The 50,651-nt window shown below is 60.2% G+C and carries 41 protein-coding genes; 12 read left to right on the top strand and 29 right to left on the bottom strand.

Annotated elements, in window-relative coordinates; translation table 11 throughout:
* Nucleotides 1-38: 38 nt before the first annotated feature.
* Together VIO10_RS01355 and VIO10_RS01350 are read right to left on the bottom strand one after the other, a co-directional pair.
* Nucleotides 39-3,494, bottom strand: a complete 3,456-nt coding sequence (locus tag VIO10_RS01355) for a kelch repeat-containing protein (protein ID WP_331958212.1) — start codon at nt 3,492-3,494, stop codon at nt 39-41.
* Nucleotides 3,495-3,832: 338 nt separating this feature from the next.
* Nucleotides 3,833-6,334 (bottom strand): choice-of-anchor D domain-containing protein, encoded by a 2,502-nt coding sequence (locus tag VIO10_RS01350; protein WP_331958210.1) that lies wholly within the window; start codon nt 6,332-6,334, stop codon nt 3,833-3,835.
* Nucleotides 6,335-6,951: 617 nt separating this feature from the next.
* On the opposite strand from VIO10_RS01350, the gene VIO10_RS01345 reads away from it, so the two are divergent.
* Together VIO10_RS01345 and VIO10_RS01340 are read left to right on the top strand one after the other, a co-directional pair.
* Nucleotides 6,952-8,274 carry an oligosaccharide flippase family protein gene (locus tag VIO10_RS01345; protein WP_331958208.1) on the top strand — a complete coding sequence of 441 codons (1,323 nt, stop codon included), beginning with the start codon at nt 6,952-6,954 and terminating at the stop codon, nt 8,272-8,274.
* Nucleotides 8,275-8,283: 9 nt separating this feature from the next.
* Nucleotides 8,284-9,315, top strand: coding sequence for a glycosyltransferase family 2 protein (locus VIO10_RS01340; protein WP_331958206.1), 1,032 nt, complete (start codon nt 8,284-8,286; stop codon nt 9,313-9,315).
* Between the two features lie 7 nt (nt 9,316-9,322).
* Here the strand turns inward: VIO10_RS01340 and VIO10_RS01335 are convergent, their stop codons facing one another.
* Nucleotides 9,323-10,075 carry a TylF/MycF/NovP-related O-methyltransferase gene (locus VIO10_RS01335; RefSeq protein ID WP_331958204.1) on the bottom strand — a complete coding sequence of 251 codons (753 nt, stop codon included), beginning with the start codon at nt 10,073-10,075 and terminating at the stop codon, nt 9,323-9,325.
* Between the two features lie 66 nt (nt 10,076-10,141).
* On the opposite strand from VIO10_RS01335, the gene VIO10_RS01330 reads away from it, so the two are divergent.
* Entirely contained in the window at nt 10,142-10,891 is a 750-nt protein-coding gene (locus VIO10_RS01330) for a class I SAM-dependent methyltransferase (RefSeq protein WP_331958202.1), read from the top strand.
* A 188-nt stretch (nt 10,892-11,079) separates the two neighbouring features.
* Nucleotides 11,080-11,784 carry a class I SAM-dependent methyltransferase gene (locus VIO10_RS01325; RefSeq protein WP_331958216.1) on the top strand — a complete coding sequence of 235 codons (705 nt, stop codon included), beginning with the start codon at nt 11,080-11,082 and terminating at the stop codon, nt 11,782-11,784.
* Between the two features lie 473 nt (nt 11,785-12,257).
* Here VIO10_RS01325 and VIO10_RS01320 read toward each other — a convergent pair whose 3' ends face one another.
* The 5 genes from VIO10_RS01320 to VIO10_RS01300 form a co-directional block, all read right to left on the bottom strand.
* The gene (locus VIO10_RS01320) at nt 12,258-12,671 is read right to left on the bottom strand and encodes a hypothetical protein (RefSeq protein WP_331958200.1); all 414 of its coding nucleotides are present in this window, start codon (nt 12,669-12,671) and stop codon (nt 12,258-12,260) included.
* 85 nt (nt 12,672-12,756) lie between these two features.
* Complete coding sequence (locus tag VIO10_RS01315; protein WP_331958198.1) at nt 12,757-14,169, bottom strand: sugar transferase; 1,413 nt, start codon at nt 14,167-14,169, stop codon at nt 12,757-12,759.
* Between the two features lie 351 nt (nt 14,170-14,520).
* Nucleotides 14,521-14,925: a VOC family protein gene (locus tag VIO10_RS01310; protein ID WP_331958196.1), complete on the bottom strand. Its 405-nt coding sequence runs from the start codon at nt 14,923-14,925 to the stop codon at nt 14,521-14,523.
* 21 nt (nt 14,926-14,946) lie between these two features.
* On the bottom strand, nt 14,947-15,687 hold the full coding sequence (locus VIO10_RS01305; protein ID WP_331958194.1) for a TylF/MycF/NovP-related O-methyltransferase: 741 nt from the start codon (nt 15,685-15,687) through the stop codon (nt 14,947-14,949).
* On the bottom strand, nt 15,674-16,540 hold the full coding sequence (locus VIO10_RS01300) for an FkbM family methyltransferase (RefSeq protein WP_331958192.1): 867 nt from the start codon (nt 16,538-16,540) through the stop codon (nt 15,674-15,676). Before VIO10_RS01300 ends, VIO10_RS01305 begins: the two co-directional genes overlap by 14 nt.
* 222 nt (nt 16,541-16,762) lie before the next feature.
* On the opposite strand from VIO10_RS01300, the gene VIO10_RS01295 reads away from it, so the two are divergent.
* A complete protein-coding gene (locus VIO10_RS01295) occupies nt 16,763-17,284 on the top strand; it encodes an acyltransferase (RefSeq protein WP_331958190.1) in 522 nt (173 codons plus the stop codon).
* Here VIO10_RS01295 and VIO10_RS01290 read toward each other — a convergent pair.
* Nucleotides 17,279-17,539 (bottom strand): hypothetical protein, encoded by a 261-nt coding sequence (locus VIO10_RS01290; protein WP_331958188.1) that lies wholly within the window; start codon nt 17,537-17,539, stop codon nt 17,279-17,281. The two genes, VIO10_RS01295 and VIO10_RS01290, sit on opposite strands and share 6 nt — an antisense overlap.
* Before the next feature lie 15 nt (nt 17,540-17,554).
* Between VIO10_RS01290 and VIO10_RS01285 the strand changes: the two genes are divergently transcribed.
* Together VIO10_RS01285 and VIO10_RS01280 are read left to right on the top strand one after the other, a co-directional pair.
* Nucleotides 17,555-19,171 (top strand): HAD-IIIC family phosphatase, encoded by a 1,617-nt coding sequence (locus tag VIO10_RS01285; protein WP_331958214.1) that lies wholly within the window; start codon nt 17,555-17,557, stop codon nt 19,169-19,171.
* A complete protein-coding gene (locus VIO10_RS01280; protein ID WP_331958186.1) occupies nt 19,168-19,410 on the top strand; it encodes an acyl carrier protein in 243 nt (80 codons plus the stop codon). Before VIO10_RS01285 ends, VIO10_RS01280 begins: the two co-directional genes overlap by 4 nt.
* On the opposite strand, the gene VIO10_RS01275 is transcribed toward VIO10_RS01280, so the two are convergent.
* Nucleotides 19,391-20,215: a class I SAM-dependent methyltransferase gene (locus VIO10_RS01275; RefSeq protein WP_331958184.1), complete on the bottom strand. Its 825-nt coding sequence runs from the start codon at nt 20,213-20,215 to the stop codon at nt 19,391-19,393. The genes VIO10_RS01280 and VIO10_RS01275 overlap by 20 nt on opposite strands.
* Nucleotides 20,216-20,293: 78 nt before the next feature.
* On the opposite strand from VIO10_RS01275, the gene VIO10_RS01270 reads away from it, so the two are divergent.
* The 4 genes from VIO10_RS01270 to VIO10_RS01255 all read left to right on the top strand — a co-directional run bounded on the left by VIO10_RS01270 (nt 20,294) and on the right by VIO10_RS01255 (nt 24,579).
* Complete coding sequence (locus VIO10_RS01270) at nt 20,294-20,425, top strand: hypothetical protein (RefSeq protein WP_331958182.1); 132 nt, start codon at nt 20,294-20,296, stop codon at nt 20,423-20,425.
* 393 nt (nt 20,426-20,818) lie between these two features.
* A complete protein-coding gene (locus VIO10_RS01265; RefSeq protein ID WP_331958180.1) occupies nt 20,819-22,495 on the top strand; it encodes a hypothetical protein in 1,677 nt (558 codons plus the stop codon).
* Between the two features lie 68 nt (nt 22,496-22,563).
* Nucleotides 22,564-23,469, top strand: a complete 906-nt coding sequence (locus VIO10_RS01260; protein ID WP_331958178.1) for a sulfotransferase — start codon at nt 22,564-22,566, stop codon at nt 23,467-23,469.
* 6 nt (nt 23,470-23,475) lie between these two features.
* Nucleotides 23,476-24,579 (top strand): glycosyltransferase family 2 protein, encoded by a 1,104-nt coding sequence (locus tag VIO10_RS01255; protein WP_331958176.1) that lies wholly within the window; start codon nt 23,476-23,478, stop codon nt 24,577-24,579.
* Nucleotides 24,580-24,675: 96 nt separating this feature from the next.
* On the opposite strand, the gene VIO10_RS01250 is transcribed toward VIO10_RS01255, so the two are convergent.
* The 19 genes from VIO10_RS01250 to VIO10_RS01160 form a co-directional block, all read right to left on the bottom strand.
* The gene (locus VIO10_RS01250; protein WP_331958174.1) at nt 24,676-25,902 is read right to left on the bottom strand and encodes a glycosyltransferase family 87 protein; all 1,227 of its coding nucleotides are present in this window, start codon (nt 25,900-25,902) and stop codon (nt 24,676-24,678) included.
* A gap of 98 nt (nt 25,903-26,000) precedes the next feature.
* Entirely contained in the window at nt 26,001-27,236 is a 1,236-nt protein-coding gene (locus VIO10_RS01245) for a glycosyltransferase (RefSeq protein WP_331958172.1), read from the bottom strand.
* Entirely contained in the window at nt 27,233-28,171 is a 939-nt protein-coding gene (locus VIO10_RS01240; protein WP_331958170.1) for an O-antigen ligase family protein, read from the bottom strand. The genes VIO10_RS01245 and VIO10_RS01240 overlap by 4 nt, the downstream gene beginning before the upstream one ends.
* A 430-nt stretch (nt 28,172-28,601) precedes the next feature.
* Nucleotides 28,602-29,525: a glycosyltransferase family 2 protein gene (locus tag VIO10_RS01235; RefSeq protein ID WP_331958168.1), complete on the bottom strand. Its 924-nt coding sequence runs from the start codon at nt 29,523-29,525 to the stop codon at nt 28,602-28,604.
* Nucleotides 29,522-30,775, bottom strand: coding sequence for a hypothetical protein (locus VIO10_RS01230; RefSeq protein WP_331958166.1), 1,254 nt, complete (start codon nt 30,773-30,775; stop codon nt 29,522-29,524). Before VIO10_RS01230 ends, VIO10_RS01235 begins: the two co-directional genes overlap by 4 nt.
* Nucleotides 30,772-33,096 carry an exopolysaccharide transport family protein gene (locus tag VIO10_RS01225; protein ID WP_331958164.1) on the bottom strand — a complete coding sequence of 775 codons (2,325 nt, stop codon included), beginning with the start codon at nt 33,094-33,096 and terminating at the stop codon, nt 30,772-30,774. Before VIO10_RS01225 ends, VIO10_RS01230 begins: the two co-directional genes overlap by 4 nt.
* Nucleotides 33,081-34,316, bottom strand: a complete 1,236-nt coding sequence (locus tag VIO10_RS01220) for a hypothetical protein (protein ID WP_331958162.1) — start codon at nt 34,314-34,316, stop codon at nt 33,081-33,083. Before VIO10_RS01220 ends, VIO10_RS01225 begins: the two co-directional genes overlap by 16 nt.
* A gap of 2 nt (nt 34,317-34,318) precedes the next feature.
* Entirely contained in the window at nt 34,319-34,972 is a 654-nt protein-coding gene (locus VIO10_RS01215) for a polysaccharide biosynthesis/export family protein (protein WP_331958160.1), read from the bottom strand.
* 4 nt (nt 34,973-34,976) lie between these two features.
* Complete coding sequence (locus tag VIO10_RS01210) at nt 34,977-35,831, bottom strand: Crp/Fnr family transcriptional regulator (protein ID WP_331958158.1); 855 nt, start codon at nt 35,829-35,831, stop codon at nt 34,977-34,979.
* A gap of 16 nt (nt 35,832-35,847) precedes the next feature.
* Nucleotides 35,848-36,978, bottom strand: coding sequence for an alkaline phosphatase family protein (locus VIO10_RS01205; protein WP_331958156.1), 1,131 nt, complete (start codon nt 36,976-36,978; stop codon nt 35,848-35,850).
* Nucleotides 36,975-37,790, bottom strand: coding sequence for a class I SAM-dependent methyltransferase (locus VIO10_RS01200; RefSeq protein WP_331958154.1), 816 nt, complete (start codon nt 37,788-37,790; stop codon nt 36,975-36,977). The genes VIO10_RS01205 and VIO10_RS01200 overlap by 4 nt, the downstream gene beginning before the upstream one ends.
* A 5-nt stretch (nt 37,791-37,795) precedes the next feature.
* A complete protein-coding gene (locus VIO10_RS01195) occupies nt 37,796-38,854 on the bottom strand; it encodes a GNAT family N-acetyltransferase (RefSeq protein ID WP_331958152.1) in 1,059 nt (352 codons plus the stop codon).
* 15 nt (nt 38,855-38,869) lie between these two features.
* Complete coding sequence (locus VIO10_RS01190) at nt 38,870-39,988, bottom strand: glycosyltransferase (protein ID WP_331958150.1); 1,119 nt, start codon at nt 39,986-39,988, stop codon at nt 38,870-38,872.
* Between the two features lie 40 nt (nt 39,989-40,028).
* The gene (locus VIO10_RS01185) at nt 40,029-41,225 is read right to left on the bottom strand and encodes a glycosyltransferase family 4 protein (RefSeq protein ID WP_331958148.1); all 1,197 of its coding nucleotides are present in this window, start codon (nt 41,223-41,225) and stop codon (nt 40,029-40,031) included.
* A gap of 223 nt (nt 41,226-41,448) precedes the next feature.
* Nucleotides 41,449-44,433 carry an NHL repeat-containing protein gene (locus VIO10_RS01180; RefSeq protein WP_331958146.1) on the bottom strand — a complete coding sequence of 995 codons (2,985 nt, stop codon included), beginning with the start codon at nt 44,431-44,433 and terminating at the stop codon, nt 41,449-41,451.
* Nucleotides 44,434-44,549: 116 nt separating this feature from the next.
* Complete coding sequence (locus VIO10_RS01175) at nt 44,550-45,377, bottom strand: hypothetical protein (protein WP_331958144.1); 828 nt, start codon at nt 45,375-45,377, stop codon at nt 44,550-44,552.
* Nucleotides 45,378-45,635: 258 nt separating this feature from the next.
* Nucleotides 45,636-47,171 carry a hypothetical protein gene (locus tag VIO10_RS01170; protein ID WP_331958142.1) on the bottom strand — a complete coding sequence of 512 codons (1,536 nt, stop codon included), beginning with the start codon at nt 47,169-47,171 and terminating at the stop codon, nt 45,636-45,638.
* 533 nt (nt 47,172-47,704) lie between these two features.
* Complete coding sequence (locus tag VIO10_RS01165; RefSeq protein WP_331958140.1) at nt 47,705-48,010, bottom strand: hypothetical protein; 306 nt, start codon at nt 48,008-48,010, stop codon at nt 47,705-47,707.
* 144 nt (nt 48,011-48,154) lie between these two features.
* A complete protein-coding gene (locus VIO10_RS01160; protein WP_331958138.1) occupies nt 48,155-48,646 on the bottom strand; it encodes a hypothetical protein in 492 nt (163 codons plus the stop codon).
* Between VIO10_RS01160 and VIO10_RS01155 the strand changes: the two genes are divergently transcribed.
* The gene (locus tag VIO10_RS01155; RefSeq protein WP_331958136.1) at nt 48,645-50,594 is read left to right on the top strand and encodes a hypothetical protein; all 1,950 of its coding nucleotides are present in this window, start codon (nt 48,645-48,647) and stop codon (nt 50,592-50,594) included. The genes VIO10_RS01160 and VIO10_RS01155 overlap by 2 nt on opposite strands.
* Nucleotides 50,595-50,651 lie beyond the last annotated feature (57 nt).

Here is a 50,651-nt window from a genome sequence, read left to right as displayed (position 1 = left end):
TCGCGCTCCTTTTTTAGGAGCGCGACCGCGCGAATCCTTTAGTATCCCGTGCCGCTCACTGCGACGTTCTGAGTGCCGGTCCCCCCGTTGTCAAAGACGCTCAGGGTTCCGCTTTGGATGCCGGTTCTCGACGGCGTGAAGGTCACGTCGATCGTGCAGGTGCCGGCAACGCTGCCGGTGCACGTCGTGCTTGCCACGCTGAACTCACCACTGCCGCCGCTGATGGTAAAAGGCGGGTTGAAAGTCATCGGCTCTGGGTTCGGGTTGGTTACGTTCACGGACACAGTGCTGGGCGTACCGACCGTCACCTTGCCGAATTTCAGCGGATTCGGCGAAAACGTCGGCGCCACGAGCGTGCCGTTGCCTACTAGCGTGATCATCGAAGGGCTGTTTCCGGCGTCACTGTTGACCGTCAGGGTTTCCGAACACGGGCCGGGCGAAGTCGGAGCAAATCTCACTCCAATCGTGCACGTAGCCCGTGGTGGAATCGGTCCAATTGATCCCTTGGGCCCCAGGATCGCTCCGCTGCAGCCATCGCTGCTGACCTGTATGCCGCAGCTATCGACCAACGCGATGCTGGTCACGGTGAGCTCAACCGGAGTGGGATTGGGATTGCTCATCGTCACAGTCTTGGCCGCGCTGGTATTGCCCACCACGGTGTTGGGAAAATTGACGGTAAGCGATTGGTTGATCAATCCGCTTATGCCAGTGCCTTTGAGCGACACGTATTTCGTGCCTCCGGGAGAATTCGAGGGAAAGCTCATCGTTCCGGTGAAGGTCGTTGCCGCGTTAGCGGTGAAATTGACGCTGACAGTGCAGCTGCCGCCGGATGGGGCAAGCGTCACGCCGGAGCAATGATCGGCCACTATCGCGAATTGCGAGGGGCTGACCGTAACGGTGCCCATGTGGATCGGGTTCGCGGACTCATTTGCTGCCGTTTCGATCCTGGCTGGCGACGTGGTCGTGCCGGTGCCGGTATCCTGACCAACCACCGAGTATGCGAAGATTACCGAGTACGGCGTGACCTTCAGCGGTGTATACACGGCCTGAGTAACGGCATTCGACGTGCTGCCGATGTAAAGGCACGCGCTGGGAACATAGACGGCCGTGATCGAGTGGTTACCCATCGCCAGCGACGAGGTCGTGTAGGCCGCCTGGTCGGAGCTTGGGCTGCCCAGAGGCACCCCCGTCGCTATCGGCGTGACCCCGTCATCGAACGTAACCGTGCCGCAGGTGACCGGGTTTCCGCTGCTCGTCACGGTCGCGGTGAAGGTCACCGACTGACCATACGGTGACGGATTCAGACTTGAAGTCAGCGTCGTGGTGGTCGCGCACGTATTCACGACCAGCGTGCCGGTGGTGGTCTTGGTCGTGTCCGCCACGGCCTGCACGGTAAAGGGATACGTTCCCGCAGGGGTGTTGTTGGCGCCGCCGCAGGTGGTGGTGAGCGTCAGTGCTGACGTGCTGCCGTTGTGTACGCTCGAAATAGGATTCGGGACGAACGTTGCGGTGACGCCTGTGGGCAGCGCGGTCGTCACGCTCAAAGCTGCGCTAAGCGCACCCCCACCGCCGTTGGTCGTCAACGTAGTCGTGTAAGCCGCAGGATTGCCTGCGGTGACCGTGACCGGTGATGGTGTGACGGCGATGCTTGTTAGAGTCTGGGCGCACGCATTGACCGTTAGGGTTTGTGAGGAGCTCGTGGTGTAGTGATTGTCGTTCCCCTCTCCGGCTACGTAAAAGTGATAGGTTCCCGCAGGGGTGTTGTTGGCGCCGCCGCACGTCGTGGTGATCGTCAGCGTCGACTTGTGGCCGGAGCCGCAAGCCGTAACATCGCCTCCCGGATCAATGGGATTCGGAGAGAAGGACCAACCTGCGCCGGCGGGCTTCAGGTACGGCGCGGTTCCGGCGTTCCACGCAGTCGGGGCCGTGTTGGAGTTCACAAGTCCGCCGGTAGCGGCAGTGGTGTAAGTGGCGCTAGTGACCTCGTTTGCGGTTTGCGTGCAATAGGCCGTATAGCTTGCGGGGTTTCCGGCCGTAACCGTGCCGGTTACCACCGCTACCGTGACGGAAGCGATATGGTCGGTGAAGCGATCCTGCGCGGTCAGTCCCGAGGTCGCCCCGGTCGCCGTCATCACGAATGTCACGCCGCCGTCGGTGTCTTCGATATAGTAATTGTAGTCGGTGAATGAGCCGGTAGAATCCGCACTGTCGGTCAGTTCGGTGTTGTCGCCATCGGACTCCTGAATCTGGGTGATGACCGTCTCGCCGGGTGCGAATCCGGCGCCGTAAATGATGACCGGCGAGCCCGGCGGATAGTCGGGCTGGTCGGTGCGGATGGTCTGATAGGAAAACGTCTCGGCCAGCGCGAGCGGAGCGCCGGTGTCGTCGAGTCCGCCGCTCAGCAGCACCTGCCCGACCGCAGGCACGGCAAAGAAATTGGCCGCGAACTCATCGCGCGCGGTGCTCATCTCGCCGTTGTCGACAAAGTCGCTGACAATCGGATCGTAAAGTTCGGTCGCGGCGACCGGCGCGCCCGCGCTGGTGCCGCCCGCGATCAACACCTTGCCGTTGTAAGGCAGAGTCACGCCGAGGTGGCCGCTGCGCGCGGTCTTCATCTGCGCGGTGAGCGTGGTGAAAGTACCGGTCGTGGGATCGAACTCCTCGGCCGTATCCAGGTCGTTGCCGGCGGCATCCCGGCCGCCTTCAATCAGCACGTCGCCATTCATATCGTACAGCATCGATGCGCTCGCCAGCGTGCGCGCCGCGTTGAGGCTTCCGGTCTCGGTGACGGCGCCGGTGGCGGGATTGTAAATCTCGCCGCTGGCAAGCGGACCGGAAGAATTCGAGCCGGCGGCGATCAGCACGGTGCCGTCGGCGAGGATCGTGGCAGTATGATCCTGCCGCGCGCTGTGCAAACTGGCCGTCGCCACCGAAAATGTTTGCGAGACCGGATTGTAGATCTCAAGGCTGGCGAGCTGTCCCGACGTGCCGGCCCCGCCGGCGATCAGCACGGTGCCGTCCTGGAGCAGCGTGGCGGTGTGATGGCTGCGCGCGGTATTCATCGCAGGCAGCGTGACGAATGCGCCCAGCGACGGATTGTACAGTTCCGCCGTGGCAACCGGCGCGCCTGAACCGTTAAGTCCACCCGCAAGCAGGACGGTGTTGTCGCCCAGCACCGTCGCAGTCAGACCGGAGACGGCGAGATTAAGGCCGGTCGGCAGCGTTGTGAAAGTATTGCCCGACAGGCTGTAAATTTCAGCGCTCGTTAGCGCGCCGGAGCTGCCGGTGCCGCCGACGATCAGCGCCTCGCCGTTCGGAAGCATCCCGGCGGCGTGATTGGCGCGCGCGGTGTTGAGACTGGCGGAAATCGTCCATACGCCCGGTGCCTCCGCCGCTATTGGAAGCGCCAGCACGAGGATGACGAGCAGAGATTTCAGGACGATAGCGCCAATGCGACCCGCGGTTCCGCGGGGAGTTTGACTGATCAATTGCATATTTTCCCCTTCCCGTTTTCGCTCGATCCCAAAACGGCGGACTCGCGCAAAGCCCGAAACAGCCTTGCGTAGTCCCTTCGCCGCCGTGCCTGAAGAACCACCAAGCTTGGGCAATTAGCGCGGGATTATCACAAAATATCCGCTATAAGTAAATAGGGCACAAGGTGGGCTAAAAGGATGCCTGAAAGTCATCAAAAATCGACAGTTTGTAGTGTATCGTTTGAATACAGTCAGACGGGAAGGCCGACTTTGAGGCGGTCTTCTTGAAGCAGGGATCGGGGGGGGCGCTGATCACCCGCGTCGATCAGCAATCTCGCATGGTCCGCGTTGAGGAACCGCTAGCTGTTTCCGGTGCCGCTCAAATCAACCACCTGCGGATTATTGATGGCGTTGTCGTTGAGCGGCAAGTGGCCGGTTCGCTTCCCCGTGGCGGTCGGCTTGAAAGTGACGCGGATACGGCATGAATTGCGCGCTGCCAGGCTGGCGCCGCAGGTATTGGTTTGCGCAAAGTCGCCGGTAACCGACATTCCAGCAATTTTCACCGCTACGCCGCTGGCGTTGGTCACCTTCAAAGTCTTGGCTGAACTCATGGTGCCGAGTCTATGAGCTCCGAATTTCAATTTCTTAGGCGAGATCGACAATGCGCCGGGTGTGGGCGTGGCGGTGGGCGTCGCGGAGGCCGTCGCCGTTGCGGTCCGAGTCGCAGTTGGCGTTGCTGTCGCAGTCGCCGTCTTGGTCGCAGTCGCTGTGATAGTCGCGGTCATGGTTGCTGTTCGAGTCGCACTCGACGTTGCGGTACGAGTCGGAGTTGCCGTAACAACTGAAGTCGCCGTGGCAGTTGAGGTTGGCGCTGGCGTTGGGGACCCAGTGGGAGTCGCGGTGGCGGCGGTCGTCGGCGTCGCGCTTGGAATGGGCGTCGGCGCCGGAGCGGAATTGCTGATGAGAAGGACATGCGCCTGGTAAGGCTCGAATGCCTCGGAGAAGGTCGTGCTGGAGTCCGGCGCAGTGCTGACTCCGGTGTCGTCGTCGATAATGCTGGCCGCCGGCTGCGCAAGCGTGAACTCGGCGGTGACCCCCGACGCGGTGTAGTTGTACGAGAACAGGTAGCGGGTTCCGTCGGCGCCGATCTTGGTCTTGGTGAACACGGTGCCCGCCGCGGAGTTCGCGGTGATCACCGCGGCGTCGGGGCTGAGCAGCACCGGCTCCAACGATTTGATCTCGGTGGTCACATTGATCAGCTCCTGGTAAAGCGCCGCGTGCTCGACCGGGTCTTTCACGTACGAGAGACCGCGCAGGCCATATTCCCAATAAAAGAGGCCGGTCGCACCCTCGACGATCGCCATCCAGCTCATATCGTGCAGTTGCTGCTGGGTCGGCCAAGCGGATTCCAGGTCCAATTGAAAAAACTGGATGACGGTCCACACCGGGCGCGAGCCGTGCCCGGTCTGATACGCGGCGCGAGTGCGATCGGCAACTTCGGCGAGATCGTTTCCGGTGGCCTGGGCGAGGGGATAGGCATCGACGCCCAGAATATCGACGGTGTCCTTCCACAACGGGAGGTCGAGCGGGCGGTTGAGCACCGCCAGGTTGAAGCCCGACGGATCGTGCGCCTTGATCAGCCCATACTGGTTGAACGTTTCCGGCTGCCGGCTGATCGCGGGCTCGTCGCCAACGTAGTATCCGACCACCCCGGAGTCGGACGACAATGCCGCCGCGTAATCGGAAATCAGCGTGTCCTGATCCTCGGTTCCAAATTCTTTGGCGGGGCCGGCAGGCCAGGCTGCAAGCCCCGTATAGAAGGCGGCCACATCGGGCAGAAACGAAATCCCAAACTGCTTCATCGCAGTAGTGTATGCGATAATCGCCCTCGTCGGGGCATTGGTAATGTAGTAGTTGATAATCATGTTGATCGGCGCCAGCGCGATCGCGGCAAGCCGCGTCGCGTAGTAAGCCGAGAGGTCCGAATAACCGGTCGTGTCGTAGATTCCAAGCACGAAGTGAGGATTGCCATCGATGAAATGCGCGAGATTAGCCGGGTCGATCCACGCCTTCATGCCCGCGCGCACCGATGCGTCAAGCTTCACGATCGCGTAGGGGCTCTGCGTCATCAACACGCTGCCGCTGGAATCCTCGAGTATTCCCGCAACCTGGTAGGTGCCAAGCGGCAAGGATGTCATGTCGAGAGTGCCCGTGAACTCAGTCGACTCGGGAGTGACGGTCTGGCTGGCGACAATCTTGCCGCTGGCGTCCGTCGCGTCGATTACGACTTGCAGGCTCGACAGCGCGGTTCCGGTAGTCGGAGTGACGGTCAGGTCCATGCTTGCGACCTGGCTTTGATCGGAAAACATCATTCCGCGGTAGTTCGGGTACAGCAGAAACATCTGTAGCCCCGGCGGTATCTCCTGCTGCAGCGACATGTTTGCAAACCACGCGCTTCCGGTCGGCACTGGGCCGTAGGTCTGAAGGCGAACAGCCGAGTTCACCCCTGAGGGGACGGTCAGATGCTGCAGAGTCGTGGTGGTCCAGTCGGTGGTACCGCTCATAATAGGCGAACGGCCATAGCCGAATAGATCGAAATCCGCGCCATCGTAAGACTTCAAGCCCGTAAAGTTTTCAGTCATAAACTGGCCGCTCAGCGTGTACTCCTGCCCACTGATGACCGCGAGCGAATTCTTCGCGACCGGAGCAAGGCTGGTGCAAGTTGCGAGTTGGCTCAACTCCAGGCTGGCGGCGCCGTTGGGCGCCAGAGTGGTGGGATCCACACTGAAGCAGGCGCTCGAAAATATCCAACCGGTTGTACCTTGCGAGAAATCGCCGTTCACCAGCAGATTAGACCCCAACGACCAACCGACTTCCGGAGCGGTCAAGCCGCCGTCGACAACTGTCTGAGCAAAGGCGGGAGATCCGCGTATCAGGGAAAGAGTATACAATAGTAATACCAAAACAGAGCATTTAGCTAATGACCTAGTAGCTAATGATGTAATAGATAATGATGTATAGTATCGGTATCGATGCGACATGATCGTTGCCCCCGCTCGAGTCGATGTGCACTTCACAATCGCTCAAAGAGCAACTTCCCTGCCGCTGGAGGTGTGTCATCGATCAGTACTCACTGATGTTCCAAGGTGGAACACTCTGTCGCGTAACAACGCACGATCTTCGCGTTGATGACGCATTTCATTTGGCGAACGAGCTAGCCGAGATTCTCCGCTGTTCGAGCACTTGATTTTCGAGCGTCGATGGAGGCCGATGAGACTCCATGGCGCAAAGTTGAGATGAGATGCGACATGGAATTGGCGGTACTGTCCGAAACCGGACAGGACCGAATTGGCCGGCGAGAGTGCCGACTTCCCTAAGATTCGAGGAACGGGTCCGCGCCCTGCCCCGCTATGCCCGGACGGCAGTTACGTGGCATAGTGGCGGACCACAGTTTTGCTATGGAGAGCGAATCGTCACAATGCCCCCCGAGCCGGTAACCCGGGCCGCGCCATCGGTGGAGGCGGCGCCGGAGATGAACGCCGCGGACGCAAGCGACCGCCAGGAGGAAACCTCTCTCAAACTCAGGGAGGCTCTATTCAAAACATTCTTCACCGGTCTTTCATGGACCGCAGCGGCGCGCGGACTGACCTCGATTGTCACCGTTGCGCGGTACATCGTCTTCGTGCGGTTGCTCAAACCCTTTGACTTCGGCGTGATCGCCAGTGCGACATTGGTCTGCACGGCGCTGAGTGCGGTAAGCGATCCGCGCATGGGGCAGGCGCTCATTCAGCAAGAGGATCGGATCGATCCGTATCTTGACACTCTATTCACGACCTATCTCGTGCGCAGCCTGATTATCGGATTGATGCTGGTTGTGTTCTCGCGTCCGCTGGGCAACTTTTTCCATTTGGGCGACGCATACACGGTTTTCTGGGCGATAGTTCCACTTCCAATTCTGCAATCGATTCAGAGTCCGCGCCTTATTTCTCTCTATCGACGTCTCGATTTCCATTTCGTGACCATCCTGAACGTTTCGGAGGTTGCGGCGAGCTTCATATTCGGCCTGATGGCCGTGCTGTACTGGCGCGACTGGCGCGGTCTGGTGTTCTCGTTGCTCGCCGGCGCAGTAGTGCGGGATGTTCTGACCTACTGGCTATTTCCGCATTGGCCGCGGCTGGGTTTCAGCATGGCCCACGCGAGGACAATGCTGTCGTTCGGATTGTGGTTCAGTCTTGGTATCTTGTGCGACTTCATTGCGAAGCAACTCGACAATCTGACCGTGGGCCATCTGCTCGGACCCGGCGCGCTGGGTAACTACCAAATGGCCTTTCGCGCAGGCGAGATGCCGGTCGCGGAATTTACGATGTCCACTTCCGTGGTGGCGTTTCCGATGGTGGCGCGACTGCGCAAGGATCGCCACGCAAGAGTGCGCCTGTACTGGTCCCTGATAGGGGTGGTGGCTGCGGTCGGGCTGGGATACGCCGCGTTCATATTCGCCTTTGGACGGACGGTCGTTCTCCGGTTATTCGGACCAGCCTGGATTCACGCGGTGCCCCCGCTCAAGGTCCTGTGTATTTACGGGCTCCTGCAGGGGATCCTGGTAGTCGGGCGAAGCTTTCTCACCGGGCTTGGAAAACCGGAGCGCTACGTTATCGTGGCTGCCACTCGGGCAGCGGTTCTGGCGATCGCGATCTATCCATTGACAGCATGGCACGGCCCCACCGGCGCCGCGGCCGCGGGCGTAATATCTATTTTGGTCGCGCTGCCGATAATGGCCTATCTGCTGCAGCGGACGGATTAGGCTGGCGAGATGAGTTCGGTCAGCACGGCGACGGCGCCATCACCGCAATCGGGACGGCCGCTGGTCAGCATCTTAGTCATCAACTATAACTACGGACGATTCCTCCGCTCCGCAGTTGACAGCGCACTCGCACAGACATATCCGAACGTCGAGGTGATTGCCGTGGACGACGGCTCAACTGACGCCTCGCGTGACGTAATCGAGTCTTACGGCAGCCGGATTTCGTCGGTATTCAAGCGCAACGGGGGGCATGGGTCAGCGCTCAACGCCGGCTTCACCGCGAGCCGGGGCGAGTTGGTGATATTCCTCGACGCGGACGATGAGCTGCTTCCCACCGCAGCGGCTGAGGTGGTAGAGGCGTGGCGGCCCGGCATCGCAAAGGTGCAGTTTCAGTTGGAGATGGTCGACGCGAATAAAGTTCCGCTTGGAATTCGCGTCCCCAAATTTGAAGTCTTTCTGCCAAATGGAGATCTGCGCAACCTCATCCGGCGTTGCGGGGAATATCCAAGTGCTTCGTCCAGTGGGAATGCGTTCAATCGCGCAGCGCTCGAGAGATTGATGCCGCTGGACGAACAGGACTGGACCGCGGTCGCGGAGAAACCGCTCGTGACGTTGACGCCATTCTTCGGCGATGTTGTGTCGCTTCGAAAATCACTCGGTCTGTACCGGATACATGATACGAACGAGTCCAATCTTGGCGGACGCTATCTCGACCGGCTCCACCGCCGGCTGACCGGAACTTCCTATTTACCCGAAACTCTGTGCAAGACTGCGAAAAGGAAAGGAATCGACCTGGATACGCGAGTGGTTGGATCAACGCTTCGAATGACAAAAATGAAAATAAGCTCACTCCGCCTGGACCCTGCCACTCATCCGATCGCCGCTGACAGCCGGTTTGGACTGCTGGTCAAGGGAATCAGGGCGCTGGCGCGCGAGCCAAATCTATCGATGCGAAACCGGTTAGCCAACGCTGTGTGGCTGACGATGATGGCAGTCGGACCGATGGCGGTCGTCAGACGGTTGACCGCGCCCGAGCGATAGACACGGCCTAAGGACTTGAGCGGAGCGAACCGTCCGCCGGCACTTGCGGACCACCGGGCCTTATCAAGTAGGCAGCGCGATCGTGGAACTGGCGAAGCCTTGGGACCGCATTCGGCGACGCGATACGGCCAAGAAATTCATTGACCGCGCGCGCGCATCCATCCCAGGTGTAATAGTCATCGACAATTACTATTCCGCCTGGCGCCACATGCGGGTACAGATTCTCGAGGCAGACGCGGGTGGAATCGTACCAATCGCCGTCGAGCCGCAGCACTGCGATCTCGCCAGGAGGAGCGAACCCCGGGGTCGTTTCATTGAACCATCCCTTGACCAGCGAAAATGAAGTCGCGCCGGAAAGCTTCATTGCCGCCGCAGCTTCTTCTTCCGCGGCGGCGCAGTTGTTGTAGTAGGTCGGTGATTTGGTATTGCTTTGCCACGCGGTCGCCGCCGCACCGTCGAGATCTTCGCGCGCGGGCGGCAATCCCTCGAAACTGTCGAACAGAAAGTAGTGCCTATTGGGACCGAGCACCTCGGCCATACCGGCGCTCATTCCCCCGCGCCACACCCCGCACTCCACCACGCACCCGGAAATCTTCCTGAACTCGAAGCAGAGTTCCAAGTTGTTGACGTACTTGACTTCGTGAATCATCGTATAGGCGCGAAATTTCCTGTAGATTTTACCGAAGCTTGAGCGAAGGCGACGCCTTTCCAGATTGGCCGCGATAAATCCGGGTTTGGGCAGCAGATCCGAGAGATTCATCTTCCGCGATGGTATCTGACAGCGCCGTTGTTTGCTAATCGTTAGACAGAATAGAGGCGGGGACTGATGCGCAAAAGCCTGGCTAACTATTACGCCGAAGATATGTATGAACGCGATCGTGCGCGCGATTCCGCTCGAATCGTCGTGCCGATGGTGGTGGCGCTGACTCATCCGTCCAGTGTGCTGGACGTAGGTTGCGGCCGCGGCGCATGGCTGGGCGAATTCAAGGCGCAGGGGATAGCGAAAATCGTCGGACTCGACGGCGACTATCTGAAGCCATCGACGCTGCTGTTTCCGGCCGATTGCTTTCGTCCAACCGATCTGAGCGGCAAATTCGAGATTCCCGCGGGTCGATTCGATTTGGCCATGTGCCTGGAGGTTGCGGAGCATCTGCCCGCACCCAATTCGCGGCACTTGGTGCGGCAGCTTACCTCGGCGGCGCCGCAAGTGCTGTTTTCCGCAGCGCCTCCCGGTCAGGGGGGCGAAGGGCACGTCAACTGTCAGCCCCTGTCCTACTGGCGGAAGATTTTTGAGGAGTTAGGATTCAGGATGCTCGATCCATTCCGGCCCAAGCTCCGCGACGACCGAAGGGTGGCGTGGTGGTATCGCCAGAATATTGTGTTGTTCGCATCGCCTGACGCGATCGCCGGCAATCCGGCGCTGGCGGGCTGCCCCGAGGTCGAGCAGGGACTTGAGTCTGAATGGGTCCATATGTGGGTGGCCGACGCGCAAGCGGAAGGCCCTGCCACGCGCGCGAGAAGGCTGACCCGACGGGTGCTGCGCCGCGCCTCGAAGGCATTGCGGCCTAAATCCTGAAGGGGATTCTCCGGCTCCTGAAGAGCCCTGCCCGTTCCATCCCGATCAACGCCGAATTGAAGCGGTAGAGTACCATGCCAACGGTTGAGCAAAACCTGATTTTGTGGGGCAAGCCGGACGGCTGGAAGGATGACGGCGACAAGTGGTCAGTAAAATGGGGCGGAACAGAGCTGGAGTGATGGACTTCGATCTTCCCACGCATTCGGAGCTTCATCCCCGCGTCCACGATTCTCGAAATTGCGCCCGGCTTCGGCCGCTGGATCCAGTTCCTCAAGGGATTTTGCGAGCAGCTTGTCGCCGTTGACGTCTCCCCTGCCTGCATCGAGAGGTGCAAGGAACGGTTCGCGTCGGACCCGCACGTGCGATGCTACGTGAATGACGGCAAGTCGCTGGCGATGGTTGAGGACAGGAGCGTTGACTTCGCGTTCAGCTTCGATTCGCTGGTGCATGTCGAGGCGGACGTAATCGCGGCCTATCTGAATCAACTCGGCAAGAAATTAAAGCCCGGCGGGTTCACCTTCCTCCATCACTCGAATCTCGAGTCGTACCGGAAGTCAATTTGGCTGCCCAAGGCGATTGGCCGGCCCCAGCCGATTGGCGCCGACGGCCGCCAAGACGGCACCGATGTCGCGGAGTCTGTGGCTACGACGGCGGCTGCAATCGAAGTTGACCGATTGGGGCCTCGTCAACACCTTCGACAACCGCGCCGAATCGATGAGCGCCAGGATATTCCGGGAATCATGAGACGCCGGCGGGCTCGATTGCAGGTCGCAGGAACTGGTCAATTGGAATCACGGTCCATCGCTGATCGATTGCTTTTCCGTGGTGACGCCGCGCGACGGGAATTCACGCAAGCCATCGCGGCTGCTCAAGAATCCTCATTTCATGGATGAAGCGCAACGGGCGCGCCGCATCGCGGAGTTTTATTCCGGTCGGTCGCAATATTAGGTCAGCGTGCGGCGCGCACTCGCGCCGGCTTAGATTGGTCTGCCTCAGCGGATGGCGCCTTTTCAGGCTGGGTTAGCGGCGGCCGACCGGTTCCGAAAAATTCCCCCCACCAGTAGTCCTGCTGAGGAATCTTGAATTCATCCATCGGACGCAGCTTGCGCCCGACAAGCCAAATGAGCGTGTCGCCCTTGGGGCGCTGAAGAATTCGCCTTTCTTTTTTTCTCCGGATCGGCGACCACTTCGGGCAGCGCCAGAATTTCCTCGTAGATGGGAACGTGTTGCGCAATTATGGGCATGGTGTCGCAGTTGGCAGCATACGCCCGAGGCTGTCAGAATCGCACGTTGGCCGCCATGGCCGTATGTATCTATACGTGAAGTTTTACAGGACGGTCCCGGTCGCAATCGCGCGGCCACGCAGTTACCGATCGACCACCTCGATAATCATCGGCTTCGACCAATAGGCGTGTTCCAGCACCAGATGTGAGGTCCCCGGGGATTCCCGCTGGAAGTAGAACACCTGCGAGCGGGCCTTCCAAGGTGTCCAATTTCGCGGGCGGCGCTCGTCAGGCCCCGCTATCAATTTCAGGCCCCCGCCCCAATTGCGGGCCACGTACCAGTAGTCGTCGTCGTAGCGCCGTAGCGGAAGCGTCACGATTAGTTGCTGCCCGGCCGAAAGTGCGACCGTCTTGCCCGTATTCTGCAGGTAAACGTGCAGGCAAACCTGGCGGCGCGGTTGACGCGCGGCGGATAGAGAAGAAGGCGCAGCGAAGAATCCAGCAATAATCGCGAAACACGCGAGCAGGCAAGACTGACGGAGTGATCGTTTAACCATGGTTGTGCTAAGCCTCTGGAGCACAACTCCTACCACACCGGCTGCCGGAAAAGAAGGCGGGCATTCGGGTGCATTAGGAATCCCGCTAGTTAGCACCCTTGCGCCGCAACACCGCCGGAACGGTTCGCAGCAATATCTCGAGGTCTTTGCCGAACGACTGGTCGCGGATGTATTCGAGGTCCAATTCGACGCGCTTGCGGTACTCCGCGATCTCGCTGCGGCCGCTGACCTGCCAATGGCCGGTCATCCCTGGTTTGGCGGACATGAAGAGCATCGCTGAATCGCCGTATTGAACCGCCTCGTGGGGCACGATAGGACGCGGCCCGACCAGGCTCATTTCACCGATTAAGACATTGAACAGTTGCGGCAGCTCGTCGAGGCTGGTGGCACGCAGGAATCTCCCAAGCGGAGCGAGGCGCGGATCTTCGCCGTTGGGAAGCTTGAAATTGTTTCCCAGGTATTTGGCGTACAGCGACGGCGAGTCCTTCAGGATTTGCTCCGCGTCGGCGCGCATGGTGCGGAATTTAAAGAGGGTAAAGGGCTTGCCGTCGAGACCCAGGCGCTTCTGGCGGAAAAGCGCGGGACCCCACGAGGTCAATTTTACCGCGACCGCAATCGCGGCGATCACCGGCGACAGAACGATCAACAGCAGCGCCGAGACGACAAAATCGACTGCGCGTTTAACCGCCGCCTGAACGGGGCTCAGCTCACCCTTGCTTACCGAAAGCACCGGAATCCCCGCGATATCGCCGAGCGACTGGCGGAACAGCCTCGTATCGAGCAGGCTGGGTATGATGTGGACGGACTTGCCTTGCTTGAGCAGGCTGAGCATGCGCCCCGCACTGGCCGGTCCGTCCCCCCCGTCGTTCACGCCGATGAGGTAAACGTCGTCAATCGCCTCGAGCGAAGCGGACTTGAAGTCGCGGTCAGACTCCACCCGATTGCCATTGCAATCAACCGCACGCTTTCCCGGCTGAACGTCTACCCGCTGGTAACCCATGGGATGCGCGGCAGTCAGAAGCTGCGCGAAGTGCTCGCAGGTTGCCTCGTCGCCACCGATCACGACCGCAGTCCGCCACTTATGCGCGGAGCGGCGCAGGCTGCGCAACACAAGCACAGTTCCCAGCTGCCTGACGAAGATGAGAAACATCGACGCGGTGATGAAATAACCGGTGAATTGCCGGCTCAGAAATTCAAATTTCAGTACAAAAATCGCCGCAATGGTCACCAAAGACCAGACCACCAATGTTTGTATCAGCCTGCGAGCAAGGAAATTGAGGCGTTCCGTGCGGTGGGCTTGATAGGTTTCCGTGTACGCGGTCAGCGTCAGCCAGGACAGGATCGCGAAAATTAAAAGTGACGAATACTGCGATTGCGCTTCCGAAGCCCCACCGGGCGGGAATACCTGGATCCTGCCCCAGTGCATCGCTAGCGCGATTTCTGTGGCCAGAAGGTAGCCGACGAAAATACAAATTGCGTCGGCAATTCGCTCCGCCACTTCCCTGCTATTTTGCGGATTCAACGTAATCCTACCGCCGGTGTCATTCCGGCATCCCAAGCTTTCGGGCAGCGGTTCCCTAAACTCGCCCTAGAGCCTCAATCAGTCGTATCTTTCGCCCCAAGCCCCCCACATTTAGCCGTGTTGCGACTTTATTGTCAAACTGTGCAAATTTGAAAAATCGTCACCTCCGGCGGGTGCTCATTTGGGTAATTTGCCAGCCAACGATTGGGCATTTTTTCCGTGTGCGCCCGCTTGAGGCAGCAAGATTCATTGCTGTTCTTTTAGGAACGATTTTGGCGCAGTGGTATCTGACCGCCAGTCCGGGTTGACGCAGTCAACTCCGAGCGATCAACCGCGTTCCAAATACTCGGTAAGCAGCTTGTCGGCGGTGTAGACCCAGGCGATCTGGCGCCCTCCGAAGGCGACGGCCGGCAATGGCTGCCGCACCACCAAGCCGCCGAGAGATCGGCTGAGCTGCAACTGCGCGATGAGCGAATCTACTTCGTAACAGAGGTGATGCAGCCCGCCACCGCGCTTGAGGAAATTTTGCACGGGGGACTTCTCACCGGACGGCTCGACTAATTCAATCAACGACTCGCTGGGCGAGGTTGTGGAACGCAGGAAGGTGACCCTGACTCCCTGCAAGGGATCGGCGATGATCCGTCCGTCCCATTGCGCGGAGACCGATCGGGCGAATCGCTCCACGATTTTTTCGATCGAGCCGACGACAAATCCAATGTGGTGCAGAGCCATCGACGCTCTTCACTGAATGCTTTAGCCGATGCGGCGGAAGGCAATGTACATCAGCGAGCGAGATGCGGACGCAACCTCAAACCGCATATTTGTTTCCGCGAGAAACTCGTCGAATGCCCGCAGCTCATTATTTCTGTCGCAGAATTCGTCAAAGTAGATGTACGTACCGATAGAGATGTAGCCCTTGAGAGCATTCAGCACGAACCTTGTCGACGAATAAAGATCCGCGTCAATGTTTATCACCAGCTGATCGTGCCGGGGCGGCCGATAGTTGGGAAGAGTGTCCTCAAACCAGCCCTTGAAGAACTTCACCCGCGGATCATCAATCTGGGGCGGCTGTCCATTGGTCGAGAAGAGTCCTTTCTTGTAGAGCATGTTCCACGATTCCGGCAGCCCTTCAAAACTGTCGAATCCGTGGAGACATGAATCAGGATGGCGCAGGCGCTCGCTCCAATACCGAATCGATCGGCCCTGCCAAACGCCAAATTCCAGATATAAAACTGGTTTATCGCGCACCGCGTTGATTAGCTGGTCGTACACGTTGGCTCTGGACTCCACGCGCCTGGGAATGACCAAGCCCTGGCTCTTAAGCCATCTGCCAACCTCGAGATAACTGATCGAGGCGTCCAGCGTATGGATCATTTCTTTGGATAAAATCGGTCCAAGCCGGGTCGCCAAATCCTTCATGGTGCGAAGGCGTTCGCCCCAGCTAATGCGAAGTGATGTGTCGTCGCGACCGCCAGTGTCTTCAGGTCCGTTCACAATGCAGATTCCACAGCAGGTTGGATTTCTCGCGTGATGGCAGTGCCGCGTACCGCGACACGAATTCATCGGGGTCGACCTGCTCACCAGACTCGATGTGATGGATGATGAATCCAGCCGTCTTGAAAGCGCGCAGAAACTCCACCGGGTCGCCGCCCGCCGCCTTCAGAGCCACTGGATCGAACTCGGTAATCACGTGGTCGCAGGTCGAGAGTATTCGCGGCATGCTCGCCAGTGCGCGCCATTCGCTGCCCTCGATATCCATCTTGATCAGGGAAACTTTGATTTCGGGAGGCAACTGATCGTCGAGGCGCACGCATTCGACCTCGATACCGCCGCGATTGCCAGCACGTTCGTACCCCAGCGAGGTGAGCGGTCCATTGGAAAACAGGCTGGCGGTTCCGGGTTGGTGGCTGACAGCCTTTGGGATCACTTTCACGTTACGAATGTGGTTTAGTTCGAGCGAATGGTAGAGCCGTTCCCGATTCGCGGGCTCGGGCTCAAAAGCGTACACACAGCCGCTATCGCCCACCAGCCCGGACAGCAGGCAAGCATGATAACCGTTTTCCGCGCCGATATCGACCACAACGTCGCCAGGCTCGACGACGCGTCTCATCAGCGCGACGATTTCCGGCTCCCAGGCGGGTTCATCGGCGCTGAAGGTAATACTTGGATCGAAACATGAGTCATACGGATCTATCGCAAGCTTATACCCGTTAGTCTCGATCACGTCGGAGACGAGCCGGCGCCGCAGGAAGCCTCTCACACTGCGGTAAAGCGGCGTCCCCCAGAGCCTCCCGTTGGTGATCCGTTTGCCCACCCGGTAGGCAAGCCGGTAGGCGAAAGTTGCCATACCTGAGTAACGTGGGTTTCTAGCTGCCTCGCTGGTCATTATCCTTTGCGTTTGACCCAAAGATCCGCGATTTCCTTCAGGATTGACGATCTATCACGATCATCGGCCGATCGCTATTGGACAGTTCCGGTATTTTCCTGCGGGGAACTCCGAACTCGGGGCAAAGCAGGCTTTCCGGCCGCCCTGTTGCGATTTCGTCCTTCAGTAAGGTAAGAGGCTGTTGTGCTCGATAGCGGAACTCCGAACGACAGTCCCCGATGGAAGGGCGAACGAGCTTATCGCGCGTCGGGCCGCCGTTCGTATATGCAACGGCTGCGGGCAAGAGTTCTGTCGCTTTTTGTTCCCTACATCCCAAGCTGGCGCGTGAGGTTGGTACTCTACCGTCTGATCGGCATCAACATCACTGGACGGGGCAACTACATTGGTCGCGAGTGCTATCTCGATACGGAATATCCAGAGTTGATAACCCTTGAGCCAGGAAGCAAACTTTCGCCTCGAGTGATCATTTTCTGTCACTCGAGCAATAGCGATTTACTCAGACCGGTAAGGCTCGGCGCGGATTGCTGGGTAGGGGCGGGCGCGATTATCGGTCCAGGGGTCACTATCGGCGCCGGCGCAGTAGTCGGCGCCGGCGCGGTGGTGATGTTAAACGTCTCTCCCGGAACGATAGTTATTGGTTCGCCAGCCCGGGTCGTTGGCAAGGTTAAAGCGCAAGCTCCGCTTAATCCGCCGACCGCCTCATGACCTCGGCTTGAATGACCGATGGCGGACCGCGAACAAATTATCAATGCGATCGAAGGACGCGAGTATCTGCGCGCGCTCGGTCTCGTGCGCGAGTTGTTTAAAGCGGCGCCGACCGTCGCGAACGCGCAATTTGCGTTGAAGCAAGTCGCCCCGATCCGCGAACACCTGGCGCTGGTTGCGTGCCGGCTGGCAATCCTGCGTTCGTTTACCGTCGAGCCGGTGGTTCCGATTCTTCGCGCACTCGCGCTGTTCCACGGCATCGATTTGACGGTGCACGTCGGCGCTTTCAATGCGTACAGCAAGGAATTGCTCGATCCGCAAAGCGACCTTTATGGATTCGACCCCCAGGTCGTGATCCTGGCGACACAGACGCGCGACCTCTTGCCGGAACTCTGGAACAACGATTCCGATCTCGCCGCGCAGCACTCCGAAGCCGTCGCCGTGCGCGCCGCCGCCGATATCGAACATTTGATCGGCTCGCTGCGCTCCCGCAGCAACGCGCATCTGATTCTAAATACGCTGGAGATGCCGAGTTTCCCAAATGCAGGCATCCTGGACAGCCAACGGAGTACAGGACAATCCGAAACGATTCGCACCGTCAATCGGCATATACGAGAAGCTGCCGCCAAACACCTGGGAATCTACGTACTTGACTATGACGCTCTGATCGCGCGTTTCGGGCGGCTGAAGTGGGCCGACGAATCAAAGTGGCTCACCATGCGTATGCCTCTCGCGGCCGATTCCTTTTTTCATCTGGCAAACGAGTACATTCGCTTTCTGCTGCCACTATGCGGGCGGGTGTGTAAGGCGCTCCTGATTGATCTCGATAATACGATTTGGGGCGGGGTCATCGGGGAAGACGGCCTCGATGGCATTAAGCTGGGCGCCGAATATCCGGGGAACGCGTATCTGGAAGTTCAGCGCGCGATACTGGACCTGCATCGCCGCGGCGTCATTCTGGCGATTTGCAGCAAAAACAATCCCGAGGACGCGCTGGAAGTATTCAATCGGCATGAAGCGATGCTGTTGCGGCTGGACCATTTCGCGGCGACCCGGATCAATTGGCAAAGCAAACCCGAAAATATCAGGGAACTCGCGAGCGAACTAAACATCGGCATTGACGCGCTCGCGTTCCTCGACGACAACCCGCTCGAACGGGAAGAAGTGCGCATGCTGCTCCCGGAGGTTCATGTAATCGATCTGCCTTCGAGCGCCGCTCTTTTCGCTGGCGCGTTGCGCAGCACGCCAGTCTTTGAACGTCTGGCTCTTTCGCAGGAGGATCGTGATCGCGGGACCTACTACCTCGCGGAGCAACAGCGAGCGCGTCTGCAAAACCGCACCGTGACACTCGAGGATTACTACCGCTCACTCGAGATGGTTGTTGAGATCGGCGCGGCCACATCGCGGACAATCGCCCGGGTCGCGCAATTGACACAGAAGACCAACCAATTCAACCTTACGACGCGCCGATACAGTGAGCAGGAAATCGCAATCAAAGCAGCCGATGCGCGGTGGCGCGTCTATGCTCTGTCGGCCGCCGATCGGTTCGGTGATTACGGATTGGTTGGGGTGGCGATCACGAGTCGAAGCAACGACGTCTGCGAGATAGATAGCTTCCTGTTAAGCTGCCGGATAATCGGACGCTCGGTAGAGACCGCCCTTCTGTCTTATGTTGCGCGCCAGGCAGCGTCCGAAGGCTTGCGATGGCTCAGAGGCTGGTATTTGCCTACTCGAAAGAGCGCTCCGTCCAAAGATTTTTACCAGAAGCACGGTTTCAAGATAATAAGCCAAAGCGACGGCCAGACGCTGTTCGAATACGACCTGAGCAAGGAACTCACTTGGCCGCAGTGGGTCAAGCTTCAAACCGAAGGGAGCGCAGCGCGATGACCAACGAGGCAATCCTCGAGCGGGTGCGCTACATCGTGGCGGAGATCACTGAGGTCGAAGTCGAGCGCATCACTTTGCAGTCTTCGCCGACCAACCTCGAAGAGTGGGATTCGCTGGCCCAAGTGAACATCGTGCTCAGTCTCGAACAGGACTTCGGCTGCCAATTCTCGCCGGACCAGATCGAACGCATGGTAAGTGTCGAAAAAATCGTCGAGGTGCTTACTGCGCGCGCACAGTAGGCTTGCGGTAGACGCCAAGGATAACGCTCGCGGCGAAGCGATCCGCGCCCAGGCGGATCAGCAGCCGGCTTGCGGCGAGTTCGGCGGCGCACAGCGGTGCGACGAAGTAAAACAGCGGGCGCGCGGGCACCAACATCACTTTCTCGCTTGAGAGTCCGGCCTGCGCCGCGGCTGCGGTTAGATCCGCGCAGGTGTTGGCGCGATAATAGGTCGGGAATACGTCCTCCTCTTCGCGAAAATCCATGAAGCGAATCAGCTTCATGATGAACGGTTTGGGCAAAATACGGCGTCCCAGTTGCACGATACGCGCCGCGTAGCTCGAGACGTTTGGGGTGTGAATGATCACGCGCCCGCCGGGGGCGAGCACGCGCGCAAACTCCGACAGCACCTCGCGTGGCTGCTCGAGATGCTCGGCAACATTGTTGAGGGTGATCAAGTCGAGCGATTGAGCGCGAAACGGAAGGTGGTCAAGCGCGGCCCCGACGCCAATGCGAATGCTGCGATGCTTCGCGATTGCATCGAGGACGCGATCGCAGCACACGGCCAGCCGGACCCGTCGCACCATCGCGAGTTCGCCTTCTGGTGACGTGACTTCCAGAATCTTATGGCCGCCGCCGGCGTCGAGCCACCGCGTTTGTGGAGTCAGCACCTCGTCGATTAGTCGCGCATAGGTAAGCTGGGTGTATTCGCGCTGCGGATGAATCCGGTCTTTCAGCCAATAGTACGAGCCGCGGCCCAAATATCGGTCCAGCGTCTGCCATATTCGGGACGAGGCGGTCCTGCGGACGGACTGATTTTCGCTCACCAAAATCTTTGCAATCCCTTCCGGCGCGAGATCTTGCCTGATCCGGGAACCACGCATTTACCGGCATCTACGCAAAGCATGGAAAAACAGCCCGTTGCAAGCGGTTGCGAAGACAATGATTTCGCCGATGCTCATGCCACGCTTGCAGAGGAGCGGTCGCCGCTCGTCGAGGCGCGATTCTTCCTCATCGCAACCGCCGCCGCATCCTGATCCGTGATTGGATTCTAACGCCCACATCGGTACTCTCAACTTATGGTGAGACTGACTAGGCGAGCGGCTATTGCACTGGTGGTCGTCTGCTTCTCGATGATCGCGCCGACCGGCTCCGGGCATTGTGATGGCATCGCTACCGGAGGCCTCGATGCGCCGGAAACGGGGTACACTTTGGGGCCGAATCTTCTGGTCAACGGAGATCTGCGCTCCGGACTTCAAGGTTGGACGCTTAACCCTTCTTGCTTCAGCCTCGAAGGAAGCGGCGATAACGCCAGCCTGAAGCTGCAGGAACCGTGCGCCCAGCCGGGCCCATCTGCTTGGAATGCTTTGAAATGTCCGCCCGGCCTCTACACGATTTCGGCTGAAATAAAAACTCAAACGGCCATCACCGTGCCAAAGCGGCCCGGCGGAACCCGAATTGTTCTGTGGGAACGCCCTGCCCGCGGATGGACGCCGACTAAGCCGATTCTAGGTACCACCGATTGGACTACCACGGTGAAAGCGCACGCCGAGGTCGCCGATGGCAGCATCGGTTCCTTCGCCGCGCAAGCCCTGGGACCGGTTGCTGGAACGTCGTGGTTCAGAAAATTTTCGCTGCGGCGCGAGCTTTCCGCGCCGCTGGAAACCTTCCTGCTGTACCCGAACTATCGGGGAATGATGTTCAGCGACCAGAGCCAGGTCGCGCGGGTCGCGATCGATGTTAATCCGCCTGTGAACACGACCCTGGCGCAGCTTCACGTCGTGCTCGAAGTGACGGATGCGGGCGGAAAGGTGCTGTCCACCCATCGGCTGTCGCCGCCGGCCAATGGCTCGACGGTCGCGACCGTGGACATGGGTAGCCTGCCGCTTGGCCGATATCGGCTGCAAGGATATCTGGAGGGACCCCGCAATAAGCGGATCCTCGCACAATCGCCCTACACGATCGCCAAGGTCAGCAGCGGGACGCGCGCCTCGATGAAGGCGTACATCGATTCGGACAATATCATCCACATGGGCGGGCGCCCCCGATTTGTGATCGGCCTCTACGATACGACTGGCTATGGGCTTCGGCCCCAAGTCTATACTCCGCGATTGACGGCGATAGCCAAGGCGCCGATCAACCTGATGATAAATTATTTTATCGCCAACGGCCGCGCGGATGTGATCTATCCTTACACCGAGGCGATGGAGCCGTTCGGCATCTTTTACCTGGCGACCGTGAGCGCATTTTTTCCGGAGATGCGCTCGTATCCGGGATGGGCGCGAGCGGGAAACGTTCCCTCAGACCAGGTGATCACTCAATACGCCAAAGGATTAGCCGGCGATTCGCGCGTCGTCGGCTATTACACTTGTGACGAGTGCGCAAGCGAGAGGCAACCGCGGACATTCCATCAATACGACCTGATCAAACAGAACGACCCGGCCAGCATCACCTTCGCGGTGGAAAATTATGCCAACGAATTTCAGTTCTGGCGCGACACTGTCGATGTACTCGGCGTCGACCCGTACGTTCTCGGCACGCGCTTCCCTGAAAGCTATGTCGGCGATTTGACCCGCAAGGTGATAGGCGCGGTTCACGGCGCCCGGCCGGTCTGGACGGTGATCCAGTTTTTCTGGCAGAACCGGCTATCGCACTTCCCCACCGAGCAGGAGCTTCATGACATGAGCTGGATGGCGATCACCGAAGGAGCGCGCGGAGTCTTCTATTGGTCATACGGAGTGCGCGGACTCGACTGGGGCAAGCGGGATCCGGTGCTTCGCCAGCAGCGCTACGACGAGTTGGTCAATGTGACCAAGGGAATCAGCGCGCTTGAGCCGGTACTGATCGCGCCGGACAGCCCCGTGCTCTCCGCGAATTCGGCTTCGGGCACCGTGATTACCAAGGAGAAGGACCTCAAGGGCGCAAGCCGCTACCTTATTTCGTACAATCACAGCGGTGACAGCGTCACTGCAAACTTCACCCTGCGGCGGCCCGCTCGCGCGGTATCAGTGGCAGGCGAGAATCGTTCAATCGCGCCGGATCAAGGCGGGGCTGGATTCAAAGATATTTACGCTCCATTTCAGGCTCACGTTTATAAGATAGATTGATGGATTCTCGCAGGCATTTGGGCGCGAAGGCAGCTTAGACGCCCCAAGGGAATATGACGTCAGGGGAAATGAGTAACGGAAAAGTATTGCGACTGCCCAGTTTCGTTCATGTGGGGCCGCCTCGAACCGGTACAACCTGGTTGCACGAGGTGTTGCTGGGTCACATCGGCTTGCCGAGCGAAAAGGAAACGCGATTTTTCGATGTTCGCTACGATCGCCGCGTCGAGTGGTACTGCAATCTGTTCGGCGACTACCCGGCCGATGTTCCGGCCGGAGAGATGGGCCCCACCTATTTCTCGAATGCGATCGCGCGGGAAAGAATCAAACGTGACATTCCCGACTGCAAAATAATTGTCGCTTTTCGCGAGCCAGCCGCAAGATTGTATTCGCTGTATCGGCTGCTCCGAGCGGAGCGCCGCCCCGTGAATGATACGTTCGACAGATATTGGCGCCTCCAGATCAACTGCGGCGCGGATCTGTGCAGCTACGCGACTCACCTCAAGCGCTGGCAGGCGACCTTTGGAAAGTCGCGGGTGCTGGTGCTGTTCTACGAAGATCTAAGTTCGAATCCGCAAGGCTACCTGGACACGGTCTGTGATTTTATCGGGGCGCGCCGCATTGCTCTGGATCGCTCCACGGTCGGCAGCGCAAAGGTATATTCGGCTCCCGCGGCCGCCCGCTCCAGCGCGGTTGCCCGGCGCACCGTCGAGGCTGTCGATTGGGTTTCTCGCCATGGCGGGCGTCCACTGATCGAACTCGGCCAGCGTACCGCGCTGTGGAAGGTCATGCGGCGGCCTTTCGTCGAGGAGTTCCCGCCGCTCAGCCAGGAATCGGCTGACGAAATCCGCGCGATCATGCTCCCTGAAACCGAGGAGCTTGAACGAATCACCGGGAGAGACCTTTCCCGCTGGAAACCCGCCGCGCAACGCAAATTTGACTATGGCAGCGCGGACGTTCGATCGGTCGCTGGATAGCTACTGATGAAGCCGACGCAAGCGGGAGAGGCAAAGCCGCTCGTCAGCATCGTCATCGACAATTTCAATTACGCTCGTTTTCTGCGCGCGGCGATCGATAGCGCGCTTGCGCAGAGCTATGCGTCCGTCGAAGTCGTAGTCGTCGATGACGGTTCGACCGACAACTCCCGCGATGTGATTTCCAGCTACGGCGACAGGGTATCTGCGATTCTTAAGACCAACGGCGGGCACGCATCCGCATTCAACGCCGGATTTCGCGCGAGTCACGGCAGCATCGTGATGTTTCTCGACGCGGATGACGTGCTGCTGCCGAATGCCGTCGAGGAGGTCGTGCGGGCGTGGCATCCCGCAGTAGCGAAGGCGCAATTCGTGCTGGCTCATATCGATGCGGACGGGTGTGCACTCGGAGGAATCGTTCCATATTCCCCGGCGCAAATGCCGGATGGCGACATCAGGGCTTCGATACTCGATGCAGGCGGCTACATTGGAGTTCCCACCAGCGGGAACGCGTTCGCGCGAACAGTACTTGACCGCCTCCTGCCGTTGCCCGAGTCACTTTGGCATCAGGCAGCCGACACGTCGCTCGAAATTCTTGCGCCGTTCCTGGGCGACGTTGTTTCGCTCAGAAAAACTCTCGGTTTTTACCGGATTCACGAATCCAATCACGGGATGCTGGGCGAGGAGCTGGATCCGCGCAAGCTGCGCGTCAAGATAGTCATCGATCTGCAGCGCGAATGGGCGCTATCCGAGTTCGCCAGCCGGTCCGGGTTTACAATTCCACGCAATTGGGCCGCGCGTGAGCCGGCGCATCTGAAGTATCGACTGGCCTCGTTGCGTGTCGATCCAACCCATCACCCGATAATGGACGATCGGCGGGTGCGCCTGATGCTCATGGGAATGAGGTCCTCGTGGCGCAATTCCGGTTACAACCTTCGAAGCCGGCTCTTTCACACGCTCTGGTTTGCACTCGTCGCGCTTTTGCCGCAAGCCGCCGCAGTGAAAATAATCCGGCCTGGACTGCTGGGGGACCGGCGCCGCAGGAAGATTGGGGCGGAGGATTTGGGGCGCGTTGCTGCGATCGGTTTGCCGACTTCAAGATACCAAAAGTGATCCGCTTCGTTGTGGAGCTTCCGCGCAACGCGACGGGCACGGTCCAGCGCACGGTCACCGATTAGCCGCCGCTGGAATCGTCGTTGCCGCGCGCGCTCAACTGTCAGCCGCGCAGGCCGTGCCCTCGCCTCCTAAGACAGCCAGGCACGCCGACGCGAGAAAAGCCAACCCCAGGCTTGCCCCGTAAGCGGCCGTAATCACGCGATGCGCTGACTCGGGCGAGTGCACGGCCCGCGGCAAGATCAAGACCAAAACCGCGCCGCATAGATAACTGACGATGCCAAGCACGATTGCACTCTGAGGCGCCCGTCCCGCATACCCCGCCGAAGCCAATTGCGAGTAAGGAATAAGCAGTAGCGGCAGGTAATCAAGCGTGGCCGGCGAAGGCGTCAATAGGATCGTGACTGCGATCCAAAGACCGAAGCTGGCATGATTCTTATCGAGCCATGTGACCACGGCTGCGGACGCCAAGACGGCGCCGGATAATGCCCAACTGTGCGGAAAATAGGCGCCGGGCCGTTGTTCACGCGCAACGTTCCATGCCCAACTGAGAAAGCCAAAAAATAATTGTTGCCCGGAAATGCTGAAAGTCACGAGACTTCCCAGCGCCAGAAACAATCCCAACCAGAATAGAGCCTTCCAGCGCCGTGCAACCACCAAATAGCTGGCCAGCAGCACAGGGAACAGCTTGATCAGCGTTGCCGCCGCCACGCTCGCTCCGGCAGCCGCGTCGCGACGGAACTTAAGCGAACGCAGGGTGCACGCCAAAAGCACCAGAATCACGATCTGGAGTTGTGCCCAGAAAAAGACAAATTTGATCGGATGGTAAAAGAGACCCAATGCCGCCATCGAAACCGCATACGCCCACGGCAGTTCGCGCAGAAGCACAACCAATGCGATCGCGAGGAGCACCACGTTGAGACCGATCCATATCCAGTATGCGCTGGCCGGCCGCATCAAAGTGAAAGGTTCGAAGAGCAATAGAAATGCTGGCGGGTACCGATTGAGCCCATAACGCCACCAGTCAGGAGCGGACGGATTGCGCACCCCAAGTTGGAGATCGCCCGGACCTAGGTGCAGACTCGCGGCCAAGACGGGCAATCTGGCGGCATAGGGATCCAGCCCCCGGCGAAACGCAAGCGACCACACGTAGAACACGCTGAAATCAAATTGTGCGACGCGGCTTTCAAGCCCCACCAGCATGTAAGCCGTATAGATCAACGCCAGCACGAGCAAGGTTGCCGCGACGGCAGGCCGGGACAGTAGCTGGACCAAGTTGCGCCCGAGCGTCCATCGCTGTGACGTGGATTGCGGGCATTTCATGTGTCAGCTCGCACTCGAAGGTGAGACGTAGTTCCTACCGCCATCACGATTTTATCGTGCCATGCCTTGCCGCCTCAGCGGTATATTGTCCGGGATTTTCATTTTGATTTTCCAAGCACGCGTTTTTTATTCGATAGCGGCTCCAGTGTCAACGCGCTGCTCGGCTGCCGGTCGCGATCCGCCAAAGCCTCGCGATATACCCCCTCATACGCCGCCGCGACCGAATCCCATGAGTTCTCCGCCTCGACTTTGCGCCGCGCTTCGCGCGAGAGCGATTCGCGCATCACGGAGTCGGCCAATAGCCGGGCGACCGAATCGCCGAATTTCGCATCGTCATCCGCGATCATCGCGTGGCGCCCGTCGATCAATGGCGTGCCGGAGAGGCTTCGCGATGTTGCAACTATGGGCGCGCCGGAAGCCATCGCCTCGAGAATCTTGTTTTTCACGCCGAGTCCGAATCTCAGCGGACTGGCGAAAACGGCCGCGCTCCAGATCCAGGGCCGAATATCGGCGACCGTACCTGTGACATGAATTCCGGGAAGGCTTGACAGGTTTTGAACTCGCGCGGATGGTTGCGCGCCTACGATCCAGAAAGAGGCGGCTGGGACCCGGCTTCGGATCGCCGGCATGAGATCGCGAGCAAAATGTTCGGCCGCATCCTCATTTGGCGGCCAGCTCATATTGCCGGTGAAGACGATCCGGCCCGCCTCTGGCGCCGGCTGGTACGCGAAATACTCGAGGTCAACGCCGTTGGGTATCATGGCGATTCGTTGCGCATTCACAGCGGCCAAAAGCGCCTGTGCGTCGGAGGGCGAGGTAACCACGACGCGGTCCGCGTATCCAAACCATCGGCGCTCCTGATGCCGAGCCAGAACCGAGAGAAGCTTGAGACGAAACCGCGGTCGCGCCCGGGCGGCATAGCCGGCGAATTCCCGGTAGCGCAGCGCCTTCGAGTCGTGGACGCTGAGAATCGCGGGCAAACCTTGCGAGGCCGAGCGAAGCAGAGGCGCCAGTCCTCCGCCTTCGAGATGGAGCACGTCCGGGCGCACTTTTGCCACTGCATCGCTGGTGAAGCGCGCCAGCGCTGGATCAATGGCGCCGGTTATCGCGCGCACTTTGGCTCGAATTCCATGATCGGAACGAAATATCGAGACGGATCGGCAGTAGCGGCGCGGCCACTCCGATTGCTCCTCGCCTTCTCCGTCACGCGACAGCGCAATCAGGTGAATTTCGTGACGATCGAAGAGATTACGAATCAGGTTTGCGGGTATCAGGCGAAAACCGTCGTGACTCGGCAGACACGGGATCATCTCTGAAATGAGCAGAATCCTCATCCGGTGCGCAGGCGCGGCCTCAGGGCTATTGGCGTCGCAGGCCCGGTCTGAGCGGATGCGGTTTTCCTGCTCATTGCGGCGGTGTGAAAGGAAATCGCGTACAAACTGGGCGTGAGCGAGATAAATACCCAGACTTCCTTTAGGTATTGCGCGCTGAGAAAAATCTCCGCCACCATAATGCCGATCAATCCGATCTGAAATGACAGTGCGAGAGCCGCCATATGATCGGGCATGCCCGGCGCCTTCTGAACACTCCGGCAAGTAGCCAGGGTCACCATCAGAATAGCCAAATAGAGCGCCAGCGTAGGAATCCCTCCCTCGGCACCCAACTGTACGTAGGTGTCGTGTGCGACGTGCGGGTGTCCCTCAAGGCCGATCAGCAACGGGTTGTCGTGAAATTCGAAAGACTGGAATTGGCCCAGCCCTACGCCGAAGACCGGATGATGCTCCATCATGCGGAGCCCGGCTCGCGCCAACTCGATACGGGCTCGCGTCGAGACTTCAGCGCCAGTCGCTGCCTGTCCCTTAATTTGAATCTGCTGGAGCCGCTTGATCATTTGGCCGGGACCAATCGCGAACATGAGGGCAAGCGCGAGTGCGGATTCAACCGCCAATCGCATTTTATGCTGGGAATTCAGCCACGCCAGCGCGGCCATCACGATTAGCGCAAGCAACCCCCCTCGCGACTGCGAAACGAAAACCGCGAATGCGAGAATCGGGCTGCAAATCCGCCCGACCCATTTCCACAAATCGCGTTGTTCGTAGCGGATCAGCCAGATTGCGAGCGGTACCGCCATGACCAACGAGAGCGCCTCATAATTAGGATCCGCCGACGGACCAAGCGGCCGCGGCCAATGATAAATGTAGTACTGCTTGTACAACCACGTGCTCGCGAATGTTTCGACCAGCACGATCACGCGAATAGTCATTTGCATTCTGTGTTGAGTGCTGATGAGAAGATTTGTCGCGAACATCAGGATCGCGAAGGAAAACAAGGTAGATGCGTCGTCGGCCGGAAAGCTCAAGGAAGACAAGGTGGTCCCGAGTACCTGAAACAGCACGAACGCGGCAAACAGCAAAAGAATTCCCGCGCTTGGCCGCGGTGCCGCGTCGCGCGGCCGGGGAAGCAGCAGCGCGGCAACGACCAGCGAAATCCCCACCAATTTAATCGGCGTAACGGGAAATGACCCGACGTGGAACAGCTGGGCTCCCATAACCGGATGGTGCTGAAACGGAACGAGAAACAGAAAGATGAAATAAAAAGTCACGGCGCTGAGCCTGCTCCCCGCATCAATTGGCGATCATTCGCGTTGCGCTGTAGGGTTTCCAGAATTTGAAACGAATCCGGATCAGACTATACAAATGTTACAGAATTTTCTCGCGGAGGTGTCGCTGGATTCTTCCAAATAATGGCACCCGTTCGGACCGGATCTCGCGCACATGCTTCAGTGAGTCAGCATCGAGATTACGGCGGCCCATTCGCGACAACCCGCGCACCCCGTCCACGCCCCCCCGGAGATAGGCGCGAACCTGTCCCGCGCGCAACGAAAAAAATCCCATCATGGCCAGATGGGCGAGCACCCGTGAAACGGCCATCATCGGCGGGAATGATCTATGCGCAACCCAAATTCCATTTCGAGTGTAGTAGTAATAGACGCGCCAATCAGGACGATGCTCGATCGCGGCGTGATGCGTTGTCAAAACGCGGGGTGTATGCACGACGCGGTAGCCGGCGCCGATTAGTCGATAGCCGAGGTCCAGGCCCTCATGGCCGAGGAAAAATTCGGCCGGGTAGCCGCCCACTGACAAAACCTTTTCGCGGCTGAGCGCGCTTGCTCCCTCCAGAATAAAGTGAGTTTCAAACTCTCTCACTGCGTGCGAGATTGGGCGAGGATGGCACCAATCGCGCTCCAGAACCCTGCCGTCAACGCCGGTAACCGTGAAGTTCAGGCATGCGAGCTGCGGGTCGCGCGAAAATGCGGCTTCCACTTCCGCGATGCAATTGGGACTGGACAATTCGACGTCGTCATCGAGGGTAATTACGATTGGAGTACCGGCTGCGCGCAGCCCGATGTTTCGGCCCTCGCATCCGGCGTTGGACGGCGCAGCGATGTAGCGCACATTTGGATATTCGGCCGCCAGCAGGCTCTTCAGTTCCGGTTCAGCGGCGTTGTCGATCACGACGATTTCGGCCACCTGGTCCGCGTACCGAAGCGCCGACGCCAGCGCGCGCCTGAGATGTTGATGGCGCTTGTAGGTGAGAATCGAGATGGTGACCGCGCGACTCATGCGGTTGCGAACCTCAAATGCCTCTCCCAGGCTGCGAGCGTGGCGCAAGTGAGCAGCCGGCGGCGTTGCGATGCGTTCTGCGCTTCAACGGAGAGCGCCCGGCAAAGCTCGGCCGCCATCTCGGTTCCTCGACCTCTATCCGATCCGATCTCGTCCCAGAAGAAATCGATCACGCATCCGGTTCCGTAAATCAGCGTGGCGAGCGAACCGACCCGCGCCGCGGCGAGCATCGCGCGCGGTCCCAATTGACGCAATCCGGAAGGTTGCCGCAATACGCGAGCCCAGTCACGCAGGCGCTGCGCGGCGGTCTCGAGCCTGCTCAGTCGCGTGAAGATTCCGCGCCAATCGCCCGCAGCCGTGTTCGTGCCCAGCAGTTGCCCGCTTTCCCAGTTCCAGGTCGCACGCGCAATTTCAACGGCCTCGCTGAATTCTTGGGCGGGATCCCCGGACGGAAATCCGGCCTGGCCGAGTTTTTGAGCCATCGCAGTGCGGAAACGGGAAATGAGCCGGCCGCACCTCTCGGCTCCCAAAATCTCCTGGTGCGCGCGCAGCGCGTCCTCGACCGGCTTTTGCCTGCTCCGATAGCCTGGCTGGTAGCATCCCAAAAAAACCGACAGCGACGTTCCCAGATCGATCCAGAATTTCGCAAGTGAGTATGCAGTCGCAGTACTATCGATGATGCGGTCCGCATACTCACTGCGTACTGCAATTTGTTCGATAATCCGGTTGTTCAGCAAACGAAACGCGTCACATTTGGATATTGCTTCGCCGCTCGACGGCGCCGGAGGGACCGGAACGGCGGCGGGATCGCCCCAGAGCAGCTTTGCATGCTCGCGCAGCTCTCGGGTAAAAATCGCCGCAGGAAGTCGCAGCATCCTCTCCGTCAGAATCGCACGCAATTCAACCTTGACGCCGCGCGCAGCATTGCCGCAATCGGAGTTGGTGTCCAGCTCGACCTGGCGCAACCCGCGCCAAATTTCCCGGTTCGAGACGATGCCGCCGCGAACCACCACCAGGCACTCGACGTCGCTCAACCACCGGCTTTTGGTTCGAGGATCGGGGATTATCGTCCCTTCGCCGCGCGCGAGACTTCCGGTCAGGAGGACGCCGGCGACGCTCGGCGCGGCGGCGCAGTTGCGGACGCGCGCGAGCAACAGTTCCAGCTCGCGGCGCACCTCATCCTGAAAGGCGGGATTGGCGCTAAGCGGGAACGACCCTGGCGGGCTCAAGCTGAACGCGCCGTCAGTCATTCGCTCAATTCAGGGTCCGCGTACTTCGAGTACTTCGAGTATTTCCCATAGCGCCCGTAGCGTCCGTAGCGGCCATAACGCTCGCTGCGCAGGGTCGAATACGAAGGCTTGAAGCGGTTCAGCACCACGGCAAACAGATCCTCGGGATCGAACATGAGAAAAGTCTTGGTGGTCGCAGCGCGCGAGGTGCTGTCGGCGGCGGTCACGATGATTGTGCCATCTCCGTTCCTCGCCAGAATCTGGGCATCCGGAACCAGCAATGCCGGCGGGGTATCAATTATTACGTATTGGTAAGCGCCGCTGGCCTTCACGGTGCCGATCAACTGGTCCATTTTGGTGGAAGCGAGGTATTCCGGCGCGCGGTTGCTGGTTCCTCCCGAGGGTAGCAGGCTGAGGCCTGGCACGGGCGTCGGCAGTACGGTGGAAGCTAATTCCGTGGTTCCCTGCAGATATCCGAGCAGTCCGTCCACTTTCGGCACCGGAAAGGAATAGTGCTGAAATGGCGCGCGGATATCGCCGTCGATCAAGAGAGTGCCGCTACCCGATACTGCCAGCGCGGCTGCCAGGTTCAACGCGATAAAACTCTTTCCCTCGCCACCCACAGCGCTTGCAACGACAAATATCTTGGCGTCATCGTGTTGCGCCGCCCATGCTCTCAGCTTGAAAGCGAGCAGTTGAAACTCGTCAGCTGCGCTGGTGACCATCTCCGCTCCAGCCGCCACCAAGGGCGGCGCCGGAAAGCGCTGGGCAAACCTTGCGGCGCGGCCCGTGAGCGCATGCAAATTTCCATTGGCGCCATTGTGATTTGCCGATTCGCCAGCGGCCGTAGCTTCAGTGCCGTTGGCGAATTGCTCAGGTGCGGATGCGCTGGAGTCGGCCGTGGCGCCATTTCCCGGCAGTGCCAGCAGAGCCTCCGCCGGTTTCACCTGGCCATTGAGATGACGGTGCTCGACCTCCGGCACTCGCGAGATGGCAATTGCCTTGATATCGGCAAACTCGGCGCTGATGTCGTCGGAATCCTTGAATGAAGTATCCGCGTAGAACAGCCCAAAGGGGATCGCCAGCGCGATGAACAGCGTCGCAGCAACTCCCCCGCCTATCAGCAAAAGCGAATTTGGGTATGACGGGCGGGCGGGCAGCGAGGCCGACTGCAGCACCTTCAAGCGCTCTCCCTGCCCGCGTTCCAACACTTCCTGATCGACCCGAGCTTGAAACAACAGACCACTCAGATCGCCATAGCGGCTCTGCAGGATTCCGTAGTCGCGGTTCACCGCCGCAATCGCTTCCTCATGTGCCGGGGTCTCGGCGATTCTGCGCTGGTAGTCGGCAATTTGCTGCTGGATCAGACCGGCCGCCGGATCGGGTGGCGGCGCGGTGGCCGCCTGCTGATTGCCGGATTTCGGGACCTCTTTCTCCAAAATCGCGATCTGCGACTTGGTCTCGATAACCGCCGGATACTCGTCGCTATACTGGGCCCTGAGCGCAACCAGCTTCGTCTCAAGCGCTGCCAGCGCCGCATCGGGCGTGTTGGCCTTTGGCGCCGGAGAGGAGGCGGCTGCATCTAACGCCTCGGTCTTGCTGGCGCTCTGCGCGGACCGTCCGACTTGCAATTGAAGCGTCTCCAATTCCCTGACGTTGCCACCGAGGTCTTGCGGCAGACTCCCGCGATATTTCTCCTTCAGGATTTTGATCTGGCGCTGGCTATCGGCGAGTTTGCCTCGGGTATCATTCACTTCGCTCGAAATCAGTTTGATGGTCTCTGCATTGTGGTGCGTGAGTTCCTTGCGGTATTCCTCGATCATTATGTCGCCCAAATCGTTCGCCACCGCCTGCGCTTTGGCCGGATCGGGGTACTGAAACGAAATCTCGACAGCGTCCGGAGGAAGCAACCTCTGCCAACGACTCGGCGTCTTTGACTGCAAAACTGAATCCGGAAGCGTAATTGTTATCTCGCCAGCCATTTCTCCTATCGCGCCGGGCGCCGGCTTGCCGCCGCGAACATACAGTCCATGCTTCGATATCAATTCCTCAAGGTGACCGCGTGCAATGGTCTCCTCGCTGAGCGCCTCCAAACGCGTTTCAATATGATTGAAGGGGGAGCTGTTTTGGGGTTCGGCCCCGATCAATGCGGGCTGAACATCGGAATGCCAGACCTCCAGCAGCACTGATGAAGTGTATTGCTTGGGAACAAGAACCAGCACCAGCATCGTGAGCACCAGACCCGCCGCGATGATCGAAAAGAAGCTCGCCCGATGGCGGTGAATGATATCCCAATAAGGTCCAATGCTGATGAAGGTCTGATTACTCATTGCCAGCTCCATCTAAAAGCTTCGGCCGAAACATTGAATCCCACCACGATATAGTTGCCCGTCCCTTCACGCCCATATTGGCTGCCGGTGAAAAGAAATTGGCGGGAGTTGGTCAGCTTGCGGCGAAGCTGAGTGAACCTGACGTAAGCTTCCAGCCATTTGTTGACGCGATCGGTCAGGCCGACGCCCCAGGAAATGAGTTGCGCGTCCTGCTGGATTCCTTGCCCGTTTGCCTGCAATTCATCAAATCCCGCGCCAACATTGCCGGTCAGCCGCTGCGTGAAGTCGTATGTTATCGCGCCGCGCACGAACCGGGTAATGCCCCCGGCACCATTAAGGCCGGAGACCAGCAACGGTTCCTGACCTCCGTATAGTTTCAGGCGCGCGCGTTGGAGGTTGTATTCGAGCAACCCCCAGCCGCCCGGATTAACGGCTTGCCGGCTATCCCCCTGGACATGGGAAATCAGGACGCCCACCATTCCTTCGAGGTAAAGGTTTCTCATCGCCTGCCAGGAAGCCTTCACGAACGGCCATTGCGTCTCTGCATCAGGTTGTCCCGGGGCTGTAGACCTGGAATCATAAAATCGATATCCCGGCCCCAGAGCGAAGCGATCGGAGAAATGGTATTCGGTGGCGATGCCAATACTTTCGCCGTAGTTGATATTATTATTATTGCTGTTGGAGCCATTGCCCCAAAACGTCTCCTGATGAACGCCGATCTCGCTGGACCAGTTCCGCCCCCAAGAGTGGGACAACTCCGCACCGAACTGATTGATCGACGCCTGGTCGTTCGCCAGCAATAGCTCGGCCGCCACGGCGTTGAGCTCCGGGCCCTGATTGCTGGTGGCTATGCCCGCCACGGTCGGCGAATTGCGGAAGTAGAGTTCATCCAGGCGCAGATGGGTCGTCGGCGACAGGTTTTCCTCGTCGGTCGCGCGGACAAACTGTCCTTCCCCGGCACGATCGTACTGAGAATTATGCGCGAATAGCTGGGCGAAGGTGTCGTAATGCAGCGACGCGTATCTGGCAGCGGAGGTGTAGTCGAGGTAAAAGCCGGCGACCAGTGTGCCTGCGAAATCGCCCCCCTTATTGTTGATCTGGTCGCCATAAAGTCCGCTTAGCGACGCTTCGGGAAAAAGGCGGAACAAGTTGTCCGCATGCCCGGCGGCGGGAACGGCGAAGATTATGCACGCTGCGAGAAGTAGAATCCCTGAATGATTTCTGGTTCTCATGATCATGGCACCGACACCGTGTCTCCGGGTTCTACCGGAACATCTGCTGATAAGTCCCCACCAGATCGCACCACGTTGTAGTTGACCGTGAGCACGACCGTCTCGTTTTCCTTACGGCGCAGAATCCGGATCTTTCCCGCATCCGCGAATTCGCCCAGACCACCTGCCTCTGCCAGCGCCTGCGAAAGCACCTCGCCGGAGTGAAGCTTGTACACGCCCGGCTTGGTCACCTGGCCCAGTACGTAAAACACGTGGCTGGCCGGATCGCTCACGCGCACGGTAACATTCGCCCCATGAACATAGCGAGCATAGCGCTTCTCAAGGTCCGCTTTGAGCGTGTCCGGCGTAAGCCCGGCCGCGGGCACCCTCCCTATCAGCGGCATCGCGATCGTTCCGTCTGACGCGACGATTACCTTACCGCTGAGTTGCGGCTGGGTCCAGACAATTACTTCGAGTTCGTCATCGCTGCCGATCACGTAGGGCTCGGCGGCCTTCGCAGCCGCGTGCGGCACTACTTTTTCCCGCACCGGCGTAGAATTGAACAAGCTGCATGCAGCCATCGACATTGAAATTGTGACCGCGAGCAAAATTGTTACGCTCAGAGCTGCACCCGCACGCGTAATCTCGGAAACGAACTCAATCGTGCCAATTTTCATCAAATTACTTCCAAGCCGCGCCTTTCGCCGTCGTCTTATCCCTCGCACTCCTGGACCGCTCGGCGACGACCGAAAGCCGGCCATTGTGCTGCTGCGCGACTGCCTCCGCAAAGCGTGGCTCATCGCCCAGTGGTCTTTGGATCCGGGCAAATCTGTGTTCTTGGGAATCCCCACCCTTCAGCAGAATATACTGTTTACCACGCCGCAGGACCAGACCGCGCTGCTCCATTTCGTTCAAGAGCCGGCTTACCAGCGGTCGCGAGCTCGCGATCATTTCTGCCAGATCCGCTTGCGAAAGCTCGGGAATTATCAGCGTGCCGCGGTTGTCAAGCACACCGACCCGTCGGCCGAGATCACCCAGCACGACTTCGAGGCGCTGCTGGAACGGCAAGCCAAGAAAACTTATCCACCAATGCAGAGTTGACGACCAGAACGAATTTAACGTCTGGTAGAGCTCGATAGCCTGATCGGGATCAAGTGAGTGAAGCAGCCGTACCGCCCGCTCTCGCGTGAAGAGCGCAATTGAGCACTTGGTCAGCGCCTGCGTCTCAAATATCTTCGACCGCCGTCCCTTGCAGTCCTCGCTATCGGCATAGCCAATTATGTCGCCCGGACCCGACAGCCGCGCCAGCACCCGCGCGCCATTAGCCGTGTTGCAGTACACCTTTACGTAGCCCGCCAGCACGCAGCCGAACAGATCGCCCGGCGATCCTTCCAGAAACACCATTGCGCCGCGCGGGTAACTGACCGTGTTTCGATAATCGACCAGATCGTCGATAATGGCGCTCGGCACGCGCCAGCGGCCGAAATTTCCCCGCAGCCGGGCATAGCCTTCCTCGCATACTGCGCCGATTGCCATCACTCGTTCCTCCGTGTCATACATGCGCCTTCATCACGCCGAATAGGTCGGTGATCTGATTGATGCTGTCGCCATAATCGACGCTCGACACGAACGCCGACCGCGAGTGCGGCGCCGACGGATGAAAGCCGTGCATCCCGGCCGGAGCCCGCGCACCCATGTGACTCGGCGCGATTACCGTTCCCGCTTCGGTCAGAAAAATCTGTTCGCCGTACTTCCCATCTGGAAACCATGAACGGAGCTTGATGAGGTCGTCGGAGTCGAGCCATCTTCCGCCATCGGCCTCCTTTAGAGCTTTGGTCACCGATTCGCGGGCGCGAGCGGAGAAGAACCAGAAGCGCGCCATCGTCGAATCCAGCAGGCACAGGTATTCGGCCGCGCTAATCGGAAGCGCCGCCAGCGCGGCCTGGATATCGATCGTCGCCACAGTCGGCGCCATGCCATGATCGCCGAAGACATGAATGTCGGCCGCACCGTAGGTCTCGAGTGCGATCTTGTGCAGGCGCGCGAGCGCAGTTGAATATTTTTCCAGCATCTGTGCCGCGGCGGCGCGATCGTCGGCGTGCAAATGCAGAAAATAATCGAGCTCCGCGAGGTAGAGAAAATAAAATTTCGCCCCGCCCGCACGCAGATCCGCTTCGATCGACGCGAGCAGCTGATCGTCCGGTCCGTCGTGATAGCAGTAGGTCTTGTAGGATGTGCCGTTGCCCTCCAGCAGGTCGAAAATCGAAGTCGAATCCGCAATCCCGCCCGGCTCGTAGATGTTGCGCTTCTCGCAGACGTCGAGCTTCGGCAGATATTTCAACGGTATGCCGTAGAGCTGAAAATATCCGCTCAGATGATTGATGCGCCGCGCAATCGTCTTGACCGCGAAGCGCGCGTAACGGTTCTCGACCATCCACGGCGGCATCGCGCATATCGGGCTCAACTTCCCAAACGGCGAATGTCCGTTGGCGCGATGGAACAACGAGAGCCGCCCGTGCTCATCGGGAAATCGTCCGGTCAAAATCGACGGAATCGCGGCGGTGCTGAAACCAAGCACGGAATCAAGCGGACGGCGATAGGGCGCAACTTCCTTCAGGAACGGATGGTCTTTGATCCATTCCCAGCCCAGCGCATCGATCAATACGAAGATGCTTGCCTTCATTGCTTCACCGGTTTCCTCACAATCGCGAGCAGCCCGGAGCCGTGCCGGGTCGGAGTGTGATTTTCAAGAAAGCTCAACGCGAGCAGAAACGGCAGCGAGGCGGCGAACACGATTGGATTCGGCTTACTGTCTCCGAGTACGAAAAACAGGTCGTGCGCGAGATTGCCGAACGGCCCGTATGTCCACACGGTCTTGACCGGCACGAGCCCCGCCTCGCGCGCCAGCGCGTTTATCATCTCGGGCGAGTAGCCCGGCCGCACGTGACCGATGTCTTCGGGCTTGAATCCGATTCGGCGCTCGCGCCACGCGACCAGCCGCAGATGACGGCGCTGCGGCACCGACGGAAACGTCAACAGCAGATAGCCGCCGGGCGCCAACGCCCGCGCGAGGTTGGCCATCGCGCCCCGATCGTCCTCGATATGCTCGAGCACGTCGGTGTTGGTGATCAGGTCATATTGCGCTATCGCCGATAGATTGAGCAGATTGTCGCGGCTGAAGCTGACGTTGCCGAGCGCCAGGTTTTCCGCGGCCGTGCGGCATCGATCGACGCGCTCATCGATCAGATCGATTCCATGCACTCGCCAATCCGGATGGAGCCGCGCGCAGTGCAGCGCGATGTCACCGCGGCCGGTGCCGGCATCGAGCATGCGCACGCCGCTCTCCGGCAAACCCAGCGCCTTAATCTCGCGGAACACGTGGTTAAGTCGAATTCGTCCTGGAATGTGGATCTCGCCGATGAAGCGATATGCCTGGCGGCGGATGCGCGAGGGCTCGCCCGCAGCCTTCTCGATACCAAATCGAGGCGCCGCCAATGAACTCAATTTGAGATCCCCCGTCGCAGCCCCGGTCCCACCGTGCGGGCTACTCCCAGCGGCATGTAGCGCCACAGACGGCTGATCGTCTGCAGGCTCTTGCGATGGCGCGGCGACGCAGCCCGCGGCGAAAGGTACAGCGTGCTCCAATATGGCTGCACCGGAGTCGGCCCCCATTGGCGCTTGAATTCGAAGATGCCTGAGCCGAAGGTCGACCGCCCGAAATCGAAGGTGTGGCAACCGGACTCGATGCCAAGCCGTATCCCCGCCCAGTACAGGGCGTTGGTGGCGTACACCGGACGCGCCTCGGCTGTGGCGCCCGTCCACGGCAGCGTCATCCAGCCGCGGAAATTCATTGCCAGCCCGGCCGCGACCACGCGGCCATTGCTGCGAACGCGAATCAGCGAAAGCCGATCACGCAGGCCGCTTACGAGCTGGCTGAAGAACCGGCGGCCGTGCGTCGGCGATCCGAGATCGCGCATGTTCTCCGAATAAACCGCGCACAGATCAGCCAGCGCCGCCGGATCGGTCGGGTCACCCACGTCCACGTTGAGCTTAAGCTTCTCGACCCGCTTGAGCCGATTGCGGCGCTCCGAGGGCAGCCGGCGCGACTGCTCATCGACCGTCGAGGCGAGCGCCAGATGCTGCGCCACCTTCTCCGTGCTGACTTCAAATGGCGCCTCCAGCCGGCGCAAGCTGCGGATGTGCAGTCGCTTGGCGCGCAGCTTTACCGCCAGCTCGCGGGCATGCGCAATCAGTTCCGCCTGCGCCGCGTCGCGCTCGGCTGAATCCAGCCAGTCGGCGTGGCACACTCCGCCATAGTCGATATAAGGCATCGATGCGAGTTCACTGCCGTAAAGAAAGCTGCGCACGAAAATAAATGGCGCCGCGGCGATCGGGCGACCGCGCCCGTCCTGAGCGAGCAGGTAAAAGGAATCGAATCCGTACGCCGAACCGACCACCTCGCGCCATTGCCAAAGATGGCCGGAGGTTGCGTCAGCGCACTGCGCGATCAGTTCATCCCAATCCGCGCGCCGATTCTCGCTGCAAACTACAACGCTCAACCCTGATTTCCCGCCTTAAAGGTTTCTCGGTTTCCAGACCACCGGAACTTCCCCGGAAAAACATCGCCACAGCCCGACCGCCTGCGCACAGTTCAGCGCCACAAACTGGTAAGCGAAGGTCGCCTTGCCTTCGGCGCCGCGCCGGCTCGCGACCATACCGATTGCCGCGATCAGCGCGAACAATATCTCCATGCCCAGCACGACTCGGAAGGTTCCCCCACGCCCAGCCAGCGGCACGGTCGCGATTACCGCGATTGCCAGCAGCGGAGTGGTCAACCAGCGCAAAAGTTTATGTGAGGTCAGGACCAGAAGCGAGCACCAGCGCCGCCCTGCGATGAGCTCGGGCAGCAACCGGAAATACACCAGCGCGGCCTGCGAGACCATCCGAACCTGCCGCGCGAATTCGCCCGCCGCCGAGAATTCCTCAAATGCGATCGCGTCGCCCGCCATAACCGATTGCGCACCCGCCAGCGAGGCGACAATGGGATGCACGAAGTCATTGATCAGCGCCGGGTCCAGCGGCTTGAACAGATCGCGGCGGATCGCGTAGAGCGCTCCGTCAGCGCCCGCCACCACGCCCAGCCGCGACTCCAGCCCTTTGAGCATCTGCTCGTAGCGCTGATACGTCGACCCAATCGTCTCGCCCGGGTAACGCGACACTCCCGTCACCAATCCGATCGATTTGTCGCGCAGCGGACGCGCCACCTTCTCCAGCGCGTCGGCGGAAAACATCGCGTTCGCATCGGTGAACACCAGCAGCTCGCCGCGCGCGGCCTTCGCGCCCGCGTTCACCGCGACTCCCTTGCCGCGGCGCTCGCGCTGGCTAATTACGCGCACCCGCTCCGACGCCATCGATTCGGCTATCTCCGCGGTGCGGTCGCTCGATCCGTCCGACACCACGATCATCTCGGCCTCGCCCGAGTACCGGCAGGAGAGAAAATTTTCGATCTTGTGCGCGATGCAACGCTCCTCGTTGTACGCCGCGACGATTACCGACAGCGATGGCGCCGCCGTATTTCCGGCACAGTCGTCATCGGCGCCGGCGCGACGCGGCTGCGACCGCGACAGTGCGATCAGCATCAGCGGATACAGCACGTACGCGTAGAGCAGCAGCAATGCTGAAATGTAAAACAAGCTCGTCAAAATTTATGGCGTCCGCCGACGCGCGTCCCCGTTAAGCGGCTTTTCCCTCTCCTTTTCTTCCGATTCCGATCAGCTCCGAGTAAAGCGCGGCGGTCTGTTCGATCTGCCGCCGCAGAGCAAAGTTTTCCTGCACGAATTTGCATCCCTCGGATGCCAGGCGCGAGGCCAGCGCGGGATCGTCAAGCAAGCGCTCAATCGCCGCCGCCAGCGCGGGCGGATTGGCAGGCGGCACGAGCAGCCCGGTTCTTTCGTGGATCACCACCTCGGGAGTGCCGTCAACTTCGGTCGCGACTATCGGGCGCCGGGCCGCGAGCGCCTCGATCGCCACCAGCGGCAGACCCTCGTAGAGCGACGGCAGCACCACCAGGTCTGCCGCCTCGAGCAGCTCCGGCACGTCGCGCCGGTAGCCGAGGAATCGCACGCGGTCCCCGAGCCCCAGCGCCGCGCATTGCGCGCGCAAGGCAGGCTCCAGCGGACCTTCGCCCGCCAGCAGTATCACGAGGTTCGGCCGGCGCGGAGCGAGGATCGCCAGCGCATCGATCAGATGCCGGTGGCCCTTTTGGTCGTCGAGGCGGGCCAGCGTGAGGCAAGCCGGTTGATCACCGAGCCCCAGCGCGGCGCGGGTCGCGGCGCGGCGGCGGGAATCGGTTGGAGCGAAGCGGTCGAGGTCGCGCCCGTTGTGAATCACCCGGACTTTGGTCTTGGGCACGCGCTTGGTTGCGATCAAATGGCGGGCGGCGGCGTGCGACACGGCGATATACATGTCCACCAGCCGTCCGACCTGCCGATCCACCCAGAAGCGGCCGCGCAGGCCTTTTCCCATCCGCCAGACCTCGGGGCCGTGACAGGTCTCGAGCACCGCGCCGACCCCGGCCATGCGCGCGATGCCGGCGCCGGATAAACTCGCAGTGAACAGATGGCAATGCACCAGCGCGATATTTTGGCGGCGGATGAAGCGCAGCAGGCGCGCCCCCGCGATCAGGTCAAGCCGCGACGAGAACTCAAGCGGCAGGCATTTGACGCCGGCCGCCGAAAGCCCAGGCTCCATCGCTGCGATCAGCTCGCCGGGCGCCGCCAGACATGGCTCGAATCCGTACGCGCCGATCGTGGTCAGGATTGACAGAGCGTGCTCCTCCGCGCCGCCGAATACACTACTTGTCAACAAGTGCAGCACCGCGCGACGCTGCGCGTTGGAGCGTTTTGTATCGTTAAGGCTTCGGTTCGCCATCTTCACTCAACGAGCGTGGTAAATCCTGACGCTCGAATCCGAGTCACGTACAGTCGAATTTGCGGCGCTCAGAGCGAAATAGACGCGAAAAATAGCTCATTGAGCCGTAGTGGTCAAGGCAAAAGGCGGTCAAATCTGCTAATCGTGACGCCTTCCGATATTAGCGAGCATACCGCGCTCGCGCGTCGTCGATTCGAATTCGAGAGAGTTTAAGGGGAATCGTTCATTGCTTCGGCGGCTTTGCCTTGCCGCTTAGGTTGACGATCGCGTGAGCGGCGGTCTGCGAGTCGTCGGTTATGGTAAAGGTCCCGGTTCGCGTGCCCAGCGCGCCGGCAGTGTAGGTCAGGAAGAAGTAGCAGGCGCTCTTGGGCGCCAGCTCCATCCCGATCTGACAGGTGCTGAGCGCAGTATCGATGCTGAATGGCGGGGTCGCCACCGCGCTCTCGATGAGGATCGGCGAGTCCTGTTTTTTGTTGCGCGGATTGAAGAGCTTCACCTTGCCCGGCTTGCTGGTGCTGCCGATCTGGGAGGTCGGGAAGTGCAGGGTCTTGGGCGATACCTTTAATGACGCAGGCACCGGGGTCGGTGTGGCGGTCGGAGTGGCCGTGGCCGTGGCGGTAGCTGTCTGAGTTGGCGTCGGGGTCGCGGTAATGGTCGGCGTGGGAGGCGCCAGCGGCTGGTGGTACTCCAGCACCCGGCTGTTGGCGAAATCCGCCACATAGAGGTTGCCCGACGGGTCCACTGCGACTCCTGTTGGGTCGCTCAGGCTGTTGGCGCTGAGCCCAGTGCATGCAGACGACGTGAAACTGCCGCAGGCGCCAAAGACCCTGTTGGCGGTCGTGCCGGTGGTCAGCGGAGTGTTGTACTCCAGCACCCGCTTGTTGCTTTCATCGGCCACGTAGAGGTTGCCCGACGCGTCCACCGCGACTGCGGTTGGATCGCACAAGTCGTTGGCGGTGGAGGGCTTGGGAAAGCCGGTGCCGTCGTAATTGCACGCATGCGAGTTAAAGCTCCCGCCTTGGCCAAAGACCGCATCTGCGGTGGTGTCGCCAGCGCCGCTTTCGCCACTGCTCACATTGAGCGGAGTGTTGTACTCCAACACCCGGTTGTTGTTGCTTCCATCGGCCACGTAGAGGTTGCCCGCGCCGTCCAATCCGACTCCAGATGGATAGCAGAGGTCATTGGCGGAGGACGGCCTGAGAGCGCCGATAGCGTCGCCGCCGTCGAAATTGCACGCGTTGGAGGTGAAGCTTGCGCCCTGGCCAAAGACTCGGGCGGGGGTGGCGCCGGTGCTCAGCGGGGCGTTGTATTCCAGCACCCGGCTGTTGCTTGCATCCGCCACGTAAAGGTTGCCCGCGGCGTCCACCGCGACTCCCTCCGGATAGCACAGGTCGATGGCGCTGGCGCCGTACCAATTGCCGCCTGTGTCGTAATCGCAACTATTCGAGGTGAAGCTCGCGCCCTGGCCCAAGACCACATTGGCCGGACCGCCCACGCACGGGAAGGTGTTATTGCAGGCCGCAAACGGATTCATGTACTCGAGCACCCGGCTGTTCTTTTCATCCGCCACGTAGAGGTTGCCCGCGCCGTCCACCGCGACTCCCTGTGGATAGCACAGGCTGTAGGCGCCGACCGTAGCGCTGCTGCCGTTGCACATAGAGGAGAGGAAGTCGAGCTGTCCGATCACGAGGTCGGCCGGAGCGCCGTTGGTGAACGCGCCCGCGTCCCTCCAGCCCAGCACCCGGTTGTTCTCTTCATCGGCCACGTAAACTCGATTTGGGGTCGCGCTGGCGTCGATCGCCACCGCTTCAGGGAAGTTCAGCCCCTGAGCGTCCACCAGGTTGGCCACGTTGTGTGCGAAATCATCCTGACCTAACACCAGGCCGGCAGTGGCGCCGCTGGTCAGCGGGGTGTTGTACTCGAGCACCCGGTTGTTGCTCTCATCGGCCACGTAGAGGTTGCCCAATGGGTCCACCGCAACTCCGGCTGGATAGCACAGGTCGTCGGCAGTGCTCTGGCTGCCGGAAAGACCGCTGTCGTAATTACACCCACCATCCAACGTGAAGTCCCCGCCTTGGCCGAAGACCATGTCCGCCGAGACATCGGTGGTCAGCGGGGTGTTGTACTCCAGCACCCGGCCGTTGCTCTGATCCGCCACATACAGATTGTCCGACCCGTCCACCGCGACTCCTGATGGACCGCACAAGTCGAGGGCGGTGGAGCTGCCATCGGCGGTGTCGTAATCGCAGTTATTCGAGGTGAAGCTCCCGCCCTGGCCAAAGACCATGTCCGCCGTGACATCGGTGGTCAGCGGGGTGTTGAACTCCAGCACCCGGTTGTTGACGTTGTCCACCACGTAGAGGTTGCCTAATCCGTCCACCGCAACTGCGGCTGGACCGCACAAGTCGATGGCGGTGGAACTGCCATCGGTGGTGTCGTAATTGCACAAATCCGAGGTGAAGCTTCCGCCCTGGCCAAAGACCAGGTCCGCGGTGACGTCGGTGGTCAGCGGGGTGTTATACTCCAGCACCCGGTTGTTGCTTCCATCCGCCACGTAGAGGTTGGCCGACGCGTCCACCGCGACTGCTGTCGGACCGCACAAGTCGATGGCGGTGGAACTACCATCGAAGGTGTCGTAATTGCACAAATCCGAGGTGAAGCTTCCGCCCTGGCCAAAGACCAGGTTGGCCGGACCGCCCACGCATGGGAAGGTGTTGCTGCACGCCACAAATGGATTTGCGTATTCCAGCACCCGGTTGTTGTAATCATCCGCCACGTAGAGGTTGCCCGACGGGTCCACCGCGACTCCCTGTGGATAGCACAGGCTGTGGGCGCTGACCGCGGCGCTGCTGCCGTTGCACAGAGAGGAGAGGAAATCGGGCTGTCCGATCACCAGGTCGGCCGCAGCGCCGTTGGTGAACGAGCCCGCGTCTCTCCAGCCCAGCACCCGGTTGTTGTCTTCATCGGCCACGTAAATTCGATTTGGCGTGGCGCTCGAATCGATCGCCACCGCTTGAGGGAGGTTGAGCCCTTTACCGTCCACCAGGTTGGGCAGCTTGTGTGTGAAATCCAACTGCCCCAGCACACGGTCGGAGGTAGTGCCGCTGGCGAGCACGATAACCGCATACAGTGCGACGGCAAACATCGCGGCCGCAATCCCGAAGCTGCGCCGATAGCGGCTGCCTGCGTGTCCAACTTGCCGATTCATCGCTCGCCCCCGGCTGGTACCACGGTTATGCGATTCCTACAAATAGTTATGCTATTCCTACCAACCAATCGCCATTCGCAGACGCGCGGTTGAGCGCGCCGGCCAGCCGCGCCGCATCAATGCGCGGCGGGAACCGCCGGAGCGGCGGGCGCTGCCGGCGCTGCCGGAGCGGCGGGCGCTGCCGGATGCTTCCCCAACATAAACCCCGGCATCTTCAGCTCTTCCTTCTTGGTGTAGCCGGCGGGCACGACAAATGTGTCAGCCGGAATGTCTTTCACCTCGATTTTGGTAACCGTGGTAGTGATGATGGTCGGTTTGAATTTGGCCAGCGCCTCATTCATTTTGGCCGCCTGCGCGGGGGGAAATCCGGGCGGCGGCTTGAACAGAGCTACCTTCCTGGTGATGGTCGATGAGACCGGGATTCCGTCCGGGACTTTGCCCTTGGGCACCAGGTGCGCGGGCCTGAGCTTATCGGCCAGCGCCTGTTGGAACGCGACGAACTCCTTTGCGCCAGGCGCGCCGCTTGCCACGCATTTGCTGACACTGATGTCGTGGTGAACAAGGATCAGGGAGCCCGCGTAATCCTGGCAGGCGTATCCGGCCACTTTATCAGTGGCGCCGGTGCTTTTTAATGCGATGCCGGATCCTTCCATCGCCATTTTCATCGCAAGCGTTCCGACGGGTGGAATCGTGAGCTGAGAGAACTGGTTGGTCTTCGGGGTGATGACGTAAATCGATCCGGCGTCGAGATCGGTAATGAGCTGCTCTTCATCGCCGTTGATGACTTTCTGCTTGTGACCCTGGACCATCACGGTCTGCTCAGTCTTCTGCTCGCTTCCCTGGTTGTTGACGACCATCTGCTCGGAGATTACGACCCCGGCCGACGCGGTGGTGGCGCAAATCGCAAAAGCCAGCGCAGTGGCCGCGGTGAGTGCGAGTTTCATACCCATTGCTCTCCTTACCAATTCCAATCGTTGAATTTTCGATATCATTCGCGCTCGCGCACTTTACGCGAAAACCGGCGGCGCGGAAATAGCTTCGGAGCCGGGATTCTTCGCTCCAGCAACTTCCGCTCTAGAATGACACAATAAATTGCCCCTGCTCGGAATGACAGAAAGAAGAAGAAGGAGGGGCGGGAATTCGGACGGCGGGCCATTGCTGACCCGCCGTCCGGTTACAAAGTTATAAGTTTCGACTCGCCCTTAGTTCTTGCAGGTGACCGTGTACGAGAGCGGAGTCCCGCCTTTGTCAGTAGCCGTGTTAACTCCTGCCAGCCAGCAACCCTCGGACGAAACCGACACGGTTGACGTAATCGAGTCGGCCGGTAGGCCGGTCCCGCTGCAGGTGCAGGTTGGTTGCGCCACGTTGGTGACATCAGTGCCGGTAGGGTAGTTGCTGGGGTCGCCCAGAGAATCTCCAGTGACCGGGTTCGTAGGCGACAGGCTGAGCGAGCAGGTCGCATCGCTCACCGCGGTCATCGAAACGTTGATGTCGCAGTCAGCCTGGCTGGCATTGGTGATGTTGACATACCCGGCTTTGGCCACGCTCTTGGTCGAGACCAAAGTGGCCAAGACCGAGACCAGAAGCTTAGGCGGAGCAAAGCCCTGCGCTAGCAGGTTGCAGGTGGACATCCCGCCGACAGGTACGATTCCGGTCGCGCCGCTTATCAGAGCGGTCGTGATTAAATACGATTGCGCATCTATCCCACCACCATACTGCACTCCGCTGGTCGAATACCCCGCACCCGCAGTCAGGGCAGAGTCGCAGTGCAATCCGGTTGTGCCGAGGGTCGCCAGTGAGTTGCTGGTACCGTCAGCAAATTCGGAAGCGGGCGTACCCGACGAATTGCCGTAGAAAGGAAGAACTTCTCCCGGAGTCGACGAGAAGCTGCAGTCGGCGTTGTTTGGTTGATTCCCCGAGCCTGCTACGACGTAGTTGTCGTTGGCGTTGAAGCTCAAAGTTCCGCCAGCCTGCCCTGGCGCCCAGATATCTATCGATCCAAGCACGCTCTCAGGAGCGCCCGTGATTGTCTGGCCAAGGAGGCCGACCGGCGCGGACTGACCGGCTGCAACGAGGTCGGTCGAATTTGCACCGACGGCTAAGCACTGTATGGCCCCCGCACCGTAATACGGCCTCGCGCCATAGGTGGTCGGGACCGGCACTGTCAATTGCCTCTGCAGCGTGATGTTCAGAACCGGAGCGCCATTTCCCGGCAGGGCGGTGTCGAGGGTGCCCGGGACGGCTGCTCCAACCAGAGTCGTGCTGCCCAGCCCGGCCTGGACCAAGAACCCAAAGGGGACGCCGCCGGCGCCGACCGTTGTGTCAAACCAGGTGTAATTCACAATACCTGACAGCATGAATGCCCCGTCGGAGCCGGGGCCGCTCACGGGCGCCAGGGTCATGCCCGTCATGTCGGCGCCGCTGGCGTTGCCGTCGAAGCACGGGGCTCCGTGGAAGCCCGAAATGGGTGAGTAGCAGTAGGAGGGCCCGAAAAATTCGCCAATCGGGTTGGTCTGGATGTCACCGGAGTTGTAGATCATCTCGCCGGTTGCGGTGCAACCGGTGGCGGTGCCGGCGGCGAAAGTGATGCTGCCAACGCCGACCGCTTGCGTGATCGCTCCGGGCAGGGTCGCGCTTCCATCCGCGGCAACGGCGCTAGGGTCCGCTCCGTTGATTATGAAGCCATAACTTTTTCCGCACGGCCCGGGTACGCCCGCGCGCGCTTGCGGGGCCGCCATCAAAGCGAGGCCGCCCGCTACAATTAGACACAAAACAAATCTTTTCATACATCCTCCCGAGACATTACTTGTGAGTTCGAAAAACTTTAGAACCCCAATCGTTCCCCAAAATTGCGCGCCCCCATAAATGAGAGCGTGTGCGACGCTCTGTCAAACCTCCTTTGTCACAACGCCCGCAGTCTGTACGGCAAACCGCGCGGCGCCGAAATAGCCTCGCTTACGCGTTGCGCCATGCTAACTAATCGCAACCCCGGACCTGCTTTATAGGCGCACTGTGGTCAGATGGTCAAGGAGCGCGGTCATCTTTATTTCATCAAAAGGCGTCAATCTACGTGAAATAGCAACTTATCGGCACTTCTTTTGGCAAATCCTGACCCAGGGTTGCGCGATTCGAGGCTCGAAGAGCGCGTGTGGTTTGTGCTCTTCAGAACCTCGCCTTCTCTTCAGAGCGTCGCGAGAGGTTTTTCGCTTGACAAATTTACGGGATACGGCCTAGGTTCGCATGTTCTCATTGGGGCGACGCTAGTGCGTTTTTATGCTGTCTGCTTGGGGAGGGAATTGTCGATGCGCTTCAACAAGTCGTTAACGCGGTCCGCCGCGTGCTTAAGTTTCTCGTTGCTGTTTCTGATTGCCGCGTTTGCGCGGCCGGCGTTGGCACAATCGAATGGCGCGCCCGAGCTGGAAATCCAAGCCAGCCCCAACAGTAAGCTCAACTTCGGACTCGAGTTCGGGAATGTCACTGTCGGGACTACCAGTTCCTCGCAGAGCATAACGCTGATCAACCGGTCTGGTAAGAAGGCGATCAAGATCAAGGAGATCGTTGTTAGATTGCCGTTCATCGAGACCGATGAGAACTGCGGTAGCTCGATCCCAGTGGGCGGTAGCTGTCAGATCGATGTCGCATTCCAACCGACCACCGCAGGGCTGGTGAAGCTAAAGCATGGGCTGGTCGTCAAAAGCTCAGCGTTAAACGGCACCCGACGCTATTTGCTTGAAGGAACTGGAATAGTTGGGCCGACGCCGACGCCGACCGTAACTATGACGCCGACGCCGACCGTAACTACGACGATCACGCCGACGCCGACGCCGCCGACCGCGACGGCGACGCAGACGCCAACCATTACGGCGACGCCAACGCCGACGCGGACGGCGACGCCAACGCCGACGCTGACGCCGACGATCACGCCGACGCCAAGCCTTACGCCGACGCTGACGCCAAGCGTTACGCTGACGCCGACGCCGAGCGTTACGGCGACGCCAACGCTGACGCCGAGCATTACGCCGACGGCGACCGTCGCAACGGCGACGGCGACGCCGAGCATTACGGCGACGGCGACGCCAAGCGTTACGGTGACGCCGACCATTACGGCGACGCCAAGCGTTACGGCGACGGCAACCGTTACGCCGACGGCGACTTCGACCGGCGGCGCAACGCCGACGGCAACGCCGACACCTGGACCCGAGGCGGGCAACATGCTGCTGGTGGGCGGCGACTCGGGCGGCCTGCTGGGACCCATCCATCTGGCGACCTCGACGGTGTCGAGCACGGCGGCCCAGCTTTACAACCCAACCACCGACAGCTTCACGCTGCTGAGCGGGCTCAACACGCCGCGCGAGTCGGCGGTATCGGTTGTGCTGCCTAACGGGCGGACCCTGATCGTGGGCGGCGAGACCTGCGCGGCGTCATCGTTTAGCGGCACCAGCGGCTTCCTGTGCGCAGCGCTGAATACCGCGGAGCTGTACAACGAGAACACAGGGTTGTTCACGTTTGCCGGCAGCGGCAGCGGCGGCATAATGACCACAGCGCGGATGGGGCCGACCGCAACCCTGATCGAGGGCAGCGGCACCGCGCTGGACGGGCAGGTGCTGATCGTGGGCGGCTCGACCGGCAGCTCGTACCTGGCGACCACCGTGCCGGCTGGAAATCCGGCTCAGACCGCGCTCAATACGGCGGAGTTGTACAACCCGGCCACCGACGCCTTCACCGCGGTAAGCGCGCCGATTCCGGGATGCCCGGCGGGAACGGCGCCCCCGACATGCACCAGCGGGCTTGCTTCGGTTTGCTCTCTGCCCGCAACTCTGAGTCCGATTGCGTCGACCAGTGAAGCCGGAACAATTGTAACCGTCACTATGCCGAGCGCGAACCCGGCGGGCCTGACCATTGGTGCGGGCGTTATAATTGCCGGCGTAACTTGTTCCAATTGTACCGGTGCTACGGGATACAACGGAGACTTCATCGTAACCGCCATCCCCACCAGCAACACCTTTACCTACACGGAGGCCGCCACGTCATTGAACGGTGGAACAGGTGGGACTGCCCAAGCCGGGAACATTGTGAACGCATCTGAAAGCGGAACAACTGTAACCGTCACCACCACGGCGAATCCGCCGGGCCTGATCGTTGGTGACAACGTTGCGATTTCCGGCGTAACCCCGGCGGCATTCGACGGACCAAGCTTCCCTGTAACCGCCATTCCTGACGGCACGCATTTCGCGTACACGAGCACCCTCTCAGGATTGGGCACGGCTGGGAGTAAAGGAGTTGCCTCAGCCAACACTTTTGAGTGCGGCATGGTGGACCAGGAGGCAGCGCTGATCCCCAACGACAGCGGCAAGGTGCTGGTGGCGGGCGGCGACTTGGTGACGTTTCTGGGTGAGTCGTCGAACCTGTCGTTCATCTTCAACCCGAGTACGCAGACCTTCACGCAGACCACCGGGTCGCTGAGCACCCCGCGCGAGCTGTTCGCGCTGGTGGCGCTGGATCCGTCGGTAGTTACCGGCCCGCTGGCCGGCGAGGTGGTGGCGTTTGGCGGGATCGAGGCTAATAGCGCCGTCTGCGCCACGCCGGGAAATATCGTTGCGATCACGCTCAACACGGCCGAAGTGTTCGATCCGGTCGCTGAGACCTGGAGCGTGCCGGCCAGCACCATGGGAGTGAAGCGGGCGGGATACGCGACCCTGTTCGAGACCGGCTCTCTGGTAGGCGAGGTGATCCTGCCCGGCGGCGTGGACGTAGAGGCAGGCACGTTCCCTTCGACCTGCGTGGCCACTACCTTACTCAAGCAGACGGCGCAGAAGGAGACCGACCTGTACGATCCGGCCACGGGAACGGGAGGCACCTTCAGCGCGACCGGCGCGCTCACTCAGGCGCGTGAAGGGGCGGCCCAGGCCGAACTCGGAGGGACGGGCGGCACCGCGACCGACTTGATCGCGATTGGCGGCGCCTGCACCGAGTCCCCCCCGAACCTAAACTCATTCGTGATTGGAACGGCGGGGGCCGGGTTGGTCAGCGCATGCGGCAGCAACGCGACCACCTACTACAGCGAGCTGTACAGCCAGTCGGGTAGGACCTGGTCGCTGGGACCGAGCTTCGCCGGCGGCGCCACTCCGACCAATAATCCGGCCTCGGCAGTGCTCCCATAGCTGGGGACATTCAAACAAAGTGACGCAACCGGCAACGCCGGCTCCCGAAAGGGAGCC

The sequence above is a fragment of the Candidatus Binatus sp. genome (assembly GCF_036567905.1).
Lineage (GTDB): Bacteria > Desulfobacterota > Binatia > Binatales > Binataceae > Binatus.
This window is presented reverse-complemented; position numbering and strand designations above follow the sequence as displayed.

Bases quoted from the DNA above. Each gene is read 5' to 3' on its own strand.
- VIO10_RS01210 (WP_331958158.1), bottom strand. From the start codon at position 35,831: ATGGCAATCGGCGCAGTATGCGAGGAAGGCTATGCCCGGCTGCGGGGA.
- VIO10_RS01310 (WP_331958196.1), bottom strand. From the start codon at position 14,925: ATGGCTCTGCACCACATTGGATTTGTCGTCGGCTCGATCGAAAAAATC.
- VIO10_RS01245 (WP_331958172.1), bottom strand. From the start codon at position 27,236: ATGAGGATTCTGCTCATTTCAGAGATGATCCCGTGTCTGCCGAGTCAC.
- VIO10_RS01280 (WP_331958186.1), top strand. From the start codon at position 19,168: ATGACCAACGAGGCAATCCTCGAGCGGGTGCGCTACATCGTGGCGGAG.
- VIO10_RS01185 (WP_331958148.1), bottom strand. From the start codon at position 41,225: ATGGCGAACCGAAGCCTTAACGATACAAAACGCTCCAACGCGCAGCGT.
- VIO10_RS01230 (WP_331958166.1), bottom strand. From the start codon at position 30,775: ATGACTGACGGCGCGTTCAGCTTGAGCCCGCCAGGGTCGTTCCCGCTT.
- VIO10_RS01320 (WP_331958200.1), bottom strand. From the start codon at position 12,671: ATGGTTAAACGATCACTCCGTCAGTCTTGCCTGCTCGCGTGTTTCGCG.
- VIO10_RS01340 (WP_331958206.1), top strand. From the start codon at position 8,284: ATGAGTTCGGTCAGCACGGCGACGGCGCCATCACCGCAATCGGGACGG.
- VIO10_RS01160 (WP_331958138.1), bottom strand. From the start codon at position 48,646: ATGTTGCCCGCCTCGGGTCCAGGTGTCGGCGTTGCCGTCGGCGTTGCG.
- VIO10_RS01165 (WP_331958140.1), bottom strand. From the start codon at position 48,010: ATGAACGGCAATCTAACAACGATCTCCTTGATCTTGATCGCCTTCTTA.
- VIO10_RS01235 (WP_331958168.1), bottom strand. From the start codon at position 29,525: ATGAGTCGCGCGGTCACCATCTCGATTCTCACCTACAAGCGCCATCAA.
- VIO10_RS01170 (WP_331958142.1), bottom strand. From the start codon at position 47,171: ATGGCGGCCCCGCAAGCGCGCGCGGGCGTACCCGGGCCGTGCGGAAAA.
- VIO10_RS01255 (WP_331958176.1), top strand. From the start codon at position 23,476: ATGAAGCCGACGCAAGCGGGAGAGGCAAAGCCGCTCGTCAGCATCGTC.
- VIO10_RS01225 (WP_331958164.1), bottom strand. From the start codon at position 33,096: ATGGAGCTGGCAATGAGTAATCAGACCTTCATCAGCATTGGACCTTAT.
- VIO10_RS01300 (WP_331958192.1), bottom strand. From the start codon at position 16,540: ATGGCAACTTTCGCCTACCGGCTTGCCTACCGGGTGGGCAAACGGATC.
- VIO10_RS01155 (WP_331958136.1), top strand. From the start codon at position 48,645: ATGCTGCTGGTGGGCGGCGACTCGGGCGGCCTGCTGGGACCCATCCAT.
- VIO10_RS01220 (WP_331958162.1), bottom strand. From the start codon at position 34,316: ATGAGAACCAGAAATCATTCAGGGATTCTACTTCTCGCAGCGTGCATA.
- VIO10_RS01345 (WP_331958208.1), top strand. From the start codon at position 6,952: ATGCCCCCCGAGCCGGTAACCCGGGCCGCGCCATCGGTGGAGGCGGCG.
- VIO10_RS01175 (WP_331958144.1), bottom strand. From the start codon at position 45,377: ATGAAACTCGCACTCACCGCGGCCACTGCGCTGGCTTTTGCGATTTGC.
- VIO10_RS01270 (WP_331958182.1), top strand. From the start codon at position 20,294: ATGGAAAAACAGCCCGTTGCAAGCGGTTGCGAAGACAATGATTTCGCC.
- VIO10_RS01215 (WP_331958160.1), bottom strand. From the start codon at position 34,972: ATGAAAATTGGCACGATTGAGTTCGTTTCCGAGATTACGCGTGCGGGT.
- VIO10_RS01335 (WP_331958204.1), bottom strand. From the start codon at position 10,075: ATGAATCTCTCGGATCTGCTGCCCAAACCCGGATTTATCGCGGCCAAT.
- VIO10_RS01260 (WP_331958178.1), top strand. From the start codon at position 22,564: ATGAGTAACGGAAAAGTATTGCGACTGCCCAGTTTCGTTCATGTGGGG.
- VIO10_RS01180 (WP_331958146.1), bottom strand. From the start codon at position 44,433: ATGAATCGGCAAGTTGGACACGCAGGCAGCCGCTATCGGCGCAGCTTC.
- VIO10_RS01250 (WP_331958174.1), bottom strand. From the start codon at position 25,902: ATGAAATGCCCGCAATCCACGTCACAGCGATGGACGCTCGGGCGCAAC.
- VIO10_RS01240 (WP_331958170.1), bottom strand. From the start codon at position 28,171: ATGCAAATGACTATTCGCGTGATCGTGCTGGTCGAAACATTCGCGAGC.
- VIO10_RS01330 (WP_331958202.1), top strand. From the start codon at position 10,142: ATGCGCAAAAGCCTGGCTAACTATTACGCCGAAGATATGTATGAACGC.
- VIO10_RS01355 (WP_331958212.1), bottom strand. From the start codon at position 3,494: ATGCAATTGATCAGTCAAACTCCCCGCGGAACCGCGGGTCGCATTGGC.
- VIO10_RS01205 (WP_331958156.1), bottom strand. From the start codon at position 36,978: ATGAAGGCAAGCATCTTCGTATTGATCGATGCGCTGGGCTGGGAATGG.